A 56,263-nucleotide genomic window follows, 5' to 3' on the forward strand; every position below is an offset into this window, starting at 1 on the left:
TACTGGATCAAGTGAAAAACGCAAAAAAGCCCGGCAGAGCCGGGCTTTTTCGTTGTCCCCTTGAAACGCACTACATTATTCAAGGTAGGTATTCGGATTGACCGGCGTTGCGTCCTTGCGGACCTCGAAGTGAACCTGCGGACGCTGTGCGTCGCCGCTCATACCCGAAGAAGCAAGCGTCTGGCCGCGGGTAACCTTCTGGCCACGGGTCACGTTGATCGCGCTGGCATGGCCGTAAACGGTGACCTTGCCGTCGTCGTGACGTACGAGCACGGTGTTGCCGAGTTGCTTCAGGCCATTGCCAGCATAGATAACGACACCGTTTTCGGCTGCCTTGATCGGCGTGCCTTCCGGAACCGAGATGTCGATACCGTCATTGCGGCTGCCATTGACGTTGGAGCCGTAGCCGGCAATGACCGCGCCATTGACCGGCCAGCGGTACTTCTCGATCCCCGTGGACTGTGGGGCGACAGACGCAACGTCAGCTTTCTTTTCGACTTCGCTGAGCGATGCATTTTCTGCAGCGGCAGGCTTGGACGGTGCTGCTACGGCAGGCTCAACCTTGGCGACGGCCGGCTGCTGCGGAGCTGCAGCCTTCGGCGCTGCTTGCATAGGCTCGGCAGGTTTCTGCGGAACCGAGGCCGTGCGAACAGGGTCGGTCATGCCATTGGCAACCTTTAACGTCTGGCCGATACGAACGGTGCCATCGGTCATACCGTTGGCTGCCTTCAGCGCATCGACGGACGTGCCGGTTTCACGGGCAATCTTGGTCAACGTGTCGCCCGGCTTGACGGTGTATGTGCCGCCAAGCGGCTTGCCGCCGGGAGGCGTGATCTTGCCCGGCTCCGCCAGCGACTTGTCACGCGACGGCAGAACAGCGAGCTTCTGCTCGGACTGGTTTTCCGGCGCAGGTGCATTGTTCTGAAGATCGATATCGCCAGCGGCAGTCTTGGCAGTATTGCGCGCAGGACCAAAGGTCGGAATTACGACCGACTGGCCGGCTGCGAGCGTACCGCCATTTGCCCTCAGGATTTCCTTTTCAGGAACGCCATAACGGTTTGCCAATATCTTGGCCGACTCGCCTGGCTTCAGCGTGACACGCGGCGCATTGACCGTTGACCAGCCGGACATCGGCTTGACCGTGCCGGTTGTCAGGTTGTCTGCACCACGAACCGGAGCCGTGTTGGACTGCTGCGGAAATGGCTGAGCCATGGCCTGCTGGCGCGTCGAAGAATCGGATCCGGACACCGGAGGAAGACTGCTTGGAGCAGACAGCTCCGAACGCTGAACGCTCGAAGGCGCGGAAGCGACGCGCGCCGGCGACGAATAACCACCCGAAGGCGGATAAGACGGAGACGAAGCAACGTTATTCGAACCGTACTGCGGCTGCATGCCCTGAGACGAAGACACGTCACCACGCGGAACCGGAGCCTGACCGTATGCACCACCTCCCTGCCGCTGAGGAATGGATGCCGTGGTCATATTGTCCGTACCGTCGAACAGACCGGAAAAACGCGTAGCGTCTGAACTGCAACCGGTCGCAGCGCTGGCCAGCAAGGCTGCCGCTGCGAGCTTTACAACGGATGTACCGAACTTGGATGAACTCTTGAAACGCATTGACTCGACCTACTCATGACGCCACCATCATGAGAGTCATTAAAACCTGTTAGTCTTACTGGCAGGTTAAGGCGCCGCACCAAAAGTCGGTATTTTGTCAAATTGCTAACCATGCCAACCAAGCTCAAAGAGCTTCGGCCACGTGCGGAACAAGCGGAAGATAGGGGGCCGGGAACAGATCCTCACGCTCGAAACGGCTGCCGGTCTTGGTTAAACGCGTCATGAGGCAGGTCTCGTCATCAAGGATGAGCGGAGCGATCATGGAGCCGCCATGCGTGAGCTGCTCGGCATAAAACCGCGGTAAAGTGGTAAATGCGGCAGTCACGAGAATGCGGTCGAAAGTTCCCTCACCAGGCTGGCCGTTGCTACCGTCCGCCTGTCGAATGATGACGTTGCGAAGACTCAGTGCGTCCATTCGGGCGTTGGCTGCCGTAACCAGCGTGCGGTAACGCTCGACGGTCGTCACGCGCTCGGCAATTCGGCCCATCACCGCAGCGGTAAACCCACTACCTGTGCCAATTTCGAGCACACGATGACCAGGCTTTACCTGCAGACGATGCAGAAGGCGCACAGCGAGGTCGGCGCCTTCCATAAAGGCACCGCAATCGATCGGGATCGTGCGGCTGGAATAGGCTTCCTCGGCCAGCGGAGCTGGTACGAACTGGGAACGAGGTGTCTGCTCCACGGCTGTCAGAAGATCCAGATCGGAGATGCCCTCGGCCCGCAGGCGCAGGACGAGTGCAGCAAACCCTTCTTTTTCGACCATCCCAGTTTTCAACCGGCAACTCCTGCTCCCAGCGCGGATGCCAAGCGATCCTGAACCGAATAATCGGTCAGGTCCAGCTTAAGCGGCGTTACGGAAATCTTGTTTTCCTTAAGCGCCTGGATATCCGTGCCGTCACGGAAATTTCCTTTCCGCTCCGAAAATTTCAGCCAGTAATAGGGTCGGCCGCGACCATCCTCTCGCGCATCTATCATCAGGCCGAAATCGAGCTTTCCTTGTGAAGTGACCTCTACGCCCTTCACTTCCTCCGGCGCACAATGCGGGAAGTTCACATTGAGGAAAGTTCCGTCAGGAAGCTCGACCTCTATCAACTTGCGAAGAAGATCGGCAGCGTATGATTCGGCAACTTCCCATGGCGTGAAACGGCCATTTTCCTTACGCGCAGCCTGGCTTATCGCGATCGAGCGCACGCCCTGAAGCGTTCCCTCGATCGCACCAGCGACCGTGCCGGAATAGGTGATGTCGTCGGCCATATTGCCGCCGTCGTTTATGCCCGATAGGACGAGATCGGGTTTGCCGCCCATGATCTCGCTGATGGCCATGATGACGCAATCTGTCGGCGTGCCGCGCAGTGCATAACGCTGGTCGTCGATCTTCCTCAGCCGAAGCGGCTCGGACAGGGTCAGCGAATGCGCAAGACCGCTCTGGTCCGTCTCCGGCGCAACGACCCAGACATCGTCAGAAATCGTCCGTGCAATCCGTTCCAGGACGCCAAGACCTTCTGCGTGGATACCGTCATCGTTGGTGAGCAGAATGCGCATCGTGATATATCCTTATGCCTTCTCGATCTTGGTCAGGCCGCCCATGTAAGGCAGAAGCGCATCAGGAATTGTGACGGAACCGTCTTCGTTCAGGTAATTTTCCAGAACCGCGATCAGGCAGCGACCGACGGCAGTACCCGAACCATTCAGCGTATGAACGAAACGAAGCGCCTTCTCGTCCTTGACGCGATAGCGCGCGTTCATGCGACGGCCTTGAAAATCGCCGCAGACCGAGCAGGACGAAATTTCGCGATAGGTGTCCTGTCCCGGCAACCAGACCTCGATGTCGTAGGTCTTGCGAGCGCCAAAGCCCATATCGCCGGTGCAAAGCGTCATGGTGCGGAAATGCAGGCCCAGACGCTTCAGAACATTCTCGGCGCATTCCGTCATGCGCTCGTGTTCAGCGATCGCGCTTTCCGCATCGGTGATGGAAACCAGTTCGCATTTCCAGAACTGGTGCTGGCGCAGCATGCCGCGCGTATCACGGCCGGCAGAACCTGCTTCCGAACGGAAGGACGGCGTCAGCGCGGTAAAGCGCAGCGGCAGTTTTTCCTGCTCAAGCGTTTCGGCCGAAACGAGATTAGTCAGCGTCACTTCGGCCGTCGGAATAAGGTAACGGCCGTCGGTCGTCTTGAACAAATCTTCCTCGAACTTCGGCAACTGGCCGGTGCCATACATGGCCTCGGCCTTCACCATCAGCGGTGAGGAGACTTCCGTATAACCGTGCTCCATGGTGTGCATGTCGAGCATGAACTGGCCAAGCGCCCGCTCAAGACGGGCGAGCTGGCTGGTCAGAACCGTGAAGCGTGCACCCGACAGCTTCGAGGCGCGATCGAAATCCATGTAGCCAAGCGCTTCACCGATATCGAAATGCTCCTTCGCCGGATGGTTCCAGCGCGGCTTTTCACCAACGACGCGTTTCACGATATTGTCGTGTTCGTCCTTGCCGACCGGCACGTCATCGAGCGGGATGTTGGGAAGACGCGACAGCGCGTCATCAAGCGCAGCAATTGCCTCGCGCTCTTGCTGCTCCGCGGCGGGCATGGTTTCCTTGATCTCGGCGACTTCTGCCTTGAGCTTGTCCGCCAGTTCAAGGTTCTTCTGCGCCATGGCAGCGCCGATCTCCTTGGAGGCAGCGTTGCGGCGGGACTGCATGTCCTGAAGCTTCTGGATTATACTGCGGCGACGTTCATCCATCGCCACGAGTTCAGCGGCCATCGGCCCGGCGCCACGCTTGGCGAGCGCCTCATCAAGAGCCTGTTCGTTTTCACGAATCCATTTGATATCAAGCATAATCCTAGCCTTCAACGCGAGACGCCGCGCGCATCAGGCCAGGAAAATCCTCAAGCCTTATCGGTCTCGGCGACTTCCGAGGAAGATTCTGCAGTTTCAGAATCTTCACTGCGTTTGCGCTCGACGAGTCGCGCGGCATAGATGGAAATCTCGTAGAGAAGGATGGTCGGTATAGCAAGACCGATCTGAGACATCGGATCCGGCGGCGTCAGGATTGCTGCGGCAATGAACGCGATGACGATCGCATACTTGCGCTTTTCCTTCAGCCAGTCGCTTGTCAGCAGACCGACGCGGGCGAGCAGCGTGGTGACGACCGGCAGCTGGAAGACCAGACCGAAGGACAGGACCAGCGTCATGATCAGGCTCAGATATTCCGACACGCGCGGCAGCAGAGAAATACCGACTTCACCTTCGGTCGGCGCCTGCTGCATCGCAAGGAAGAACCACATCACCATTGGCGTGAAGAAGAAGTAGACCAGCGCGCCGCCCAGAAGAAACAGGATCGGGGATGCGATCAGGAACGGCAGGAATGCAGATCGCTCGTTCTTGTAAAGCCCAGGCGCGACAAATTTGTAGATCTGTGACGCGATCACCGGAAAAGCGATCACCAATGCACCGAACATCGCGACCTTCACCTGGGTGAAGAAGAATTCCTGTGGGGCGGTGTAGATCAGTTCGGACTTGGCGATATCCAGCCCCGCCCAAACCACAGCCCATTTGTAGGGAATAACGAGCAGGTTGAACAACTGCTTGGCAAAGAAGAAGCAGACGACGAAAGCGATGAAGAAGGCGCCGATCGACCACATCAGTCGAGTGCGCAACTCCATCAGGTGTTCGATAAGCGGCTGCGGCTTGTCCTCGTAGTCGCTCATGCTTCGTCCTTCGGAGTGTCAGTCTTTTTGGGCGTGCGCTTGCGGGCGGGCGCCTTGGTAACCGGTGCCTCAACGGCAACGGATGCGGTTTCGACAGTCTTCTTCGGCGCGGCCTTGGCCCGCTTGGGCTTTTCAACCACAGGCGCGATTTCTGCAATCGTCTTGCTGGAACCCGCGGAAGTCTTGGAAGACTTGCTGCGCACCTTGGCTTCTTCGCCGGCCTTCACCACGGACGTGCGGGGTGCACGAGGTTTTGCAACGGCAGCCTCTACCTTGGCCGGCGTCGCAGCCACAGGCGCAGCTTGAGCGAGGTTTTTCGCATCGGCAACAACGGGTACCGGCGTTACCGGGGCTGACACCGTATTTGCGGCTACAGCTGTAGGAGCAGCTGTTGCAGCGGCTGCCGGCTCGACGCTTGCCGGAACTTCAGGAGCAGCAGAAATCGGCTCGGCTCCTTCGATCGACTGCTGCGCCTCAGCATCTGTCGATGAAAGTTCGGTCGTGTTTTCGGCGAGAGGACTAGGAATCTGCGTCGCCTTCTGCAGGTCCGACTTGATATCCTGCCCCATCTGCCTCAGCGGATTGATAGCATCACGCAGGGCATTTGTCGGATTAAGCTTTTGCGCATCCGATATGGTTTTGCGGACGTCATCCATATCCGCTTCACGCAAGGCTTCATCGAACTGCGTGCGAAAATCACCAGCCATCTTGCGGAAGTTGGCTGTCATTTTACCAAATGCGCGGATCATGGGTGGCAGATCCTTCGGACCGACCACAACAATAAGTACGACCGCAATGACGAGCAGTTCGGTCCAACCGATATCAAACATGCAACGAAGCTCCTGAAGCCCCTACCCGTTCCACTAGGACCGGGTGGTTTCCTTCGCCTCGTCAGCCTTGTGGTCGACGGTCTTCGCAGTGGTCGTTTCCGGGGCGTCCTCGTCGGTCATGCCCTTCTTGAAGCTCTTGATACCCTTTGCGACGTCGCCCATCAGCTCCGGAATCTTACCACGCCCGAACAAGACGAGCACGATGACCAGAACGATCAACCAATGCCACACACTGAAAGAACCCATTAGTCCAACTCCAATTCGAATTAGTCTTCGATGTAAGCGCTTTGTGGCGCTTTTTCAAACAGCAAATTTGCATGATACATCGCTAATCACGCGCTCGTTAGCGCCATGCGAGATCATTGGCCGCCGATACACGCTCTGCGATAAATTGCGAAAACTAATCGTCCGAAGCCCCCCCAGGGCTCAGCAGACCAAGTTCCTCAAGATCAAGCTGAGTGATTGGATCTTCTTCATCCGACAGATCAGTATCCGCACCCGGCATGGGAATATGGAACCCCGGCGGTATACGGCCGCTTAACAGGCCGGCACCCTTCAACTCTTCCAGTCCAGGCAGATCACGCAGTTCCTCGATACCGAAATGATCGAGAAAATCCGTTGTAGTCCCGAGCGTGACCGGGCGACCGGGCGATCGCCTGCGACCGCGAAAACGAACCCAACCGGCCTCCATCAGCACGTCCAGCGTACCTTTGGAGGTTTGAACGCCACGGATATCCTCGATCTCCGCGCGGGTGACAGGCTGATGATAGGCTATAATCGCCAGCACTTCGAGCGCTGCACGCGACAGCTTTCTGACCTCGTTATCATCCTTGCGGATAACGAAGGAAAGATCGGGAGCCGTGCGGAAGGCCCAGCAATCTGCCATGCGGACAAGATTGACGCCCCGGCCGGCATAGTTTTCTGCAAGTCGGCCCAAAAGCGCCGGGATATCCGTTCCGCGCGGCAGTCTGTCGACTAGAAATCGCTCAGGAACAGGCTCGGCCGAGGCAAAGATCAGTGCCTCGGCGATGCGCTCGGCTTCGAGGTCCGAAAATCCCCCGCTATGACCGTCATCCACATCGTGACCAGTGTTCGAAAAGGTTTCGATTCCGTCGGTTCCGGACGTCATTCGCCGCCTCCAGGCAACTGGGCGGATCGCTGCCGGTTGCCACCACGAAGATAAATCGGCTGGAAGGCGCCGTCCTGGCGGATCTCCAGCTTGCCCTCACGCACGAGTTCCAGAGACGCGGCGAATGCGCTTGCCGTTGCCGTCACCCGATCCTCCGGCGGCAGATAGGGAAGCAGATAGGTCTGCAATGCCGTCCAGTCAGCGATCTCGCCCAGCATGCGCGTCAGCAACTCACGCGCATCCACCAGCGACCAGACCTTACGCCTCTCGATCGTGACCTGGGTGATCGCCGTGCGCTGCCGAAGGTTGGCGTAGGCTGACAAGAGATCGTAGAGGCTCGCATCGTAGGCGGATTGAACGCGATGCGGAATATGTTCCGGCGCGCCACGGGCAAAGACATCACGTTCCAGCCGGTTGCGATTGACAAGCTGGCTTGCCGCTTCCCGCATTGCCTCCAGGCGCCGCAAACGAAAGGCAAGTGTCGCCGCCATCTCTTCGCCGGTCGGGCCATCATCACCCTTGACCTGCTGAGGAATGAGCAGGCGTGATTTCAGGTAGGCAAGCCAGGCTGCCATCACCAGATAGTCGGCGGCGAGCTCTATGCGCACGCGCCGCGCGCTATCGACGAAGAGAAGATATTGTTCTGCAAGCGCGAGCACGGAGATGCGGGAGAGATCCACCTTCTGGCTACGGGCGAGATGCAGGAGAAGATCGAGCGGACCTTCGAATCCGGCAACGTCGATGACAAATGCCGGGTCGTCGGCAGCACGTTCGGACACGTCCTGCCAGAGCTTGTCCATTGGAATGGCGCCCTGCCCCGAATTCCCCGCCAAACCAGTTCACCTCTCTCGTTCGGCAGCCCTACCTCGTCAGGCGACCGCCATCATTTCGTGAAATTCTGCACGCAGCGCCTGTTCGTCGGACGCATCGGGAGCTGCAAAGCCGCGCTCGACGGCCTCGGCGCGCTGCAAAGCCTTACCCGACAAAGGCACAACTTCCTTCACTACCGCTTTCATTTCGTCCATGAGGCCATTGCAATGCAAGACAATATCGCAACCTCCCCCCATGATTCGTGCGGCACGTTCGCCGATCGTGCCTTTCAGGGCGTTCATCGATGTGTCGTCCGAGACCAGCAGGCCGTCAAAGCCGATATGACCGCGAATGACATCTTCGATCACCACCGGCGAAATCGTTGCCGGATCGCGATCGTCATAGGCGGTGAAGACGATATGTGCGCTCATCGCCATCAACTCGTCCTTCATCGCGACGAAGGGTACGAAGTCATGACCTTCGAGTTCGGCGCGCGAAGCGGTGACGACCGGCAGTTCATGATGAGAATCGGCCATACCTCGGCCGTGGCCCGGCATATGCTTCATGATCGGAAGCATGCCACCCGCCTTCAGCCCTTCGGCTGCTGCCTTGCCCATTGATGCTACCGTTTGCGGATCGAACCCATAGGCGCGATCACCGATGACATTGCTCGCCCCCTCGACAGGAACATCGAGGACGGGGAGGCAATCGACGGTCACGCCGAGCTTCATGAGGTCGAAGGCATGCAGGCGCGACATCAGCCAAGCAGCGCGCAGGCCCTTTTCTCTGTCCTGCCGATAGATTTCACCCAGAGCCGTGGCCGAAGGATAACGCTCGATCATCGGCGGACGGATACGCTGCACACGGCCACCTTCCTGGTCAATCAGAACCGGTGCATCAGGCCTGCCGACTGCGTCACGCATGGCGGCAACGAGATCGGCAATCTGAGGAAGTTCGATGCAGTTGCGGGCGAAGAGAATGAACCCCCAGGGCCGCTCATCACGATAGAGCGAGATTTCGTCGGCAGTCAAAGTCGCGCCGCCGGCGCCGAGAATCATGGATTTCGAAACACTCATATCAAACTACCCGCTGTGATGATCTGGAGCATTTCCGGACGCAAAACCGTTTTTTTTTCAATTTTGCTGGAATTGCCCTAACGAAAACGGGGCGCCGCGCGCCCCGTCTGTTTCGGCTGAATCAAGTCTTATCGCGCCACAAGGCAGCTGCCGCCGGCCGAGCGATATTTTTCGCAGAGTGCGACAGCCTGCTCCTTGCTACCGGCCGGGATACGGACGCGGTAGAAAGTCCCCTTGCCGGCAACTTCGGCAGCCTTGATATCGACGCCACGTCCACCAATCACACTGCCGAACTTATTCGAAAGGCTCTGGTAGGACTTCTGCGCATCGGCCTGGGACGGCAGTGAAGCAATCTGGATCACGTATCCACCTTCGCCAAGCGAAGCCACCTGCGTATTCTGCGCAGCCGGAGCGGCGGCGGCAGGTGCTGCGGTGCGAACATTGCCCTGATCACTGACACTGGCGACGACATTGGCAGGTTGAGTCGACGGACGAGTGGTCGGAACAGGAGCCCGAACGGCGGCAGCCGGCGCGGTATCCGCCAGTTGCTCAATCGATGCCGGAGCCTGGGCGGCGACCGGCATGGTCGATACAGTATCGGCTGAGGCCGAGACCGGAACGATACCTGTCGAAGGTGCGGCAAGAGCCGGGGCGGCGGTCGGGAAGGCTGCAGCCGTCTGCTGTGCCGGAGCATCAGCCCGAACCGGAGCCGCAGCGATTTTTGCCGTAGTGGCAGGTTCGACTTCCTGCTCGACCAGCTTGCCGTCGGCGCGAACGATCATTGTCTTGACCTTGCGCGGCATAACCGTGACGGCCTGCTGTTCACCGGCCTGCTGCTGATCCTGCGGCAGAAGACGTGGATCCTCGGTCTCTGCTACGTCGGTCATCTGCACGTCGTTTTCCCCTTCAAGCGGAAGGGTATCCGGCATCAGAGTCTTCTGGACGACGTCAACCGGTTCTTCGCTGCTCGAAATCAGCTGCTGCTGCTTGGGAGTTTCCGATCCTGCACCGGCGACGCGGTCGTAAACGGCCTTGTCCTGGTTGGGCACGGTCTTGCCGCCCGGGTTCGCCGGCGCAATCTTGACCGGCTCGCTGTCGGCAGCGATCACCATCGGCTCACCATTTCCGCCAAGACCGGACGTGGAGTTTCCAAACCATGCAAAGGCACCCGCGCCGCAAACGGCGACAAGACCAACGGCAACGAGAGGAGCAATCCAACGTCGCGAAGATCCACGCTGTTCGACGTCATCGACATTCTGCTCATAGTCTTCGGCCTGAGCATAACTTTCATTGGCGGTAAGCGGGGTTGCAAGACTGCGACGGAAATCCTCTTCGAGGGCCCGCTCGAAATCATCCAGATCCGCGTAAACGGATTTCTGAGCAGCCGGTGCTGAAGCAACAGCCGCGAGCTGCGGTTGGACACTTCCGCGCTGGAGCGATGCCGCAGTCTCAGGTGCCTCCAGAAGAGAGGCGAGTTCCGCGTCGATATCGAGATCGAAATCGTTCCGATAAGCAGGCTGCTCTTCCTTCTCCTCTACAGGAAGGGTCGGCACATCGAGTTCTGCAATCGCTTCCGGCTGTTCTTCAGGTTCGGAAAGCAGAGCCGGATCGAACGGCACGTCGTCTTCAGGCTCCAGGTCGAATGCCGGCGCAGCGGAATATACCGGGGCCGCAGCATAGACGGGCGCTGCAACAGCCGGAGAGGCGACCGGCGCCGGAGCAGGCTGTGCGACGGGAGCAACCGTGGCAGGAGCGGAGACGTTGGGGTCGACAGAGGCAACGACTGGAGCAACAACCTTGCTATTCTCCTCGACCACCATATCCGTTAGGTCGAGTTCCAGAGCGTCAAGCGCCAACTCGAAATCCAGATCGGCAAAGGGATCGGAGGCTTCGTCGACCGATTCGGATGGAACAGATGGCGCAGTGGGGGCTGCGTATACCTGCGGCTGCGCGGGAGCTAGCGACAGGAGTTCGCTGTCGACAGAAACCTGCACGGTCTCAACGACCGGAGCCACAGTGCGCGAGGAGACCGAATAATGATCAACGCCTGAAAGAAGGGCATCCAGATCAGCGAACTGATCTTTCGGCAGATCCGGCGCGACCTCCCCTACAGGTGCGACAACCTTGGCGGCAATCGGCTCAGCCGGGCCAGCAAGGGGAATATCCATCGCGGGGATTGGCAAATCCGAGATGACAGGGGCAGAAACCGCAACCGACACCGGCGCGGCAACATTCCATCCATCGAAAGAAACCGGTTCAATCTTTGACGGAGCAGCCTGCAGCTCGACTTTGGCCTCTGTCCGCTGGTGGGACGCCACGCCTGCACCTGACTGGAAGTTTGCAAGAGGCATGCGGAAGCTTGGCGTATATCCTGCCCCTTTACGTTTCGCATCCATCGGCGGCGACTGAGCCTCCACAGACAGGGGCTGAGTCGCAACAACGGGGGCGACAACCGGCGTGGAAACGAAGGACGTTTCCAATTCCGCGGCCAGATCGAATTCGTCGAATGACAGATCCTGATCCGCCAACGAAGCGACTTGATACGCCGGAACTGCATCGACAGCCTCATTCGGCACACGCCACGAGCCGGCCTCTTCAGGCTCTGTAGGTAGGGGTTCCGGAAGGCTTTCTACGTAAGCGTTATTGGCAACTCCGCGATCGCCGCCATCGACAAACTCTGCTTCGTAAGCTGAAGCTTCATCGTTCGAAGCCACGGCATCATGCGAAATGTCGTCTGAAGCCCACGGCTCCAGCGGATCGCCTTCAGCCCGCGCCCGATCTTCGCCTGTCGCCTGATCGAGACCGGAAACAAACCGGTTGCCTTCGAACGCAGGCTCGACGGAAACATCATCCATTGCAGCGATCGAAGGCTCTGCAACGACCAGATCATCGACAGGATCGAGCCGAGGCGCATCGTAACGCTCGAACTCGCGGAGAAGCTCATCTTCAAGGTTGAAGACCGGATCGGTCCGCCTTGCCGCTACGGGCTCGGCAACAGGAGGAGCCGGGTTTGCAACAACCCGATCCTCATAACCGACGATCCGCGCCAGTTCAGCCAACGGATCACCATCAGCAAAAAATTCCGGCACATCATTCCGGCTACGCGCAAGGTTATTATCCGCCATGACGTCGTCCACTCACCTACATTACTACGCTTCTGCCAGAGCAATATGGGCAAATGAGGGCGTTTTTAGCGCATCTCCTCCGGCGCAGCCGTACCCGTAATTGTGAGGCCAGACCTCAATACGGAAGCGACTGCACGCACCAGCCCAAGTCTGGCGATGCTCAATTCTCGGTTTTTATCGTTAACAAAACGTAATTCAGGTTGTTCCTTACCTTTATTCCAGTGCGCATGGAAGAAGCTGGCCAGATCATAGAGGTAAAACGCTATGCGATGCGGCTCTTGCGAAAGCGCTGCGCTTTCGACGATTCGCGGGTATTCGGCGAGCTTTCCAACCAGCTGCAACTCGTTCGGATCCGTTATTTCACCGACGGTCGAGGCCAGATCGAGCGAATCGATATCAAGACCCGGAAACGCATCCTTAGCTTGCCGGAATACAGACATGCAGCGCGCATGTGCATACTGGACATAAAAGACCGGGTTATCCTTCGACTGTTCAGTAACTTTTGCGAAATCGAAGTCCAGAGGCTCGGAATTCTTGCGGTAAAGCATCATGAAACGAACCGAATCACGACCGACCTCATCGACGACTTCGCGCAATGTGACGAAATCGCCGGAGCGTTTCGACATCTTGACCGGCTCGCCATCGCGATAAAGCTTGACCAGCTGGCACAGAAGCACGGTCAACTTCGCCTTGCCGTCGGATACGGCACGGGCGACCGCCTCGAGCCGCTTCACATAGCCGCCATGGTCGGCGCCGAGCACATAGATCATCTCGTCGAAGCCGCGGTCGTACTTCTCCTTGAAGTAGGCGACGTCGGCGGCGAAATAGGTGTAAGCGCCATCGGACTTGATCAGCGGCCGGTCAATATCATCCCCAACTTCGGTCGAGCGGAACAGCGTCTGATCTCGATCCTCCCAGTCTTCCGGCAACTGGCCTTTCGGCGGCGGCAGCTTGCCCTTGTAGACATGGCCCTTGAAGGTAAGGTCGTTGATCGCCGCGCGGATCAGCTTGGCGCCTTCGGCATGCAGCGTGCGCTCGGAGAAGAAGACGTCATGGTGGACGTTCAGAGCCTCAAGATCCTCGCGGATCATCACCATCATCGCGTCAACCGCACGATCCTTGACGAGCGGAAGCCATTCTTCTTCCGGCATGTTGTGCAGCCGCGGGCCGAACTCTGCAGCAAGTTCCTTGCCGACGGGAACGAGATAGTCGCCCGGATACAGGCCGGCCGGGATATCGCCGATATCCTCGCCCAACGCCTCGCGGTAACGCAGGAAAACGGAACGGGCGAGCACGTCGATCTGGCCGCCCGCATCGTTGATGTAATATTCCTTGACGACATCGTAGCCGGCAAAGGACAGGAGGTTGGCCAAAGCGTCGCCAACCACCGCACCACGGCAATGGCCGACATGCATAGGCCCGGTAGGGTTGGCCGAGACGTATTCGACATTGGTCTTCTTGCCTGAACCGAAAGTCGAGCGACCATAATCGGTTCCGGCTTCGATTATCGAGCCAAGGATACGCTGCCAGTAGCCGGTCGAAAGGCGGATATTGATAAAGCCGGGGCCGGCCACAGAAACTTCGCTGACGTCGGGATCATTGCGCAATGCTGCCGAAATCAGGTCGGCAAGCGCGCGCGGATTGGTGCCGAGCGGCTTTGCCAGGACCATAGCTGCGTTGGTCGCCACATCGCCGTGGCTCTGGTCACGCGGCGGCTCGACAGTTAGTCGTCCGAAATCGACTTCACTGCGCTTTTCCTTGATAATATCAATTGTTTCCAGCGCGTTCTTAATTCTATTATCGAAGTCAGCAAAAAGATTCATGTCTCGTATCCACGCGTAATGCGAAGCGGGCTTTTGTAAAGCCGGTGGTGTTTGGAGGTCGGCCTAGCGCAAATCGGGAGTCTGGTCAAACAGCTCTCCATGTACGCGGACGGCATAGGTGTCGGTCATTCCGGCCAGATAATCGGAAACGTGACGGGCCTTGGCGGCCTCTTTCAACCCGGAAATATGATCCACCCAATAGTGGCTGCGCATCAAGGTCGGGTCATTCATGTAGGCCTCGAAGAGATCGGTGACGATCTTGGAAGCGCCAGCACGGATGCGCATAATCTCCGGATGGCGATAGATGCGGGCAAACAGCAGCTTCTTGATCAGCTGATCCGTCTGCGCCATTTCGGGCGAGAAGGTTGCGATCACCCGGCCCGCCGCCCGCACATCGGCAGCACTTTGCGGGCGGATATCGGCCAGATTGGCCTGCGCCACACCGATCACGTCCTCGACCATATGGGTGATCTGCCGGCGCGTCACCTCATAGGCGAAGCGGCTCGGCTCAAGATGTGGATATTTTGCCCTCACCTGCCGCATCAGACCGGACAGAAACGGCACATCTTCCAGCATCTCGAAGGTCAGCAGGCCAGAGCGCAGGCCGTCATCTATATCATGAGTATTATAGGCGATATCGTCCGAGATCGCAGCGACCTGAGCCTCAAGGCTGGCGAAACTCGCCAGTTCGAGATCGTGGAGTTCGCAATAATCGCGGATCGGTTGCGGCACAGGCCCGTCCAGCCCTTCGCCGCCTGCTGTCATCAGCGGACCATTATGCTTGACCAGACCTTCAAGACTTTCCCAGGTCAGGTTGATGCCGTCGAATTCCGCATACCGGCGTTCCAGCTTGGTCACGATTCGCAGCGATTGGGCGTTGTGATCAAAGCCGCCGAAAGGTTTCATCACCTCGTCGAGGGCGTCCTCCCCCGTATGGCCGAACGGCGTGTGGCCGAAATCGTGGACAAGTGCGACGCCTTCAGCCAGGTCCTCGTCGAGCTTCAAGGCGCGCGCCAGTGCGCGGGCGATCTGGGCGACTTCGATCGTGTGAGTGAGACGGGTGCGATAGTGATCGCCATCGGGGCTAATGAAGACCTGTGTCTTGTGCTTGAGGCGACGAAAGGCGGTGGTGTGGACGATGCGGTCGCGGTCACGCTGGAACTCCGAGCGCGTCAGACTGCCATCTTCGGCAAACATCCGCCCCCGGGAGTTCCAAGGGTCCGATGCATAAACCGCCCGCTCGCCGCTACCGAAACCGAGCGTCCTGGTATCGATCGTCATGCCTTCACCTGCATTTCCATTGCAATTCCGTTCCACCCGGCCCATTGACGTGCCGTTCACGTCTTCATACCTATAGTGAGACCGTGCGCAAAGCCGGTGACAATAATCTTCGAGTTGTTCAGGCACGACCTGCAGCTCACCGGGCCTTTACCCCGGCAGGAGACACGAAATGACTGAAAATGTAACCCTCTCCGATGCCGCGGCAAAGCGGATCTCCCAGATTGTCTCGGCAGATAGCGGCAAGCAGGCACTGCGCGTCTCCGTCGAAGGCGGCGGCTGTTCCGGCTTTTCCTACAAGTTCGATCTGGCCGAGGCGCCGGAGGCAGACGACATCGTCATAGAAAACGGCAATGCCAAGGTTCTGATCGACAGCATGTCGTTGATTTACATGGCCGGATCCGAGATCGATTTCGTCGACAACCTGCTCGGGCAGTCATTCCAGATCAAGAACCCGAACGCGGTTGCCAGTTGCGGCTGCGGTACCAGCTTCTCCATCTGATCCTTTTTTCTGGCCGGCATTTCAATCCAACCCGGCTTCCTTCCTGCGCCTGATCGTCTAAAAGGGACGATCAGGAACATGAAGTGGATGACGCATGAAGATCGCGACCTGGAACATCAACGGCGTCAAGGCGCGGATCGACAATCTGCGCCAGTGGCTCGCCGATTCGTCACCGGATATCGTATGCCTTCAGGAGATCAAATCGGTCGATGAGGGCTTTCCGCGGCTCGAGATCGAAGCGCTCGGCTATCATGTGGAAACGCATGGCCAGAAGGGCTTTAACGGCGTCGCGATCCTGTCGAAGATCAAGCCCGACGAAGTGATGCGCGGTCTACCCGGCGGTGAAGGGCCGGATGGCACTCTCGATGAGCAATCGCGTTATATCGAATGCGTGTTCTCTATTGCCGGCGGCGTTATAAGGGTCGCGTCGATCTATCTTCCGAACGGAAATCCGGCCGATGATCCGGTGAAATACCCTTACAAGCTCGCCTGGATGGAAAGGCTTCGCCGCCATGCGGAAGCCTGCCTTGCGCTGGAAGAGCCACTGATCCTCGCCGGCGACTATAATGTCATTCCGGAACCGCATGACTGCTTCGATCCGGCCGTGTGGGCGACAGACGCACTGTTTCTGCCGCAGACGCGTGAGGCCTTCCGCAGGCTCGAAAATCTTGGCCTGATCGACGCGGTGCGCGCCACGACCGACGCAACCAAACTCTATTCGTTCTGGGATTATCAAGCCGGCGCATGGCCGAAGAACAACGGCATCCGCATCGATCACCTGCTGCTGTCACCGGAAGCAGCAGACCGGCTGAAGGCAACCTCGATCGAACAACACGTGCGTGCGTGGGAAAAGCCATCCGACCACGTTCCGGTGGTCGGCATATTCGATTTCGCAGCCTGATCTGCAACGCCAGGGCGACGCGAACGCGCTTTAAAGCGCGGTTCGGGTCAGTCGTCGGTATCTGCCAGCTGGTGCGACAGCGCGACCGCACCGCGGCGGTCCCGTTCGTCGGCGACCGAGAATGCCTGTTCCTGAAGCTGCTCCATCCAGCCGCAATCCTTGGCGATGCAGCGGTCCAGTGCAGCCGTCATGAATGCCAGCCCGCGAACCGCCTGCCCTTCCTGGAACAGGATATTGCCGAATACCGCCATGGCACCGGCATGGCCGGTCTTGCGGGCCTGATTGAGCCACTTCTTGGCCTGCTGGATGTTTGAGCCGCCGCCCTCACCCGACAGCATCATTCGGGCAAGCTGATACTGCGCTTCGGCCACACCGAAGGTGGAGGCTACCTGGAAATAGAGCTGACGCGCCTGATAAAGGTCGGGCTTTACCGGGCTGCCCGGAATGCCATGGCTGTAATAGCTCGCAAGCGACAGAAGCGCATTCACGAAGAAGCCCGTGTCCTCGGAGCCCGGCTCGACGCCTTGGGCTGCAATCTCGTTATAGATCTTGAAGGCCGTATAATCGTCCTTGGTCACACCATCGCCATAGGCATACATGTTGGCAAGCGCCCAGCGTGAACCGGTATGACCTTTTTCGGCAGCATAGCGATAGGCTTCGACCGCATCTTCCTTCTGACCGTTCTTGTAAGCCTTGAAGCCGAACTTGAAGAGATCGAAAGGACCAGATTCTTTCGACACACCTGCCTTGATGTCGAAGGCAAGAGCGTTCCCGGCACAGAATGCCGCCAGCGATATTCCAAGAAGCAATACTCTCATGGATCCAGTGCCAGACTTCCGCATGGTTCAGTTTCTTTCGACCCGCTCGCGGCAGGGAGCCGAAGCGTGCATTATTGGCCGTGCGGACAGAAGATCAGGACAAGACGATCCCGACATTCTGCCTCCCGATGGGCGAGAGAAACTGTAGGTTCCATTTCCGGCAAGACTTGGACCCCTAAACAAGATCGCGGCAGCAACGGAAAACGAATTCGCTATCCGCTTGCCCAATCCAGCAAAGCCCCGTTTATCTTCAGAAAACCCGCCCATGATACTCCAACACGCACGTTCCGCCCCCGCAGTTCGTGCTCTCTACTTACATACCGCTGCGCCTCGTTTGTGGCGGGAAATGGACAAAAGTCCTAGCCTTGAAACGCGCCGCGATCGTCACAAAAAAGTGTTGCGAAATCGTCACAGTATTTTAGCAGCCAAGCGAATAACCGCGACAAGCAAAAGCCCGGTCGAAACCGGGCTTTTGTCTTTGATAAAGCAGAGATCAGAAACGGACCTTTATACCCGTCGAAATAGCGGCGACGATATCGTCGTCGAAATCGTAATTGGCTCTTTGCCCATAAGTCAGGCCATCCAGTACAACGGTACGGGAAGAACCACCGGTCATCAGACCAAGAACCCCGGCAAGGCGGAATTCGACATTTTTCGTCGGTGAATAGCTGCCGAGAACGCCGAGCGCCCAGGTATCCGTCTGTGATCCAAAGCCTTGCGACGTTCCACGATCCCAAGTCAGGCTGACAGCGCCACTCCACTGCTCGTTGAACTTATGGCCGATGCCGCCCATGACAGTCCAACCGTCCCGATAGCCGAGGTCGAGTGTTGTGACCTGAGTGCCGGAGGCGCAGACACCTGCAACTCCGGAAGAGCAGAAGAACGGCACCTTCTGCAACTGGCTCCAATCCGTCCACTTCACGGAACCGAATGCCAACCAGTCGGGCGCGATACCGGATTGCACCTTAAGCTCAAGAACATCAGGCATCGCCTGAGAGCCATAGACATCAAATTTGGGAGTTCCCGACACCTGGGAGAGATCGAGTGTGCCGGTAATATCGTTCAGCTTGACCTCACTGTTATAAACGAGGCTAGCGCGGAACGCATATTCTGGAATTTCGTAGGCGACACCCGCGCGCCAACCCCAGCCGTCACCTTCCAGATCGAGGCGACCAACGCCCGAAAGAGGAAATCCGGCAGGAAACGCCTGAACCAGACGCTCCTGAAATCCATAAACCTCCTGATAGAACCCGCCGCCAATCAGGCGAAGTTGGCCCGGCCCCATATCAAATCGGTAGGAACAGGTCGCAGCATAGTTGCGGCTTTCAACCTTGGTCTCGATATCCTCGTTTGCACCGGCCCAATCGCGTCCAGGATTTTTGTGCGCACCCCATGGCTCCGAATAATCAAACATGCAGTCTGCCGCGTCTCCGATACCGGCCTTTATCCCAATGCGGGGAGACCAATAATTTTCGCTGCCATCTGCCGATGTCGAGAGGCCGGTCAGATCGCCACCACCCGCTGTTCCGCCAGCAGGGTTAAACGGGGTCGGATCAGTGTCACGGACATTCTTCAGCTTGCGGTCCGGCATGACGAAGGTCGACGTCGCCTCTGCCGTAAATCTGGACGTATCGAACAAGAGATCGATGTTGTAACCGCCGCGCTCAAGCCCCCCAGCGAGCGCTGGCGTTTGCAGCATACCGACCGCCGCCGCAGCCAGAACTCCGCCTGAAATAAAGTGTCTTACCATGTTTTCTCCCACTCCCGGTAAGTTACCGGCATCACTGTAGATCGTTGATCCTAAACAACAACTTTCGGGCGTCGGGACGATTGCAATGCACAATCGCTCAAAATTTACGTAAGCTATTCAGCAACGGGGAGAGAATCGACCGACAGGAGATGAAATTACCGCAAAATTGACGAATCGCAGTCGATCTTGGAATTTTATCTTGTGGTAATATGCGTCTGTGACCTTCACGCAACAGAGTCCTTTTCTCCGGCCACGCATCTGCACAATAAATCAATTGGACATCCAAGCGCATACGAAAATGCCGCACCCATGGCTGGATGCGGCATTTGACATCGCTGAGTCGTCTCTAAAATCAGCCGGCTTCGGCGATCCGCGTCAGCGCGATCTTGAGATTGGCAAGCTGAACTTCGAGTTCGGCATAACGCTCGCGATCGGCAGCAACGACTTCCGGATCTGCATTGGCGATGAACTTCTCGTTGGAGAGCTTCTTGTTCAAGCGCTCCATCTCCTGTTCCGTCTTGCCGATCGCCTTTTCGATACGGGCCTTTTCAGCGGCCAGATCAATCAGGTTGCCGAGCGGCAGGCAGGCTGTCGCCTCGCCGACGACGATCTGGGCGGCGCCCTTGGGTGCGCTATCGGCCGGTTCTATGCTTTCGACGCGCGCCAGGCGCTTGATCGCAGCCTCATGGCGACGCATGCGGAAGGCCGTTACCTCATTTGCGCCGACGACGATCAGCGGTGCGGTCGCCGACGGAGGAACGTTCATTTCCGAACGCGCCGAACGCAGACCGGAGACGAGATCGACCAGCCAGTTGATTTCACTGGCGGCTTCTTCATCACTGAAATCAGCAGCCGGCCAGTCGCCATGAGCCAGAAGACCATCACGCTCTGCCGTGTGCGCCCAGAGTTCTTCGGTCATGAACGGCATGAACGGGTGCAGAAGCGCGTAGGTCTTTTCCATGACGTAAGCCATGCAAGCCTGGGCTTCCGCCTTCGCCTGCTCGTCCTCGCCCATGAAGACCGGCTTCAGGAGTTCGACATACCAGTCGCAGACCTGATTCCAGACGAAACGATAAAGACCGCCAGCCGCTTCATTAAAGCGATAGGTCTCGATTGCCGTCGTGACTTCCTCGACCGTCTTCGACAGTTCGGTGAGGATCCAGCGATTGACCGTCAACTTTGCGTCTTGCGGCCTGAAGTCAGCATTGCGGGTAACGCCGTTCATCTCGCCGAAACGCGTGGCATTCCACAGCTTGGTGCCGAAATTGCGATAGCCGGCAATGCGGGCCGGATCGAGCTTCACATCCCTGCCCTGCGCTGCCATGACCGCCAGCGTAAAGCGCAGCGCATCAGCGCCGTATTCGTCGATCAGGTCGAGCGGGTCGATGACGTTGCCCTTCGACTTCGACATCTTCTGACCGTTCTTGTCGCGCACCAGCGCGTGGACATAGACGGTGTTGAACGGCTCGACCGGATTGCCTTCCTCATCCTTCATGAAATGAAGGCCCATCATCATCATGCGGGCGACCCAGAAGAAGATGATGTCGAAACCGGTCACAAGAACGTTGGTCGGATAATAGCGCGCAAGCTCCGGCGTTTTGTCCGGCCAGCCGAGCGTCGAGAACGGCCAGAGCGCAGACGAGAACCAGGTGTCGAGCACGTCTTCGTCGCGGGTCAGGATTTCACCCGGCGCAAAATTTTCGAGCTTTTCCTGAACCCAGGCCTTCCACGGACCTTCATGCGCCAGATAGTGCTGGACGGCCGCGTCGAGCGCCTCTTCCTCGGACTTCTCGACGAAGCACTGGCCATCCGGTCCGTACCAGGCCGGGATCTGGTGACCCCACCAAAGCTGGCGCGAAATGCACCACGGCTCGATGTTTTCCATCCAGTCGAAATAGGTCTTTTCCCAGTTCTTCGGAACGAAGTTGGTGCGGCCTTCGCGAACGGAAGCAATCGCCGGCTCGGCCAGCGTCTTTGCATCGGCAAACCACTGGTCGGTCAGCATCGGCTCGATGACGACGCCGGAGCGGTCGCCGAACGGCTGCATGATCTTCTTCTTCTCGACATAGGGAATGTCGTTGCCTTCGGCATCCTTGACCGTGACGGCCAAGCCTTCGGCATTAATCGCCTCGATGATTCTCGTACGCGCGACCATGCGGTCGAGGCCGCGATACTCTTCCGGAACGAGGTTGATCTCGTCGACATCGCTCTCGCTCGGCAGTTCGCCGGACTTGGTGATGGCAAGCGCCCTTGCTGCACATTCGGCGTAAGAATCGCCGTCTTCGCGCATGGAAGCGACCGTATCCATCAGGCGATAGAGCGGGATCTTGTTACGCTTGGCGACTTGGTAATCGTTGAAGTCATGCGCGCCGGTGATCTTGACGGCACCCGAGCCGAAATCCGGCTCCGGATATTCGTCAGCGATGATCGGGATCAGGCGGCGATGCTCCTTCGGACCAACCGGGATTTCACAGAGCTTGCCGACGATCGGCGCGTAACGCTCGTCCGACGGATGAACGGCAACCGCGCCGTCACCCAGCATGGTCTCCGGGCGGGTTGTGGCGATCGAGATGTAGTCGCGTTCTTCCGACAGGATGACGTTACCGTCGGCATCCTTCTCGACATAGGTATAGGTTTCGCCGCCGGCCAGCGGGTACTTGAAGTGCCACATGTGGCCGTCGACTTCCTTGCTCTCGACTTCGAGATCAGAAATCGCCGTTTCGAATTTCGGGTCCCAGTTGACCAGTCGCTTGCCGCGATAGATCAGGCCTTCCTTGTAGAGCGTGACGAAGACTTCGAGCACGGCCTTGGAAAGACCTTCATCCATGGTGAAGCGTTCGCGCGACCAATCGCAGGATGCGCCGAGGCGCTTGAGCTGATTGAAGATCAGCCCGCCGGATTCGGCTTTCCAGTCCCAGACGCGGTTGACGAAGGCTTCGCGGCCCATGTCGCGACGACCGGGAAGCTGGCGCTCCATCAACTGGCGCTCGACGACCATCTGCGTTGCGATACCGGCATGGTCCATGCCCGGCTGCCACAACACGTCCTTGCCGCGCATGCGCTCGAAGCGGACCATGATGTCCTGCAGCGTATTGTTGAGCGCGTGGCCCATATGCAGTGAACCGGTAACGTTCGGCGGCGGGATCACGATCGTGAAGGTGTCCGCACCCGGCTTGGCATTGGCGCCAGCGCGGAAAGCATCCGCATCGTCCCAGGCTTTTGCGATCTTCGGTTCGACGGCGGCGGAATCGTAGGTCTTTTCGAGCATTTCCTGACCCGTTTTTATTTATGAATGAGATGGTCGGTTGTTAAAGATGTGGGGGGTGACAAGTCAATAAAAAAGCCGCCCCGTTTCCGGAGCGGCCATATTCAATGGCGTAAGCGGCGATTTGACGGCGCGTTTATCTGCGTGGGCCGCGGGCGACACGCTCGATTTCTTCCCGAACAAGCCGCTCGACGAGCGTTGGCAGGTTGTCATCGAGCCATTCTTGCAGCATCGGCCGCAACATTTCCTGCGCCATATCCTCGACAGAGCGCCGCTCCAGGCCATCGAACACGTCGGCGAGCTCGCCAAAGGACTTCGCCACCTGGGCACCGGCGGTTTCAGAAAGAAGGCCGGCCATCATGGCAATCGAGGCTCCCGCCTGTACTGCTTGCGGCCTTACCTCTGTGGACACAACAGGTTCCGGCTTTATATGATCGGAATTGACAACCTCAGGCGTCGAAATTGCGGGAAGCTGACTCGGCTTATCTTCTTCAGGCTTTACGGCCTCGACACTCGCCGGAGCAACCGGAGACCTTATCGCGCTATCGTCGAAAGACGGGCGCAGCTCGGGCAACGGCAAGGGGATCACCGGCGCGGAAGGTTCGCTGAATACAGTCTGCGACGGAGCTTCATTCGCGGCCGGCGCAGTATCGCGCATCAACGGGATGCCGACATCGGAGGGGCGGCCGGAGCCGGATATCGCCATATCCTGATGCCGTGCGGAGGCTGCGCGAACCCGGGCGGCGACATCAGCAAGCGACAGGGATCGTTCTGTCGCTGCTGGAGCCGCGACCGGCTCCCGCTGGATAGAAAACTCCGGTTGCCTCGGCAAACCGGCATCGTTAGCCACCAAATCGGGAACGAAAGCGGCAGATTCGTCAAAATCCTCGATCTCGTCGTCTTCAAAGGTCGAGGAAGCGTCGTGCAGGCCAGCCGCGTCTGAACCGGGATCATTGCTTTCAATGATCCGACGGATCGAAGCCAATATCTCCTCCATGGAAGGTTCACGCGCTACATTTGGCTGAGCCATTTCATCCTCGCAGTTGCCGAGTGCTACCGTCTTCTCGACGGTGGTAAACTCGTTGCTAGTGTAAGGGCTTGGCGACAAGACACAATGTGACGGGGATAAGCAAAGGCAGCGATACACAGCTTTTGCACAGACATAGAGTCCCGTTTACAACAGCCGATATTGGCTAAAAACAAAAAGGGGCGCCCGGCGCCCCTCGTGTCACGACCATTATACCGATGTCAGAAGACGAATTCCTTGACCTTGGCGAAGCCCGGTAGCGGCTTCACGGAAAGATTGAAGCGGGAGCTTTCAGAAATGGCCCCATGTTCCTTGAGCAGAATCTTTGCCTGCGCAGCGTTACCGTAGCCGATCACAGCAACGAGGCGCCCGCCTTCCGCCAACTGCTCCAGAAGTGCGGCAGGCACCTCTTCCACCGAGCCGTTGACGAAAATGAGATCGTATGGCGCAGTCGCCGCATATCCCTTGGTCAACTCGCCCGTCACGACTGTGACGTTCTGACAGCCCAGCGCATTCAAATTGGCCGCTGCAAGCTCGCACAATCCACCATCGCTCTCGAGCGCAGTGACGGAACCGGCCAAATGCGAGAGCAGCGCCGCCACGTAACCGCTGCCTGCACCGACGTCGAGCGCGCGATCGTTCTTGGTAATCTCGGCTGCCTGAAGCAGCTTAGCCAAAGGAGAAGCTTCCATCAGGTAACGGCCAGGCGAAAGCTCGATATCCGCATCGAGATATGCAAGCGGCTTCGCCTTCTCGGAAACAAAAGCCTCACGTGGCACGGAAAGAAACGCACGCAGAACAGAGTGCGACGTTACGTCAGTGGTCCGGATCTGATGTTCAACCATCTTTATCCGGGCGGCCTCGAAATCAATCATGTCCTGCGCCTCGTATACTGTCTGCCGACCGTATTACTGGCGCAGCCCACTGGTTTCAAGACGGCGCATGGCGGCTCATTAAAAAACCTTCAGAGAGTACCGTTACCGAAGCCGAAAACGCCGGATGAAAGAGAAGCGAGGAGACAGGCCCGGCGTCCCACTCAAACAGGCGTCATGAATGTGGCCTTAGCGGCTGATTCAACTTTTTCGCAGCCAGATAATCTTTCTCGTAGGAGGATCGCAAACCACTCGCACCGTCAAATTCCAGCTGATTTGCAAGGGCGGCTGCAAAAAGACCGTCAGGATAGGTTCCTGTTCCCTCAACCTCGGCGACAGACGGGCGAAACGCGTTGACGAATTTGGTGAGCACGGGCAAATCCTCCATTCACTTCAAGTACGGCCTTAAAAGCGCATGACGCGCCTTCGGTTCCAGGCTCGCGTAAAGAAGTTAAAAATTAACCATGATCCGTGGCGGGACTTGGGTGGTTGCATGAAATTTCTGCGACACAAGATGCGACAAGAAAAATATGCGCATTGATCGTCAAGGCGCTTGCACAGCGTTTCGATTCGTTCTAAACGCCCCGACACACACCGCAAACTACTGCATGGATGGCCTCGTGGCGGAGTGGTGACGCAGAGGACTGCAAATCCTCGTACCCCGGTTCAATTCCGGGCGAGGCCTCCAATTTTCCCCGATATTTAAGTGGACATTGCCTCATATGGCAAAAGCCTCCTCATCGGTTAATTTTATTTATCTATAACATGTTAGCAATCGGCATCCGCGCCGAAACTTGAGATCTTGATCGCCTCTCCTGTCTGGCGAATTCGGAACACAATTTTGCAAGAATTTGGGAACCGAGCCGAACGCAGCCCGTTTTCTGCGCCGCAAATAAAGGTGCAGGACATGGACGACAGGCACATCCAAGATACGATTCTCTGGTCAGAGCCCGTCATGGTAAGGGTGGGCCACGGCTTTATAGAAACCACCAGGGGACCACGTGAAGCGCTCGAATACCTTAATTGGCGCTGGCCGGTTCGCTACGGTGACTATTACGCAAAAGCACTGAATGAATGCGCAGCATGTCTGCAAAGACGGGTTCCGCTCAACGAGGTCAGGGAGCCCTTTATCCTCGCCAGCATTGAGGCGAAGATGCTTGGATGAACGCTCAACAAGCGAACTCTTCTTAACTGAATATTTACACTCCCCGTTAGTCCATTTTTTAAAGCGCGCCACCTAATCATGTCGTTAGCGGCGATGTTGCCGTAACCTTTTATTTCGGAAGGATCGCCATGACGGCGATGATCGACATGAAACTGACTTTTTCAGACGCCTTCGCGGCGCTCGCGACTATCATATCGCTCTCCAGCATCCTGTATGTGCTCCACATGGTGCTTGCGCTCTTCTAGCCAACTTTCCCCTGCCCGACCTCCCGCGACTGAGAACAAACGCCGCTGAATCATTCCTCGCGGGCAAGCCATACAGCAGCAAAAAACGGCAGGGAGCCGGAGCACCTTGGTGCGCCGCTCACTTGGCGACCAACTCTCTTGAAGCGCCCTCACCGGTAAATTCGGCAAGATCCGCATACTGCGTCCTTTTGCCGGGTAACATATTTTTGCGTCGGGACGGCGTTGGTGATAAAATGGTTGTGTACCAGGCGGGGAAGGCGTCGGGTATCGGATATGCAGCAGGAGGAGGCTGGCATGCATTACGTCGAATTTTTCACATCCATCAATCCCATCGTGTTGGGCGTATTAGCCGTGGTCGTCGTTTGCGGTATCTATGACCACTGGCTGGAGACCCATCACAAGTAGCAAAACCACGGACATATGCCGCACTTCGCTCTCCATCTCCCGCGAGAGTAGGAGCTTCGGGTTTGCTTGACTGGCTGTTCCTGATATCCATTGCCTCCTCTGCGGCGGCAATGGAGTACTATTTTGCAGGCAAAATTCGACTTTCAGGATACCAGCACCTCCCTCAGCGAAACTCTCCGAGGTCTTATCAAAGGCATTCAGGGACCAACTGTATCGTTGCGGGATCTGATGGAGCGGATTGGAGAACAGGGACTACTGCTCGTCTGCGCCGTCGCCGCCCTGCCCTTTCTTATTCCGGTCTCCATTCCCGGCGTCAGCACAGTGTTCGGCGCTGCCATCATTCTGATCAGCATTTCAATCACACTGAACCGGATGCCCTGGCTTCCGGCAAAGATTTTGGATCGCGAACTGGACACGAAAAAACTTCTGCCTGCGCTGGATAAAGGCGCAAACATCGTGTCGCGCCTCGACCGCTTCCTCAAGCCGCGCTTGCGGGCGCTAACGACCGGAACCACCGTCAACCGACTGAACGGACTTGCCATCACTCTTGCCGGCGTACTTCTAATGTTTCCGTTAGGGCTTATACCGTTCTCAAATACACTTCCCGGCATAGCCATACTCCTGCTTTCTGCAGGCATACTCCAGCGAGACGGCGCGATCGTACTTGTAGGCCATTTATTCAACGTGATTACGATCGTCTATTTCGGCATTCTTGCCTACGCAGCCTTCAGTGCCGGCCAAGGCCTCGCGACCTTTTTCAGCTGACCAGATCAGCCCTCCTTCGTTGAGCAGAGAAGAATTCCGGCGTGGTATGGCACAGCCAGGCCGGAACCTATTGCAGGTCTAATCTCAGCTGTATCCCCTTGGGAATGTTCGGCTTGCGCAGCGAGGCTATCTGTACCCGCTCGTAGACTTCCTTGCGCTGCTTCTCGTGTCGCTCCCGCAAAGCACGGGAGGCAGCGACCATGGCAAGCGCACGTTCAGCGACATCTTCGGCACGTTTCATCTGCACCTCCATAATGTTCACCTTATGTTCCATTATTTTGGGGAGAAGTCAACAATAGAACTGGCCATGCTGAATCGCTGGGTCGCTTGGCATCTGAAAGGCCTGGAAGGCCCGCCGTGGTTTTTAAGACAAAACTTCGGACCTTATGGCGATCGATAATGGATCAATAGCCATAAACGGCAACGCCGCAGAATATAACAGAAACGGATGTGAAATAAAAAAGCCTTGCTTTCATGGATGTCCACGAAAACAAGGCTTTTTGAATTTGGCTCCCCGGGCCGGATTCGAACCGGCGACCTGTCGATTAACAGTCGAATGCTCTACCGCTGAGCTACCAGGGAACACCGCGTCGCGGCGTGTGCGGCGGGTAATACGCATGCTTTTCCGATTTGCCAAGCGCTTTTTTACAAAAAAACGAAATTCCTTGTTTAATCCCCAGCCCATCCCCATCTCAAAGCAAGATATCTCATGTTTTCAAAGGTTTTTTCGACTGGATGGCATCGACACCGCATAAACGGCATTTCGGCATAGATCCTCGCAGCGGCAAATTGGCGCTCGGCACATGGCGTATTCCGATGCCGAGATCACGCGTCGGACGCATTGGCCTGGGGTCCGCCCTGATGGTGGGAGGCACGCTCGGATTTCTTCCGGTGCTCGGTTTCTGGATGCTGCCGCTCGGTTTCATAGTTCTGTCGAACGACATCTCGTTTATTCGGCGCAGGCGCCGCCGCCTGGTGATCTGGTGGTCGCGGCGCAAACGAGCCTCAAAAGCCGACGTCGATATGAAGCGGAGTACGCATCGGTCGGATAATCAGTAACCGCTGCAAATTCACCAATGCGGCGAATGGAGCAGGTGTTTTCCAAGCATCCGCGTTTATGCGGCAACTTGGCCTAACGCGCGCAGCCTAAACGGGAAAAAAATCGTAGCCGCAACAAGGCGCGGGGTGTAGGCTCTCTATTGTTCGGGGCTGAGCACTGGGAGGATCGTTCATGCCGCATGAAAATTGGCAAAAGCCGGTTCAAGTCGCATTCGGAAATCATGGGACAGAGATGATCAGCGGCCCTTCGGAGGCTTTGATGGTGCTGACCGATCGCTGGCCGGATCTGCGAGGGCCACATTTCGTCAAGGCAAGAAGCTGCTGCCGCGCAGCTCTCGACGGGCGTCGCACGCCCGAGGAGGCCCGGCAGGAGTTCGAAAACGCGGTGAGCGAGGCACAGCTTCACGTCAATTGAGATTGCCTTACTGACTTTTACGAGGTCAGATTGCGGTCACCCGTCGGGTGGCCGCATTTTTTGGCTGCGGCCATGCATCAGCTTAGCATTACATGCCCAAGATATCGCCCAGCATCCTGAAGGTCGGCCCGCTCAAGGTGATGGGCGCCAGCAGAACCGAAAAGCACAGGCAAGGACTATCGGACGCCGCGACGGGTCGATGAATGATGGTCTCGTCGGCAACGGAAACATCACCCTGCGAAAACGCACCTCGATGATCGTAAAACTGCCCCTGCAAGACAAGTGTCAGCTCGAGTCCTTTATGGTGATGATGCGGCAATGCGCGGCCGGGCCTTGCCCATAAAAGACTTGCCTCCATCCCCGACGACTTCTCGATCACATGTTGCTTGAGGCCCGGAAGCTTGGTCTTCCACGGAACATCGTCGAGATTTCTTCCAGCGTAGGAACGCAGATAATGCGGGAGCGAATCGCCTTGCCTTGCCATTGCAGGCGGCACGTCGATTTCCGGCCTCGATTGCAGGATCGCTTTCAACCGGCTTTCGGACGACGACAACTCGCTCGGCTCGGCATCTTCCAGGCTTTGTCCGGCAAGAATTTCCAGTTCGCCTGCCAACCGTCCCGATGACGGCTGCATCTCCAGATGAGAGCCCACGAGGATATGCGCCGGCTCCGGCAGGCAACCGGCGACGTAGTGAGCAACAAGCAGATCTAGCCGTTCCAGGTTCAGCAACATGTCTGTTGTCAAATTTAGAGGCCTATCGGCACAACGTAAAGATGGTAGATTTTAGGGGTACGTCTAATCGGATCACAAAATCGCGCGCATGCTTTCCGACGCGGTTTTGCGTAACCTGTCGCGAGGCAGCAGAGCTTTTCCTATCAACCGAGAGGTCGAGAACGGATTTTCTTGCACGCAAACGCTTGTCCGTGGAAAAGACGCTGATTAAATCAGCCAAAAAAGGCGCTTCATCATGGTTTCCTATCCCAACGTCATCGACATCATCGGCAACACCCCGCTCATCCGATTGAAGGATGCGTCGGAAAAGACCGGCTGCGAGATCCTCGGCAAGGCAGAATTTCTCAATCCGGGCCAATCGGTGAAGGACAGGGCTGCCCTGTTCATCATCCGCGATGCCGAGCGGAGGGGCTTGCTGAAACCAGGCGGTGTGATCGTCGAGGGCACGGCCGGCAATACCGGCATCGGCCTGACGCTGGTTGCCAAGGCGCTCGGATATCGGACGGTTATCGTCATTCCCGAGACCCAGAGCCAGGAGAAAAAGGACGCCTTGCGGCTGCTCGGCGCGGAACTGGTCGAGGTTCCGGCGGTTCCCTATCGCAACCCCAACAATTACGTGAAGGTCTCGGGCCGGCTTGCAGAGCAGCTCGCCAAGACAGAGCCCGCAGGTGCGATTTGGGCAAACCAGTTCGACAATGTCGCCAACCGTCAGGCCCATATCGAAACCACGGCACCAGAAATCTGGGAACAGACCGGCGGCAAGGTGGACGGGTTCATCTGCTCGGTCGGCTCAGGCGGCACGCTGGTCGGCACGGCCATGGGCCTGAAAGCCAAGAATGCCGACATCAAGATCGGCATTGCCGATCCCGAAGGTGCGGCACTCTATGAATATTACGCCCATGGCGAGCTGAAGTCGGAAGGCAATTCGATCACCGAAGGCATCGGCCAAGGCCGGATCACCGCCAATCTCGAAGGGTTCACCCCGGACTTCTCCTATCGCATCCCGGACGCGGAAGCCCTGCCCTATATTTTCGATCTGGTCGAGACAGAAGGTCTTTGCCTCGGCGGCTCCTCCGGGATCAACATTGCCGGCGCTATCCGGCTTGCCCAGGACCTCGGACCGGGACATACGATCGTCACGGTGCTCTGCGACTATGGCAACCGTTATCAGTCCAAGCTGTTCAACCCTGACTTCCTGAAGTCGAAGGGCCTGCCGCTGCCGAAATGGCTGACGCAGAAGCGGCAGATATCCGTGCCCTTCGAAACGGTCTGATCACGATACCTAAGAGCCTCCCATGTCATCACAGCTGCTTTACCGCGACGACTTCTATCTGACCACGACAGAGGCCGTCGTGACATCCGTGCATGAGGATGGCGGGATCGAGTTCGATCGAACCTGCTTTTACGCAACCTCCGGCGGCCAGCCGGGCGATACGGGTTTTCTCGACCGGGCGGATGGAAGCCGCATCCTGCTTGGCCAGACCCGGCATGGGGCAACGAAGGATATCGTCATCCACGTGCCGCTCGAAGGTCAGGCCCAGCCTCTGGTTGGCGAGACGGTAACTTTGTCGATCGACTGGCCGCGCCGCTTCAACCTGATGCGGATGCACACCGCCTGCCATCTGCTTTCGGTCGTCTGCCAGTATCCGATCACCGGTGCTGCCGTCGGCGAGGAGGAATCGCGGGTCGATTTCGACATGACCGATACGATCGACAAGGACGACGTCACGGCAAGGCTGATGGAGCTCGTCAATGGTGATCATCCTGTCTACCTGCAATGGATCACCGACGAGGAACTGGCTGCCAATCCGGGCATCGTGAAGTCGAAAAATGTCCGCCCGCCGGTCGGCCTCGGGCGCGTCAGCGTGGTGTGTATCGGCGAGAACTCCAGCATTGACAGCCAACCTTGCGGCGGCACACATGTTGCAAGAACAAGTGAAATCGGCGCGATCCATATCGCCAGAATAGAAAAAAAGGGCAAGGAAAACCGCCGCTTCCGGATCCGGTTCGGCGAGCCCGAAATACAGGCCTGAAAAGGCCAAGGGAGAGATGGCATGAGCGAAGCGATTGAGGGAAAGACGAGCCGTTTCGTGGTCTCGTCCGAGTGGCTGGCAAACGAACTGGGGGCGAGCGACCTGAAGGTTATCGATGCCTCTTTCTATCTGCCGGCGCAGGGTCGCAACGCAGATGCCGAATATCTTGCCGGCCATATTCCCGGCGCCATCCGTTTCGATCACGACAAGGTCGCCGATCATTCGACCGGCCTTCCGCACATGGTCCCTGCCCCGGACTTATTTGCCGAGGCTGTCGGCAAGATGGGCATCAGGGAGACGGACCGGATCGTGGTTTATGACGGCCCCGGCATCTTTTCGGCGCCGCGCGGATGGTGGTTGTTCCGGATCATGGGGGCTGAAAACGTCTTCGTGCTCGATGGTGGGCTGGACGGCTGGAAGGCCGAAGGGCGGCCGCTGGAGACAGAGACCCCGGCGCCTTCGACCACCACATTCAAGACCGATCTGCGCCTCGACAAGGTGATCAATTTTCGCGAAATGCTGTCGATCGTCGTCGACGGCAAGCGGCAGATCGCAGATGCGCGCAGTGCCGGCCGGTTTGCCGCGACAGAGCTTGAAATGCGCCCGGGCTTGCGCTCCGGCCACATGCCGGGCGCCCGCAGCCTTCCTTCCGGCACATTTTCCGTCAACGGCAAGCTGCGCAGCCTGCCGGAGCTGCGTCAGGCGATCGAGGATGCGGGGATCGACTTCGGCCAGCCGGTCGTCACCACCTGCGGATCGGGTATCACCGCCGCGATCATTACGCTGGCGCTGGAATCGCTCGGTCACGAGGACAATGCGCTTTATGACGGGTCCTGGACAGAATGGGGCGGGCGAGACGATGCTCCGGTTGTGACCGGACCGGCAGATGCGCGATAGGCCGGAACAGTTTTCATGGCAAAGAAACCGCTCCCGCTGAAAGTCCGTGTCACGCGGCTCGAAATGACGGCGGCACCTCGCAGCAGTCTGCCGGTGCCGGTCAATGTGCAAACGGCGATCATGCGCTCGCCCGACATTCCGCTGCATTTCTACCGCTATCTCTACCGACAGGTGGGGAAGCGATGGCAATGGTATGAGCGGCTGCGGCTGAGCGACGAGGAACTGGCCGCCATCATCCATGGCAAGCCGGTTTCCATCAGCGTGCTTTATGTCGACGGCGCGCCCTCGGGTTTCTTCGAACTTGCCAAACAGCCGGAAGACGTTGTCGAGCTTTCCTATTTCGGCCTGTTCGAACGGGCTATGGGACTTGGCATCGGCAAGTGGTTTCTGCTGCAGGCGCTTTATGCCGCCTGGCAGGACAATCCGTCGAAGGTGACGGTCACCACCAACAATCTCGACCATCCGCGGGCAATCCAGCTTTACCAGATGATGGGTTTTTCGCCGGTAGGCACCAGCGAAGAGACGATTGTGCCGATTACGGATGCGGAGCTTCTCAAGGCGCTGGACGGATAAGGGCCAAGGCCGGCAAGAAACGGGTGGCGGCTTTTGGCGATCACCGCCATCACATGGCTTTTCCAAGTCAAGGAGAGGCCCGTGTCTACAATTCGCTTTCAAGCCATGCCGACGAAAGAGGCCGAGGCCCTCTGGAACGGCGGCGCCGATGCCTATGAAAACAGGCCCGAAACGATGGTTTCGGATGGTCCGGGCCATCCCTGCCGCCACTGCCTGCAGAACATAGACGAAGGAGAAGGCCTGCTTGTGCTTGCCTATCGGCCCTTTCCCTCGCTGCAGCCTTATGCCGAGACAGGCCCGATTTTCCTGCATGCGAACCCCTGCCCGCGTTATACCTGCGAAGAGGCGTTGCCGCCGATCCTTTCCAGCCCGGACTATATCGTTCGCGGATATGGTTTTAACGACCGGATCGTTTATGGCAGCGGCGCGGTGACGCCGACCAACATGATCACGGAACGGGCAGCAAGCTTGCTGGTGAGCGACGACATTGCCTATCTGCATGTGCGCTCGGCCCGCAACAACTGCTATCAGTGCCGGATCGACCGGGCTTAGTATATCGCCTCCTCTGAAATCACCGGCCGTCCTTGAGGGATCTTTCCTCAGGCGAGGAGATCCAGAGAGCAACAGTTTGTTCTCTGGATTGAGGCCTAACATCAGCTCAAGCCACCAGTGTCCTTGCTTCCATCGCGATCGAGATCCTCAGCCACCTGCAGGAGAATCCTGACGAAATCGCCGGCTTTCCTTTCGTCCGTCGCCAGCTTGGCGGCGATGACTTCGCGCAGGTTGAGGAGCGCCGCGTCGACGCTGCGCGGCAGTTCCGGGCCGTGTTCGCGGCGCTGGTGATGTTCGTTGCGTTCCTGCCGCTGCTTGATGCGTTCGGCGAGCTCGGAAAGCCTGCCGAGAATGGTGGAGGCGAAGCTGCGGTTTTCTTCGAGATGCGCCCTGCCCTCTTCGGTGATGGCGTAACGCTTCTTGTTGCCATCGGCTTCAGAGACCACATAACCGGCCTCCTCGAGATAGGTCAGCGTCGGATAGATGACGCCCGGGCTTGGCGCGTAAAAGCCGTAGGTCATGTCCTCGATATGCTTGATGATCTCATAGCCATGGCGCGGTTCCTTTTCGATCAGCGCCAAGACCAGAAGGCGAAGATCGCCCTGCATCAGGAAGCGGCCGATACGACCGTCACCTTCATCACCGAAGCCATGACCGCCGCCCGGGCCACCTCGCCCACCACGGCCGGGACCGCCAAAGCCGCGACCGAATGGGCCGCCGCGCGCGGCAAAGATTTCCTCGAAGCCCTTGCTGGCTCCCCGGCCCCCGTGTTCGCCGCACCGATCGCGGCCATCAAACCTGTGTCCAAACATTTCCGTCTCCTTAGACTGTCTTTCGATATATCTAAAGATAGCCCAATAAACTCACAACGCAAGCCTTTCGATATATCTAAATAATATCGAATTGATTTTACGTGCAAAAAACGCCGGGCGCTGCTGCACCCGGCGTTCAGACTGGCAGAATTGAGGCAGATCAGGCGACGTTCAGCAGGCTTTCAGGGGCGAAGGCTTCGTAACCGAGTGCTTCGGCAACGGCCCTGTTGGTGACCCGTCCCTTGTGCACGTTTAAGCCGTTGCGCAGATGCCTGTCTTCGGCGATGGCGCGTAAGCCCCGATCGGCGAGAGCGAGGCCATACTGAAGCGTGGCGTTGTTCAGTGCATGTGCGGACGTGATCGGTACCGCGCCCGGCATGTTGGCGACGCAATAATGCACGATGCCATCAACCTCATAGGTTGGGTCGGAATGAGTGGTGGCATGGGATGTCTCGAAGCAACCGCCCTGATCGATCGCAACGTCAACCATGACCGCGCCCTGCTTCATACCGGACAGCATTTCGCGCGTGACAAGTTTCGGGGCTGCAGCGCCAGGGATGAGCACTGCACCGATGACAAGATCGGCCGAGAAGGTTTCTTCTTCGAGCGCATCGATGGTCGAATAACGGGTATGGACGCGGCCGGCGAAAATATCGTCGAGCTGGCGCAGGCGCGGCAGCGAGCGATCGAGAATGGTTACATCGGCTCCGAGGCCTGCCGCCATCCGGGCAGCATGAAGCCCGACGACGCCGCCTCCGATAACGGTGACCTTGGCAGGCGCAACGCCGGGCACGCCGCCGAGCAGGATACCACGACCGCCATTGGCTTTCTGGAGGGCCGTTGCACCGGCCTGAATTGCCAGCCGACCGGCGACTTCCGACATCGGCGCCAGAAGCGGAAGGCCGCCGCGCTCATCGGTGACCGTTTCATAAGCGACGCCGGTTACGCCGGAGGCGAGCAGGCCCTTGGTCTGTTCCGGATCGGGAGCAAGGTGAAGATAGGTGTAGAGGATCTGGCCCTCACGCAACTGTGCCCACTCTGCCGGCTGCGGCTCCTTGACCTTGACCACCATGTCGGATTTTTCGAAGACATCCTTGGCCGAAGCGACGATTTTTGCGCCAGCCGCCTGATAGGCGGCGTCATCCGCGCCAATACCGGCACCAGCCTTCGTTTCCACGATCACATCATGGCCATGCGCCACATATTCACGCACGGCACCGGGCGTGAGACCGACACGATATTCATGGTTCTTGATTTCCTTCGGGCACCCGACACGCATACAGCATTCCTCTCTTTTATATTGGCTATCGCCAGTTGATTTTTTGCCCGACGAGCACATCAGAAAAGCGACGGAATGTCCTTGCGAAGAGTGATTGCTGCAACCCTGATTTTCGGGGATTATTGCGCCAGATCGTCATTTTTCGGAAGAAACCGCAATGAGCAGCTTTGATGCCATCGATCGTGCGATCATGCGGACATTGCAGGATCACGGGCGAATATCCAACGCGGAACTGGCCGAGCGTGTCGGGCTTTCACCATCCGCCTGTTCGCGCCGCCTCGACATTCTGGAAAAAAACGGCACGATCAGCGGCTATCACGCACGCCTTTCCAATGCCGCGCTCGACTACAAGATGATGGTCATCGTCCACATCTCGCTATCGGGCCAGTTCGCCAAAACGCTGACCGAATTCGAAGCCGCGGTGAATTTGTGCCCCAATGTGCTCGTCTGCTATCTGATGTCCGGGGAATATGACTATATCCTGCGCGTCGCGGCCAAGGATCTTGAAGACTACGAGCGTATTCATCGCGACTGGCTCTCAGCTCTACCGCATGTGGTGAAGATCAATTCAAGTTTCGCGCTCCGTGAAATCATCGATAGACCCAATGTCGGCCTATGATTATTTAGGGTTGCATAAATCCAAAATACACCCAATCTTGAGGCGCCATTCAAGGGAGGGGTAGATGAAGCGAAGTTCACTGGAATTAGGCGCGGGTATCGTCAGCATTATTTCCATATTGCTCGTCATCGGAGAGGTGATCGGGTATCAAAGCAGTGACAGTGCAAAGATCGCCACATATCTTGCCATGGCGATCATAGCGTTGCTTGCTCCAAAACTTGCGAGCATTAGTGTCGGCAAAGATGGTCTCGTAGCCTCCCTGGCCGAGAAAGTGGAAGAAAATGGCCAGCGTATCGAGCGGACGAAAAACGTAGCGATCGAGCTCGATGAACAGCCAGTCTCGAAAGCGGCTTTGAGGCTCAGAGTATTTCCACCACCGACAAGCCCGAATTGCCGGCGATCACCGTCGCCAATGATCCGCAGAAACAGCGTTTCGGAGGTCAGGAAACCAATAAGGGGCTGCAGATTGCCGCCATAGTCGAGAAATCTGATGTCGGCGGCGATTGGCAGAAGGTCTCGATCACCGTTCGGGCGACAAAGGACACCATACTTACGGGAGTGGTCGATTTCTTCCTGCATGATAGTTTCCAGCCCAATCAGTACCACGTTCCGGTGACCAAGGGTGAAGCCAAGCTGGTCATCAGAGCCTGGGGAGCCTTCACCGTGGGGGCACTTGCAGGCGAAAAACGCATTCCTCTTGAACTTGATCTGGCAACCAGCCCCAATGTGGTTGCACCTATGAGCTGGAAATCCCGTTAAAGATGGGTCGCGGCGTCACGAAACCCCAATAAGGATGGCGCCGGCGGCAACCACGATGCATGCAAGGATGCGCCTCGGTGTCAGGCGCTCCCCCAGGAACTTCCATCCGATGAGAGCAGCGAACACCACGCTGGTCTCCCTGAGTGCCGATACCGGACCGGCCGGTGCCAATGAATAAGCAACCAGAACAGTGCCGTAAGAGAGAAGCGAGACCAGGCCGCCGCCGATCGCCTTGCGGGTTTCCGGTGAGCGGATATCGATATGCAGAGGCCCGCGTATAGCCATGTAGGCCGCGGAAAGAAGAATGCCCGGAAGAATGAACACCCAGGCAATATAGGCTACTCGTTCTCCTGCCACCCGGATGCCGATGGCATCAAGGGTTGAATAACCCGCGATCGCCACGCCGGTCGCAAGTGCAAACAGCATCGACGTGCCGGATGCCCTCGTCTTGCCGAGCGCCAGCGTCATGATACCGAGCACGATGCACAGAACGCCGAGCATGGCCAGGGGCTGCAGCACCTCGCCCATCAGGAAGAAACTGCCAACCGTGACCAGAAGCGGTGCACTGCCACGGATGATCGGATAAACCTGCCCGAGTTCACCATGCCTGTATGCGGCGACGAGCAGAAGGCCGTAGGCGACCTGAAACAGCGAAGAGCCGATGATATAGGGCCATGCATCCGCGACCGGCACGGGAAAGATGAGCACAACCGGAATGGCGGCAACCGTGATGGCAAGGTTCATGACCGTCATCATCCAGAAGCGATCGGCACCCGAACGCAGGAAAGCATTCCAGCTGGCATGAAGAACTGCAGCAAACAAAGCCAGAAGCACGACCGATGTGCTCATCCGGCATCCATTCCGGTCGTGGCAGTATGGCCAAAATATCGAGGCAAATGCAGATCCTCCGCGGCGAGAGAATCAGCTTCTCTCCCTCCTCCATTCGCGCCAGAGGCAAGCGGATGTAAAGCGGCGGTTACCCGATCTGTTACAATTTTATGACGCAAACTAAAGGCGTTTCAATTCATGCCAGATATAATCCGGATAAAAGGTCAGGAGGTATCAGGACATGGCAGTGAACAATCTCAACATGAAGGTGCGCTCTGCTCCTCGGCGCAAGGCACGCATTCCCGGAACGCTGAAATATTACGGGCAATCGGTCAATGCTCGCGTCGTCGATATTTCGGCGACCGGTCTGGCGCTAGACCTCGGCGCACCACTCAATGCCTCCATCGGAAGCCCCGTCAGAATTGACAGTGAGGAGCTTGGTGTTCTGGAGGGTATGGTGAAGTGGAGCCATAATGGACGCCTCGGCATCCAGTTTCGCCCCAATACGAATGCAGCAGCACAGGTCGCAGCCTATTTCCGCTTCTTCCATCAGGACATCCAGCCCGTGCTGAAACGGTAAGCCAGAGAAGGATTATTCCCCCTGTCATTTTGGTGATGCAGGCTCATGCGAATGCGCCTAGTGTTACACCTTTCGATGACGAATAGGGAGATATCATGCCGTCCTCCACTTTATCCTTTCAGCTCTCGCGCCGTTCGGTTCTCGGTGGGATTGCCGCCTCTTCCGCACTGGTCGCGCTGCATCCTTTCGCCGCGCGAGCGCAGGCCAACCAGGCACATCTTCGGATCATGGAAACGACGGATATCCATGTCCACGTCTTCCCTTACGATTATTACGCCGACAAGCCGAACGACACGCTGGGTCTCGCCCGCACCGCCTCGATCGTCGACGCGATCCGCGCCGAGGCCGGCAATTCGATGCTGATCGACAATGGCGACTTCCTTCAGGGCAATCCGCTCGGCGACTACATCGCCTATGAGCGCGGCATGAAGGAGGGTGACAAGCATCCCGTAATCAGCGCGATGAACGTGCTTGGTTATGACGTCGGGACACTTGGAAACCACGAGTTCAATTATGGCCTAGACTTCCTCAACAAGGTGCTCGCCGGATCGGGCTTTCCATACGTTTGTGCGAATCTAACCAAAGGCATGTTGGCATCCGATGCCAAGAAGGATGAACTTTTCTTCAAGCCCTATGTGATCCTCGAAAAGCAGATCCGTGACGGGTCAGGAGCCACCTCGCCGATCAAGGTCGGGTTCATCGGTTTCGTGCCGCCACAGATCATGGTCTGGGATGCCAAGAACCTCGAAGGCAAGGCGCAGACGCGCGACATCGTCGATGCAGCAAAGGCCTGGGTGCCGCAGATGAAGGAGGAAGGTGCGGATATCGTGATCGCGCTTTCGCATTCCGGCATCGACGGCTCCGGCCAGAGCGAGCGGATGGAAAATGCCTCGCTTTATCTTGCCGGCATTGAAGGCATCGATGCGATCTTTACCGGCCACCAGCATCTTGTCTTCCCCGGGCCGAAGGATTTTGACGGGATTGCCGGTGCGGATGCCAAGAAGGGCACGCTGATGGGCAAGCCCGCGGTGATGGCCGGTTTCTGGGGCTCGCATATGGGCCTGATCGATCTGCTTGTCGAAAAGGACGGCAACGGGTGGAAGATCATCTCATCCACCTCCGAGGCACGGCCGATCTATCATCGCGACGAGAACCGCAAGATTGTCGCGGACGTGAGGGACAAGCCGGAAGTTATTGTCGCGGCCAAAGCCGAACACGAAGCGACGCTGGCCTATGTGCGCCGGCCTGTCGGCAAGACCTCGGCGCCGCTCTATTCCTATTTTGCGCTGGTGGCCGACGATCCGTCGGTGCAGATCGTCTCGAATGCGCAGAGCTGGTATATCAAGCAGATGCTGAAGGATGGCCAGTACAAGGACTATCCGGTGCTTTCGGCTGCGGCTCCGTTCAAGGCCGGCGGACGTGGCGGTGCCGAATATTATACCGACGTGCCGACCGGTGATATCGCGATCAAGAACGTCGCCGACCTCTATCTCTATCCGAACACGGTTCAGGCGGTACTGATTACCGGCGCGCAGGTGAAAAACTGGCTGGAAATGTCGGCGGGCATGTTCAATCAAGTCAAGGCGGGAGCCAAGGATGCGGCGCTGCTGAACGACGGTTTCCCTTCCTACAATTACGATGTCATCGATGGCGTGACCTACCAGATCGACCTGTCGCAGCAGGTGCGCTTTGACAAGGACGGCAAGCTGATCAATGAAGATGCGCATCGCATAACTGACTTGAAGTTTGAAGGAAAATCGATTGATCCAGCTCAAAAATTCGTCGTCGTGACGAATAATTATCGTGCTGGTGGTGGCGGCAAGTTCCCGGAAATTGCCGGTGACAAGGTGATCTTCGTTGCGCCCGATACCAACCGTGACGTGATCGTGCGCTATATCGTCGAACAGGGGACGATCAACCCGACGGCCGACGGAAACTGGTCCTTCAAGCCGTTGCCGGGAACGACGGCGGTGTTCGAGAGCGGACCGAAGGGGCGCCATTTCGCCAGCGAGATCAAAGGGGCAAAAATCGAGGATGCCGGCGACGGTGAAAACGGTTTTGCGAAGTTCCGGCTGGTGCTGTGAGGCGATCAGCCACCGGGCAAATCATTTGCGGAATCAAGCGGCAGCTGAAAGGCTGCCGTTTTCGTTTCAACCGGATGCAGTGATCCCTATGCCAAGCTTTTCCTTCCAGCAGGTCGATGTCTTTTCCAGCCAGCCGATGCGCGGCAACCCGCTTGCGGTCGTCATCGGTGCAGATGCGCTCGATGACGCGCAGATGCAGGCCTTTGCCAACTGGACCAATCTCAGCGAAACGACCTTTCTTTTGGAGCCGACAACGGTGGAGGCGCATTACCGTGTGCGGATCTTTACGCCGACACAGGAGCTGCCGTTTGCAGGACATCCGACGCTCGGTAGTGCACATGTGTGGCTGAGCCAGGCGGCAAATGCGCCTCAGGGCGAGATCGTTCAGGAATGCGGCGCCGGGCTGGTGCGAATCCGCCGCGACGGCCAGAGGCTTGCCTTTGCCGCGCCACCGCTCGTGCGAAGCGGCCCGGTGGAGCCGGCGTTGATCGAGAGAATAGCCAGCGGGCTCGGCATCCCGGTCTCCATGATCGAGGACGCCAACTGGGTCGAGAACGGGCCGGACTGGATCGGTGTGCGCCTGCCCTCACGCGCGGATGTGCTGGCGGTCAGGCCGGACTATTCGCGTCTTGCAGGTGCGCGGGTTGGGTTGGTCGGGCGCTTTGACCCGCAATCGGATGGTGAAGACGCGCAGTTCGAAGTGCGCGCCTTTACCCGTAACGGCTACGAGGACCCGGTGACGGGAAGCCTGAATGCCGGGCTTGCGCAATGGCTGATCGGCTCCGGAATTGCGCCGGAAAGCTATGTCGCTGCGCAAGGCACGGTGCTCGGCCGCGCCGGCCGGGTGCATGTCGACAAGCTCAGTGACGACATCTGGGTCGGCGGCGAGGTCGCGACATGCATTTCCGGCACGCTGACGCTATGACGGTCAGGCCGGGCTTGCCGTTTGCGGCAAGCCGGTCGCCGGTCCCTGCCGGGTCGGGATTTTCATCGGCAAGGTTGCGACCTTGCGCAGGAGAAGCCCTAGCTCCGGTGGCGGCTTTTTCTCAATGCGGCGATAATCGCTGCCGTCACGATTGCGGGTGACGAGGCCGAGGTCGAAGAGATCTCTTCTCAGCAATGCGGCATCCTCGAAGAGGTGCAACCCGTTCAGGAATACGCTGATCTCCCGTTCGGAAAACATTCTTCCGCGCGGGATCTTCGACCAGAGGAACCAGAGGCAAAGCTCCTGCTGCGAGCGTTTTCCCGGCCAGCGGATGATACGCCCGTCCCGGTCGAAGACGCGAAGCGTGTGCATGACACGACGTTCGTTTGCCTGCGGTTCCGGCTCGGCCGTGGTGTGGCTCATCTCGACGGGATCGGCGCTATCGGCCGTTGCACGAAAATGCTGGTAATTGCGGAAACCCGCGGCGCGGCTCAGGAGATTGAGCATCTCCACATGGGTCGGCTTGTGATCGAGCCTGTCGATCTGGTTTCGCAGGGATTTGGCGAAGGCCGACATATCTGACACGGCCATCGGAAAGATGGTTCTGGGCATGGCTTATCCTTTAAATCGTGCCGGTCCGTCTGGTATGTCGCTGGTCACCGTCTTGTCGACTTCGGCACAGGATAAGTGCTGATATCTGAATGTGCAGGTTTAGCTTCCCATAAGGGACGGCGACGCCTCGGTGAACTGCTGACCGTGATGCGATCTATATCAAGATCAGCCCGACGCGGTCAATCGCACGGATTGCGCCGGCCTACTCCGCCGCCTCGGGATAGGCAGGCACATCGATGGGCTTGTCGATATCGGCGCGGAGCATGGTGGTGAAATGCTGCTTGTTCGGGCAGGTCGAAAGCCGGCGGGCGAAGCTATCGATCAGCCATTGGCCGGCAGGACCGGGCGGGCTTGCCGTCCTGCGCAGCGCATAAAGCGGGTATTCGCCCTGCTCGTAGGCTTCGATATCGAGAACGACGAGATTGCCGTCACGCACATCGTCGCGCACCAGCGATGCCGGCAAGCCGCCCCAGCCGAGCCCACCCTTGACGAGATGATGCTTGGTGGCGATGTCGCTGACCCGCCAGATCTTGTAGGAGAGAACGTTGAAATCGCGACCGGCAGTGATGCCTGATGCGTCGGTGACGACGAGCTGCGTCTCCTCACGAACATCGGCAAGCGTCAGCGGTCGCCCGAGCTTGGCCAGCGGGTGGTCGGCGGCAGCGACCGGTAGCAGGAAAGCGTGGCCGATCTTTTCCGCGATAAGCGAATCGTCCTGTTTCAACAGCGCCCCGCCAATGCCGATATCCGCCTTGCCGTTCATGACAAGGTTCATCACCATGCCGAGTTCGCCGACATTTAGGTTGAGCGCGACGGTCGGGAATTCCGTCCTGAATTCCTTGAGTTCGGCAACAAGCGCGTCGGCCGGAACCATGACGCTGATCGCCAGCGTGATTTCCGCCTCAAGCCCCTGCCGGATACCCTTGGCGCGCGAGCGCATGACCTGCAGGTCGGCAACAATCCGGCGAGCATCGGCCAGCATCGCCCTACCCGCTTCGGTGAGTTTTGGCTGGCGTGCACCGCTGCGCTCGAAAAGCGTGACTTCAAGCTGGGCTTCCAGATTGCCGATCGTGTAGCTGACCACGGATTGCGCCCGGTTGAGCGAGCGGGCCGCGGCCGAAAAGCTTCCCGTTTCCGCAACGGCGATGAAGACCTGCAACTGGTCGAGGGTCGGATTTGCATCCATGAGAGCTATCCAGATATTCGATAAGAACCTTCGATATTATCCCCGTTTTATCGATGTCGGTCCAGACCTATTTGTCAGCTACACGAGCCTCCAGTCTCGCCCCATATATCGAGGTCGCAAGAAGACCTCCAAGACAAATCAAGGAATTGGCACCATGTCTTCCATTCTTCTCGTCACCTCTAGCCCGCGCGGCGACGAATCCCTCTCGACCAAGATCGCCAACGAATTCGTCGATAAGCTGAAGGCGAAGAACGCTGGCGCAACTGTTGTCAGTCACGACCTTGGTCAGAATCCGATTTCCCATCTCGACACCGTAACGACCTCGGCTATCCGCAAGCCGGCTGACCAGCGTAATTCCGAGGAAGCGGCTGCCGCCGAACTGTCGGACAAGCTCACTGCCGAACTGCTGGCCGCCGACACTGTCGTGCTGGCAACTGGCCTGATCAACTTCAACATCTACTCGCAGCTGAAGAGCTGGATCGACAACGTTGCCCGCGCCGGCCTCACCTTCCGCTACACGGCCGAAGGCCCGCAGGGTCTTGCCACCGGCAAGAAGGTCTATGTCGTCCTGTCGGCCGCAGGCATCTATTCCGAAGGCCCTGCCATGGCGATGAACCATGCCGTTCCTTACCTGAAGACCGTCCTCGGCTTCATGGGAATGACCGATGTCGAAGTCATCTATGTCGAAGGCACGGCTTTCGGTCCGGAAGCCTTCGAAAAGGCAATTGCTTCGGCCCAGGAACGGACAGAGCAGCTGGCTCTCGCTGCCTAATTTCCTGAATACGTTCAGAACTTCCCAAGACGGCCGTGAACCCTATCACGGCCGTTATTTTTTGCCTGATAGAGCCGTTCGTCAGCCCGGCTCAAGATGAGATCCAGCGTTCGGCCATCCTCCGGCGCAGTCGCAACGCCGATCGAGACCGTAAGCGGCGCGCCATCGGGCCGCGTGATGTTGGCAGCAATATCCACCCGAAGGCGCTCTGCGACTTCCAGAGCCTTTTCATGGTCGGTGTCCGACAAAAGGATCACGAACTCCTCGCCGCCGAAACGGGATAAATGATCACTTGAGCGAGCGCTCCTGCTCAGACAAGCTGCCAAATCCCGCAAAACCGTATCACCACGCTGATGGCCGAATCGATCATTGACCTCCTTGAAATGATCGGCATCGACAATGACCATGCTGATCGACTGGCGCATTGCGAGGCTTTTTCGCACCAGTTCAGGTCCGTCCACCTCATAACGGCCGCGATCCAAAAGACCGGTCAGTCCGTCTACACCAGCCTTTGCCAGCAGAGCCTGATAACGCTCGCGGAATGTGAGGTCGTGAAAAATGTCCTTGATCTGCCGTGACGACGCGAACCATCGGTCGTTTTGATCGATCCTGAGATAGACTGCAAAGAGGCTCGAATAGATAAGCACCGCGAGTAACTTCGCATACCAGCCACCGAAGAAGACAGGCAGCGGCACACCAAGCAAGATGTGGAGTACAGAGAAAAAAGCTACCTGATCAAACGTCAGCATAACGGCGCCGCTGATGGCGAAGCGCACGACCACATTGTCGACGAAACGCCCCAACCGCTCGTAAAGCAGGATGATGGCAATCGCGTCGACATAGAGGATCGTCGTGCCCCAGACCATGAGCCAACCCATCTCATCGAGAAAGGCCATATCGGCAGCGCGTCCGCCCGGCAGCGTTACAGCCGCGTGCAGCTGCAATATCTGGGCGATGCCAACCGTCAGGAGATTACCGAGAAACAGTCCATAGATGGGCTGCCGTACCGTTGCTGCATCTTCCTTGATATAAAGCATCAGGATCATCATCAGCTTGCCGGCAAAAAAGATAGAGGAACCTGGCGATACCGTTCCGAATGGAAGCTCGACGTAAAAGACCGCCGCTAGGTAGGTCTCCATGAAGTGCATCACACCGAGCGCGGCCAAAAACACACCCAGGCCAAGCGAACGCCGAAAATGCAGGAACGCCGTCATGACGGAGAAATAGACGACCGCTTCAATCAGAAACAGGCCGAGATTAAGCCATTGCATGGGCGCTCCTTGCGCCATTGAGAACAAGCTCTTTTAGGATCATCTCAGTTAAGTTTTCCTCAAATCCCGGTAAGTCCTGCGCAAGTTATCTGACAAGAAGGACAATCGTGCCTTCCTTGAAGTCCAGACCTGCAACTTCCGGCAATCGTCTTGGCATGTGTTTCAATGGACCAGCAAACTAGGGATCATCTCAATAGAGCGCGATATCGGCACAACCGACCGACGTATCCTTGTCAGCCGTATGCTCCGGGCAGAGCGCTGAACGTTTCCAGATCCTGTTCCGTCGACACGCTTGCCAGAATTGCTGCGAAATCTTCTCCCTCAAGGCGAGCGATCATATCCAGCGGCCCGGTTTTAGCCATCAGCCTAACAGAGACCTCGCGGATGACTGCATCGCCAGCCTGATGGCCATGAATTGAAACGATCGAGATCGATCATGGCGATACTGAAAGCGTGGCCGTTGCCGGCATGCACCATGATTTCGTTGAGGCTTTCAGTGAACAGGACTCGACTGGGCAAGCCTGTCGGCCGATCGTGCAGCGCCAGATGGCGGCATCGTCCTTGAGCCGGATGATCTCAGAAACACGGATAACCTCCCCGTCCCCAAAGGAAACTGAAGATGGAACGTCCTATCAGTGGCGGATCAGGCGGAACGGGAGCTTTGACCGTCCGAAAACAGCGAAGAGCCGTTCTGGTCGATGATCTGTTCAGCCTTGCGGACCGTGAAAGTCACAGCGTCTTCCATCGAAGAGAACATATCGGCCCGAATGACATGGCGAACCAGCGTCTCGCCGTTTACGTCCTTCTCGATCCGGCCAGCGAGGCGGTATTGTCCGCCTTCGGCGATCGGTGCCGGATAGATCAGGCAATCCTTGTAAGCAACAGGTTCCACGCCTTTGGCAGCCTGGGCCGGCTTATCCTTGCCTGAAAAGGCTGAGAGGAGAGAAGAGAAAAAAGATGCCATGATTTTGCCTACCACATTGCTCCCGGCGCCGAAACGCACCCAACCGCCTGTAACCGTTTCAGGCCGGAAGCGCCAGCCCATCAAATGATCAGGTTGGCGAGGATTTCGTTTTCGGTGATGTCCTCGTACCCGAGCCCTGCCCCTTCAAAACGTTCATAAAGGCCGGCGAAGTTTTCCGACGCCGTCGTTTCGATACCGATAAGGATCGAGCCGAAATTGCGGGCCGATTTCTTCAGATATTCGAAACGGGCGATGTCATCATCTGGGCCCAGAAGGTTGAGGAAATCGCGCAAAGCCCCGGGACGCTGGGGCAAACGCAGGATGAAATATTTCTTCAGGCCCGCATAACGCATGGCCCGCTCCTTCACATCGGGTAGCCGCTCGAAATCGAAATTGCCGCCCGAGACGATGCAGACGATGGTCTTTCCGGCGATCTTTTCACGCGGAAGAAGCGACAGTGCGGTGATCGAAAGACCACCTGCCGGTTCCAGCACGACACCTTCGACATTCAGCATGTCGGTCATCGTGACGCAGATCGCATTTTCGGGAACCAGCATCACCTGCGACGACGAAAAACCTTTCAACGCTTCAAAATTAAGATCACCGATGCGCGCGACCGCGGCACCATCGACGAAGTTGTCGACCTTCGAAAGCGTTATGGGCGATCCGGCCTCGAGGCTTTTCTTCAGGCTCGGCGCGCCTGTCGGCTCAGTGAAGAGAAAACCTTCAGCGGCGACCGCATCCTTGAGGTAGCCGGTGACGCCGGAAGCAAGACCGCCGCCGCCAACCGGAAGAATGACCAAGTCCGGCAACACGCCATCGGGTAGCTGGGTCGAAATTTCCGCAGCAACGGTCGCCTGCCCCTCGATTATGTCTAGATCGTCGAAGGGTGGCACCATCATGCCGCCGATTTCCTCCACATGGGCACGGGCGGCCGCGTAGCATTGGTCGAAGATGTCGCCGACAAGCTTGATGGTGATGAATTCGCCGCCGAAGATGCGGGTTTTGTCTATCTTCTGCTGCGGCGTCGTGACCGGCATGAAGACAATGCCCGGCACTTCAAAATGGCGGCAGACGAAGGCAAACCCCTGCGCATGGTTGCCGGCCGAAGCGCAGACGAACGTCTTGCCGCTCGCGCCAGTAGTGATCGCCTTGCGCAGAAAATTGAAGGCGCCGCGGATCTTGTAGGAACGGACCGGCGACAGGTCCTCACGCTTCAACCAGATATCTGCGCCGTAACGGCGGCTCAGATGCTCGTTCAACTGGAGCGGCGTCTCCGGAAAGATCGTCCGCATCGCCGCCTTGGCATCATCCACACCTGTCTTCATCACATAAACCATCCACGGCTCGTCAAGATTTTCATCGCTATGCCATAGCTTATGGATGAAGACCAAGCCCGTTTAACCAGCTTTCAGTTCTCCGCCGACTTCAGCATTCCGGCGGAGACGAACAAATAACGTCTAGCGGCCTGTTATTGATGAAAAACCTCACCCAGAAAAACGGTCGCCTGCGGCAGCCCGGTGCGCCAATAGGTCCAGTCATGACCACCCTCGCGGGCCATGAAATGATGCGGCACTTTCAGCTTCCGGAGTTTCATTGTCAGCTCGGCATTGCCGACGAAAAAATCGTCATAGGAACCGCAGTCTATAAAGAGCTCGGTCTTCTTTAGATCGTCAGCCGGGACCTTGTCGACCAGATCGAGAACGCTGTTGGCGTAATAAGGCTGATTGAGGCGATCGCGCCCGGCCAATCCGACACCCCAGGCCTTGCCATAGCGCCGATCATATCCTGCCTGATCCATTTCGACGATCTGCTGGTCGGTGCGGAAGGCCGCACTCAATGCAGCGGCACCGGCGAAAAGATCAGGATATTTCATGGAAAAAGCAATTGCTGCATATCCGCCCATCGACAGGCCGAGAATGCCGCGGGACTTCTTACCTGGAATGACGGGAAAGGTCTTTTCGATGTGCGGAACGAACTCTTTCACGAACATGTCCTGCCACAAATACTGGCCGTCGGCATCGTTCATGTAATAGGTGTTGAATTTGTTGTCGTCATCCCGGCGGCCTTCCGGCGTGACCGCGATGAAGGGCGGCACTTCACCTGATTCGATCAGCCTGTCAAAAACCAGATTGGCGTTGCCGAAACGATACCAATCCTGATTTTGGCCGTCGCCGCCACCATGCATAAGGTAGATGACCGGATAACGCCTTTCGTCACGACCGTACCCCGGTGGCAGATACAGCGAGTACTCGACGTTCTTTCCGAGAATGCGGCTGGCCATGACCTGGCCTTCCTTTACCGTACCTTCCGCATGCGCCACCGAGCCGGTGAAGATTATCATCAAAAGGAACAATACTTTCCCGACCATATTTTCCTCCTCGTTATGGAGGAGGACATAGCCCCGGACATTCAAGCGTCAACCTGAAGCGATCCTGCACCTCCCCGACAATATTGCTCACCACCACAATTCGCTTCGTTTAGACATCGGCCCCATTTCCTCCAGCACTGGACGCCCTAGTTCCTTACCATCTAACCTCGAGGAGAAGACCCATGAGCATCTTCAGCAAGATTAAGAATGCGATCTTCGGCTCCCCGGCAGCGGCAGCTGAAAATCCAGCTGCGGCTCCCGCCGCAACGGGCGCCGCGCCGACTGCTGCCACTTCGTCCCCGGCCCCCGCAGCGGCGTCCGCCGCTCCGGCAGCAAGTCCATCAACGTCTGCGCCCATCGACGTCGCGCCCATCCTTGACGCCGCGGTCAAGAAGAGCGGCCAAAAGCTCGACTGGCGCCACTCGATCGTCGACCTTATGAAGGCTCTTGGCATGGATGCGAGCCTCAGCGAGCGCAAAGAACTTGCAGCCGAACTGGGCTACACCGGCGACACAGGGGATTCGGCCAAGATGAACATGTGGCTTCACAAGGCATTGATGAAAAAGCTGTCGGAAAACGGCGGCAAGGTGCCTGCGGATCTTCTCGACTGACAAAGGCTGCGGAGATGTAATTGTGATGAGGCTGGCACCCGCGGTGCCGGCCTTTTTCTTCACGTATGACTAGGCCTTGCTGTGGACGGCCGCAACGATCCGGGACAAAAGCTCAGCTTTGCAAAACTCCGGAACTTGTTTTGCAAAGCTGAGCTTGACGGAATCGTCTATCTACCTGAAAAGCAAGACCCAAGCGGACGTGGCGAAACTGGTAGACGCAAGAGACTTAAAATCTCTCGGCCTCGGTCATGCGGGTTCGATCCCCGCCGTCCGCACCAATCACCCAAGTCATTGATATAAATAAAATAAAGCAGATACGCGAACTTCACATCGAAGACGGCGCGCCTTCAATCATGGGCACCAATTCGTCATCTGTGCCCAAAACTGTGCCCAGAATGCAAAAAGAGAGCGGCCAAGGCCACTCCCTTTCAGGTGAATTCCGACGGCTAATCGAGATCAGGCCGAAAGCTTGGCTGCGATCTTTGCAACATGGGCACCCTGGAACTTTGCGGCTTCCAGTTCGACATCCGAAGGCTGGCGAGACCCGTCGCCGTCGGTGATGGTGGACGCACCGTAGGGCGAGCCGCCCTTGACTGCTTCAACACCCATCTGGCCCTGGAAGGCATAGGGAAGGCCGACAACGGCCATGCCGTGGTGAAGCAGGGTCGGAATGAAGCCGAGGATGGTGGATTCCTGACCGCCGTGCTGGGTGGCGGACGACGTGAAGACAGATCCAACCTTGCCGACCAGCTTGCCGGTAAACCACAGGCCACCCGTCTGGTCCCAGAAATTGCGCATCTGCGAGGCGACAGTGCCGAAGCGTGTGCCGGCGCCAACGATGATGGCATCATATTCTTCAAGTTCAGCAACGGTGGCGATCGGTGCAGGCTGGTCGAGCTTGAAATGCGAGGACTTTGCGACTTCTTCCGGGACCAGTTCCGGAACGCGCTTTACGGTGACTTCGGCACCGGCCGACTTCGCGCCTTCGGCGACAGCGTAGGCCATCGTTTCGATGTGACCATAGGAAGAATAGTAAAGAACCAGAACCTTCGTCATTTTCTTCGTTTCCTCTGCGGGAGTGGACGCTGTTGCTGAGCTTACAGTAGGTGCTCCGCCCAACAGCTTTTTCAAGAACTCGATGATCATTGATCTGCCTTGTTACAAGCGTGTGGCCGAAAGCTATCCGAGCCGGGTATGCGCCGCCAGACGGCGATGCCACGACGCACTGTCTACTATTTTCGAACGATGGCGGCATATCTTGTTCGATTTGCGTATTATCAGGTAAGCGTCGGCGGGATTGCATTCCCCGGCAGGCGGATTAACGTCCAGCCATCACAGAAAGCGAGCTCCTCATGTCCGATTACTCCGCCTCCTCCACCATTGTAACCGCTGCCATGCTTGCCATAGGCGACGAGCTGCTTTCGGGGCGAACCAAGGACAAGAATATCGGACATCTGGCCGATATGCTCACACTGTCCGCCATCGACCTCAAAGAGGTTCGCATTGTTGCGGACGAAGAAGAAGCGATCGTCGAGGCGCTCAATGCGCTCAGGGCACGCTATGACTACGTCTTCACATCCGGCGGCATCGGCCCCACCCATGACGACATTACCGCGGATTCGGTTTCCAAGGCATTTGGCGTCGAGTGCGTCTATGACTCAGAGGCGATGACCCTGCTTGGTGAGATGTACAAGCGGCGCGAGATGGAATTCACCCCTGCCCGCCAGCGCATGGCGCGGATGCCGGAAGGTGCGAAACATATCGCCAACCCCGTTTCCACGGCCCCCGGCTTCATCATCGGCAATGTCTATGTGATGGCAGGCGTGCCGCAGGTTTTCCAGGCGATGGTCGACAACGTTCTGCCGACCTTGCGCAGCGGCGCAAAAATGCTGTCGCGTGCCGTCTCCTGCCCCTATGGCGAAGGCGATATCGGCACCTTGCTTGCTGATATCCAGAAGGCGCATCCGGAAATCAGCATCGGCTCCTACCCGCGTTTCGACGGAAAAAAATTCTCGACCGAGATCGTCGTGCGCGGCCGTGATGCCGAGGCTATGGATGCCGCTGCAGAAGCAGTCTCGGAGATGATTGCCGGCCTCGATCGAAAAGGGATTTCGGCCAATCCGACTGCAGACGCATAACCAAAGGGCGGCGCCCGTTGACCCGCGCCTCGGCAGCACCACCTTATTGGAACAGGGCTCGAAACGAAGCCTGTAATGAGGAGATGTCCATGTCCTACAAGACTGTTCTTGCTGTTCTCGACACGCAACGAAACGCGCCCCAGATCACCGATTTTGCGGTTGCGATCGCCGAACAGTTTTCCGCGCATCTGGTGGGGGTTCATGCCGAGACGCTAACCGCCGTTCCGCTGATCGCGCCGATGGAAATCCCCGACCCGACCGCAATCGAGATCCTGCAGGAAAGCGCCCAGAAGGAAACTCAAGCAATTGAGCAGATCTTCCGCCAGAAGACCACGCGCGAGGGACTTTCGGCCGAATGGCGCAGCTACATGCTGGCGGCCGGTTATGCATCAAGCTCCGTACAGGAGGTCGCACGGACTGCGGACCTGATCGTTGCCAACCAGAGCAGCCCGTCCCAGGCCGATCATCGCGCCGACCTGGAGACATTCCTGTTCGAAAGCGGCCGGCCGATGTTGCTCGTGCCCTATACGCTGAAGCAGCCAAAACCGATCGAACGTGTGCTGATCGCCTGGAACGGTTCACGGGAGGCTGCCCGTGCCACCTTCGATTCGCTCCCGATCCTCAAGCAGGCCTCTTCGGTAGAAGTTCTGGTGATCGATCCTCCTGAGCGCGGCGATAGGGAAAAGGAATTTGCAGGTTCCGAGCTTGCCGCAACACTTGCCCGCCACGGCATAAACGTAACATTGACGACGCAGGACAGCGGCGGCAATTCGCCGGCTGCAGCGATCGAAAACCGCCTTGCAGACAAAAGCATCGATCTGCTTGTCATGGGCGGATACGGGCATTCGCGCTGGTGGGAAATGTTCTTCGGCGGGGTAACGCGCAGCCTGCTCGATTCGATGACGGCGCTGACATTGCTTTCACGATAAAGGTCGAGCGGCGGCAGCCAGAAGGTGCTGCCGCTTGCCCAATATGCGGAACGGCTACTTGCGGCCGAAACTCTCGCGCTTTGCGTCTTCGGTCGTGATCTCCCGGATAACGCGTGCCGGGTTTCCTGCGGCAACGACATTCGCCGGAATATCGCGCGTGACGACCGCGCCGCCGCCGATCACCGCACCATCGCCGATGGTCACGCCCGGCATGATCGAAACTCCCCCGCCGATCCAGACGTTGTTCCCGATCGTGACCGGAAGAGCATATTCGAGGCCGGCGTTGCGGCGCTCTGGGTCTAGCGGATGACCCGCGGTGTAGATGCCGACATTGGGAGCAATGAAGACGTTATCACCGATAGTGACCTTCGCGCCGTCCAGAATGACAAGGTTGACGTTGGCATAGAAATCGTCGCCTATTTCGATATTAAAGCCGTAATCGCAGTGAAACGAACCGTCGAAGACGAAATTCCTGCCGATGCGTCCCAATAACCCGCGGATCAGCTCGGCATGTTCTTGCCTCTCATCCGGCGAGAGTGCATTCAGCCGATGCAGGATACGCTTGGCCGCCTTGCGTTTTTCCAGAACGGCAGAATCGTAATTTGCATCATAAAGCAATCCGCGAGCCGCTTTTTCCAGTTCGTCCATGTTTTCCTCATTCATATCTGCCCGGTCGGCATTGCAACCAAATGCGGCGACAGGGTGTTTGCGGGATGAAAGTCAGATGAAGAAAACAGACGCGAGGACCTCATTCTTTTTGCGCCTGCAGTTCAAAGCGCCTATCCATGCGCGCCTTTCGTGCGACGGAGCAGAAGTTTCTAACAACAGGCGATGTCGTTGCCCTGCGATAGGCGAGTGCGATCGCAACACGTTCGGCGGTGTCACCCAGATGCCGAAATACCGTACCGCGCAAATCCACGCGAGCAATGGATGCCGGAACAAGCGATACGCCGAGGCCTGCTGCGACCAGTGAGAGTATCGAAGCGATATGGGGTGCTGCCGGCCCCGACTTGGGCGTGAAGCCGGATTTCGCACAGGCCCGCAGGATCGCATCATGAAGACTGACGCCAACGCTGCGGGGCGTCAGGATGAACGGATCATCGCACAATTTGGCAAGATCGATAATCTCTCCAGAGACCGCCAAGGGATGGGTGGCCGGCAGCGCAGCGAGAAGCGGCTCGTCGGTCAGAACCTCCTCGGCCAGAAGATTGGGATCGGAATTCGAGGGACGCAGAATGGCGACATCCAGCCGGTCTTCGATCAGTGCCGCGGCAAGCGCCATGGAATTGGCCTCCGTGACATTAATCTCGACATCCGGATAGGTATTTCGAAACTGCGCGATACAGACAGGCACGGCTGGGCTCAAGGCTGCGGTCCCGGTAAAGCCGATGCGAATCTCGCCGCTTTCACCCGCAGCAGCCTTGCGCGCAAGCCGTACGCCTTCGGCGATCTCATGCGGAACGTTACCGACCGCAGCCCGGAAGGCGCGGCCAGCGGGCGTGAGCTCTACCCCATGTGACAGGCGGCGGAAGAGCCGGACGCCAGCCTCCTGCTCCAGCACCTTGATCTGCTGGCTGAGCGGCGGCTGTGCGATACCAAGGCGCTCTGCCGCGCGGGTAAAACTTCCCTCCTCGGCAATTGCCAGGAAATAACGGACGTGTCTGAGCTCCATGATATTAATTCCAGATATGGAGAATGCCTCATCCATATATTAGCGGCAATGTCGGCATGGCGCTATATGCGTCTGCAAAGGATACCCCATGCCCCAGCCCGCCACACTTGACGCTGCTATTCAGGCGACACCGACGGAATTCGAAACAACCTGGATAAAAGGCGACAGCGCTGCCTTTCGTCGCGCCAGCTGGGCGCTTTTCCTTGCCGGTTTTGCCAGTTTCTCGCTGATCTACTGCGTCCAGCCGCTTCTGCAGGAATTTCCGCAAGACTTTGGCGTCAACGCTGCAACGGCCTCGCTGGCGCTATCACTGACGACTGGTGCGCTTGCCTTCGCGATCCTTCTGTCAGGCGCATTTGCCCAGATCGTCAGCCGCAAGACGCTGATGTTCACGTCGATGATGCTGGCCGCAGTATGCAACCTTGTCGCAGCAAGCGCCGGTGGTTGGGGCTGGCTGCTCGCAGCGCGGGCTGTCGAGGGTTTCGTGCTTGGCGGCGTGCCCGCGGTGGCGATGGCTTATCTCGCAGAAGAGATCGAACCTGCGAGCCTCGGCCGGGCGATGGGACTTTATATCGGCGGCACCGCTTTCGGGGCGATGGTCGGACGGGTGGGGATGGGCTTGATGTCGGCCTTTACCTCCTGGCAGATCGCCATGTATGCGCTGGGAGTAGCCTGTGTCGCCGCGGCAATGGGCTTCTTTCTGCTTTTGCCGCCGTCACGAAATTTCCGGCCGCAATCCATGCCTGTGGGGCGGCATCTTCATCTGTGGCGGCAGCATCTTTCCAACCCTGCGCTTTTGCGACTCTATTTGATCGGCACGATGCTGACGAGCGTGTTCACCACCGTGTTCAATTACTCCACCTTCCGGCTGGCCGGTGCGCCCTATCATCTCGGGCCGACGGCGATCAGCATGATTTTCCTCACCTATGCGCTGGGGATCGTTTCTTCATCGTCCGGCGGGCGGATGGTGGACCGGTTCGGTCGAAGGACAACGCTGATCGTCACGTTCGCCACCATTCTTGCCGGCGTGGTGGTGACGCTGACCTCCAGCCTAACCCTCACCATCCTCGGCATCTCGCTGATCACGATCGGCTTTTTCATCGGCCATTCGGCAGCGAGCAGCGGCGTCGGCGCAAGTTCGGGCGCCGCCAAGAGCCATGCCTCGGCGCTCTACCTGCTGTTCTATTATATCGGCGCCAGCTTTACCGGCTGGGCCGGCGGATGGTTCTGGATACATGGCGGATGGGGAGCGGTTGCCGGGCTGACCTCGGCCTGCGCCATCATTGGCCTTATCGTCGCCCTCACCTTCACTCCGCACAGACAAGCCTGAAACTCGTAAGGGGAAGAGGAGTGCAACCGACATAAAGTCCGACCGCTTGCCTTTTCCCCTCGCTTGCCGCTATTAGCGAGAGCCAAAGAAACTCTCGTTCTGGCGGCAAATTCATGTCTCTTCCTGAAAAAGCATTTCCCGTTTCCTGGGACCAATTCCACCGCGATACCCGTGCGCTTTCCTGGCGCCTCTCCGGCCTTGGCCAGGAGTTCAAGGCAATCGTCTGTATCACCCGCGGCGGCCTGGTGCCGGCGGCGATCATCTCGCGCGAACTCAATATTCGTCTCATCGATACGGTCTGCATCGCCACGCGCCATGACTATGTCGACCAGGGCGAAACCGTATTGCTGAAAGGCATTTCGCCCGAGCTGCTGGAAAACGGCGGCGAAGGCATTCTCGTTGTCGACGACCTGACGGATACGGGCAAGACGGCGAAGGAAGTGCGCGAAATGTTGCCAAAGGCACATTTTGCCTGCGTCTATGCCAAGCCGACCGGCGTGCCGACGATCGACACCTTCGTCACCGAGGTTTCCCAGGATACCTGGATCTATTTTCCCTGGGACATGGGCTTCACCTATCAGGAGCCGATCGCCAAGGGACACCGGGGCTAGATCTCCAAGACTCCAGGATCACAACAGATAGTGGCCCCATTCCATTTCAACCACGAGCCGCAGGATATGCGCTGACGCATACCCTGCCCTGTCGTTTTGATGTCAATAGCTGGTCCGTCATCCACAGGATGGCGGACTTTTCTACATTTAGAGGGCCGTGTTACCCATATGTCTCAATATGGTATGGCCAAGTGCTAAAATGCCCGTTCAGAAAGGGCTTCCAGAGCCGCCGATCTGCCCCGATCATGCCACAATCGAATTTCGCAAGCCTCGCTTAAGCTTCAGCTCCGGTCGCCAAGCATTTGAGAATCCTAGCTGTTTTTTATTCCCCGTTATCCACAGGCATCAGCCACAATATCTTGTGGTTTAGAAACTCCTACCGGCTACGGCTTGACCGAATCAGGATGCGCGGCCATGAATAAACCTATGTTGCGGCGGCGACTGGACCGGGAGTAACGAGGCCGGTTCTTTTTCGAGTTTGATGGAAACAATCGAGCGCAGGGCTTGTTCTGACAGACAGCCGGGCGACGGGTTT

55 protein-coding genes, 3 tRNA genes and 1 pseudogene are annotated in these 56,263 nt (G+C 57.8%); 24 read left to right on the plus strand and 35 right to left on the minus strand.

Translation table 11 applies throughout. The annotated features are described in order from the left end of the window. Window positions 1-75 precede the first annotated feature (75 nt). The 13 genes from MRBLMR1_RS30570 to MRBLMR1_RS30630 all read right to left on the minus strand — a co-directional run bounded on the left by MRBLMR1_RS30570 (window position 76) and on the right by MRBLMR1_RS30630 (window position 15,401). The gene (locus tag MRBLMR1_RS30570; protein ID WP_148146413.1) at window positions 76-1,617 is read right to left on the minus strand and encodes a peptidoglycan DD-metalloendopeptidase family protein; all 1,542 of its coding nucleotides are present in this window, start codon (window positions 1,615-1,617) and stop codon (window positions 76-78) included. 124 nt (window positions 1,618-1,741) lie between these two features. Then, window positions 1,742-2,383 carry a protein-L-isoaspartate(D-aspartate) O-methyltransferase gene (locus tag MRBLMR1_RS30575; RefSeq protein ID WP_148146506.1) on the minus strand — a complete coding sequence of 214 codons (642 nt, stop codon included), beginning with the start codon at window positions 2,381-2,383 and terminating at the stop codon, window positions 1,742-1,744. Between the two features lie 8 nt (window positions 2,384-2,391). Beyond that, window positions 2,392-3,162, minus strand: coding sequence for a 5'/3'-nucleotidase SurE (gene surE, locus MRBLMR1_RS30580; protein WP_148146412.1), 771 nt, complete (start codon window positions 3,160-3,162; stop codon window positions 2,392-2,394). 12 nt (window positions 3,163-3,174) lie between these two features. Next, window positions 3,175-4,455 (minus strand): serine--tRNA ligase, encoded by a 1,281-nt coding sequence (serS, locus tag MRBLMR1_RS30585; protein ID WP_148146411.1) that lies wholly within the window; start codon window positions 4,453-4,455, stop codon window positions 3,175-3,177. 50 nt (window positions 4,456-4,505) lie between these two features. Further along, on the minus strand, window positions 4,506-5,327 hold the full coding sequence (gene tatC / locus MRBLMR1_RS30590; protein WP_148146410.1) for a twin-arginine translocase subunit TatC: 822 nt from the start codon (window positions 5,325-5,327) through the stop codon (window positions 4,506-4,508). Continuing rightward, a complete protein-coding gene (tatB, locus tag MRBLMR1_RS30595) occupies window positions 5,324-6,157 on the minus strand; it encodes a Sec-independent protein translocase protein TatB (protein WP_148146409.1) in 834 nt (277 codons plus the stop codon). The genes tatC and tatB overlap by 4 nt, the downstream gene beginning before the upstream one ends. Window positions 6,158-6,190: 33 nt before the next feature. Then, complete coding sequence (locus MRBLMR1_RS30600; protein WP_112507697.1) at window positions 6,191-6,403, minus strand: twin-arginine translocase TatA/TatE family subunit; 213 nt, start codon at window positions 6,401-6,403, stop codon at window positions 6,191-6,193. Between the two features lie 154 nt (window positions 6,404-6,557). Further along, window positions 6,558-7,286: an SMC-Scp complex subunit ScpB gene (gene scpB, locus MRBLMR1_RS30605; RefSeq protein WP_148146408.1), complete on the minus strand. Its 729-nt coding sequence runs from the start codon at window positions 7,284-7,286 to the stop codon at window positions 6,558-6,560. Further along, the gene (locus tag MRBLMR1_RS30610; protein WP_148146505.1) at window positions 7,283-8,086 is read right to left on the minus strand and encodes a segregation and condensation protein A; all 804 of its coding nucleotides are present in this window, start codon (window positions 8,084-8,086) and stop codon (window positions 7,283-7,285) included. Before MRBLMR1_RS30610 ends, scpB begins: the two co-directional genes overlap by 4 nt. 69 nt (window positions 8,087-8,155) lie before the next feature. Further along, on the minus strand, window positions 8,156-9,172 hold the full coding sequence (nagZ, locus tag MRBLMR1_RS30615) for a beta-N-acetylhexosaminidase (protein ID WP_148146407.1): 1,017 nt from the start codon (window positions 9,170-9,172) through the stop codon (window positions 8,156-8,158). 128 nt (window positions 9,173-9,300) lie between these two features. Continuing rightward, window positions 9,301-12,297, minus strand: coding sequence for an SPOR domain-containing protein (locus MRBLMR1_RS30620; RefSeq protein ID WP_148146406.1), 2,997 nt, complete (start codon window positions 12,295-12,297; stop codon window positions 9,301-9,303). Window positions 12,298-12,362: 65 nt separating this feature from the next. Then, window positions 12,363-14,120 (minus strand): arginine--tRNA ligase, encoded by a 1,758-nt coding sequence (gene argS / locus MRBLMR1_RS30625; RefSeq protein ID WP_148146405.1) that lies wholly within the window; start codon window positions 14,118-14,120, stop codon window positions 12,363-12,365. 63 nt (window positions 14,121-14,183) lie between these two features. Beyond that, entirely contained in the window at window positions 14,184-15,401 is a 1,218-nt protein-coding gene (locus MRBLMR1_RS30630; protein WP_148146404.1) for a deoxyguanosinetriphosphate triphosphohydrolase, read from the minus strand. A 169-nt stretch (window positions 15,402-15,570) separates the two neighbouring features. Here MRBLMR1_RS30630 and erpA point away from each other — a divergent pair, with 169 nt between their 5' ends. Together erpA and xth are read left to right on the plus strand one after the other, a co-directional pair. Then, window positions 15,571-15,900, plus strand: a complete 330-nt coding sequence (erpA, locus tag MRBLMR1_RS30635; RefSeq protein ID WP_148146403.1) for an iron-sulfur cluster insertion protein ErpA — start codon at window positions 15,571-15,573, stop codon at window positions 15,898-15,900. Between the two features lie 94 nt (window positions 15,901-15,994). Continuing rightward, a complete protein-coding gene (gene xth / locus MRBLMR1_RS30640; protein ID WP_148146402.1) occupies window positions 15,995-16,801 on the plus strand; it encodes an exodeoxyribonuclease III in 807 nt (268 codons plus the stop codon). Window positions 16,802-16,848: 47 nt separating this feature from the next. Here xth and exoR read toward each other — a convergent pair whose 3' ends face one another. The 6 genes from exoR to MRBLMR1_RS30670 form a co-directional block, all read right to left on the minus strand. Next, the gene (gene exoR / locus MRBLMR1_RS30645; RefSeq protein WP_148146401.1) at window positions 16,849-17,643 is read right to left on the minus strand and encodes an exopolysaccharide production regulator ExoR; all 795 of its coding nucleotides are present in this window, start codon (window positions 17,641-17,643) and stop codon (window positions 16,849-16,851) included. A gap of 469 nt (window positions 17,644-18,112) precedes the next feature. Continuing rightward, a complete protein-coding gene (locus tag MRBLMR1_RS30650; protein ID WP_148146400.1) occupies window positions 18,113-19,369 on the minus strand; it encodes an OmpP1/FadL family transporter in 1,257 nt (418 codons plus the stop codon). 352 nt (window positions 19,370-19,721) lie between these two features. Continuing rightward, a complete protein-coding gene (locus MRBLMR1_RS30655; RefSeq protein ID WP_148146399.1) occupies window positions 19,722-22,637 on the minus strand; it encodes a valine--tRNA ligase in 2,916 nt (971 codons plus the stop codon). 133 nt (window positions 22,638-22,770) lie between these two features. Beyond that, entirely contained in the window at window positions 22,771-23,664 is an 894-nt protein-coding gene (locus MRBLMR1_RS30660) for a DUF2497 domain-containing protein (RefSeq protein ID WP_148146398.1), read from the minus strand. Between the two features lie 218 nt (window positions 23,665-23,882). Continuing rightward, window positions 23,883-24,536, minus strand: coding sequence for a protein-L-isoaspartate O-methyltransferase family protein (locus MRBLMR1_RS30665; RefSeq protein ID WP_148146397.1), 654 nt, complete (start codon window positions 24,534-24,536; stop codon window positions 23,883-23,885). Between the two features lie 172 nt (window positions 24,537-24,708). Beyond that, complete coding sequence (locus tag MRBLMR1_RS30670) at window positions 24,709-24,906, minus strand: hypothetical protein (RefSeq protein ID WP_148146396.1); 198 nt, start codon at window positions 24,904-24,906, stop codon at window positions 24,709-24,711. A 241-nt stretch (window positions 24,907-25,147) separates the two neighbouring features. On the opposite strand from MRBLMR1_RS30670, the gene MRBLMR1_RS30675 reads away from it, so the two are divergent. From MRBLMR1_RS30675 to MRBLMR1_RS30685, 3 genes are all read left to right on the plus strand, one after another. Next, window positions 25,148-25,221, plus strand: a tRNA-Cys gene (locus MRBLMR1_RS30675). 219 nt (window positions 25,222-25,440) lie between these two features. Further along, window positions 25,441-25,698, plus strand: coding sequence for a DUF982 domain-containing protein (locus MRBLMR1_RS30680; RefSeq protein ID WP_500067249.1), 258 nt, complete (start codon window positions 25,441-25,443; stop codon window positions 25,696-25,698). A gap of 773 nt (window positions 25,699-26,471) precedes the next feature. Continuing rightward, complete coding sequence (locus tag MRBLMR1_RS30685) at window positions 26,472-27,113, plus strand: exopolysaccharide biosynthesis protein (RefSeq protein WP_148146394.1); 642 nt, start codon at window positions 26,472-26,474, stop codon at window positions 27,111-27,113. 67 nt (window positions 27,114-27,180) lie between these two features. On the opposite strand, the gene MRBLMR1_RS30690 is transcribed toward MRBLMR1_RS30685, so the two are convergent. Together MRBLMR1_RS30690 and MRBLMR1_RS30695 are read right to left on the minus strand one after the other, a co-directional pair. Further along, entirely contained in the window at window positions 27,181-27,354 is a 174-nt protein-coding gene (locus MRBLMR1_RS30690) for a hypothetical protein (RefSeq protein WP_183686897.1), read from the minus strand. Between the two features lie 266 nt (window positions 27,355-27,620). Next, a tRNA-Asn gene (locus tag MRBLMR1_RS30695) sits at window positions 27,621-27,695 on the minus strand. Window positions 27,696-27,848: 153 nt separating this feature from the next. On the opposite strand from MRBLMR1_RS30695, the gene MRBLMR1_RS30700 reads away from it, so the two are divergent. Continuing rightward, window positions 27,849-28,172, plus strand: a complete 324-nt coding sequence (locus tag MRBLMR1_RS30700) for a hypothetical protein (RefSeq protein ID WP_148146504.1) — start codon at window positions 27,849-27,851, stop codon at window positions 28,170-28,172. Between the two features lie 172 nt (window positions 28,173-28,344). Continuing rightward, window positions 28,345-28,587 carry a DUF982 domain-containing protein gene (locus MRBLMR1_RS30705; RefSeq protein ID WP_148146393.1) on the plus strand — a complete coding sequence of 81 codons (243 nt, stop codon included), beginning with the start codon at window positions 28,345-28,347 and terminating at the stop codon, window positions 28,585-28,587. 88 nt (window positions 28,588-28,675) lie between these two features. On the opposite strand, the gene MRBLMR1_RS30710 is transcribed toward MRBLMR1_RS30705, so the two are convergent. Then, entirely contained in the window at window positions 28,676-29,320 is a 645-nt protein-coding gene (locus tag MRBLMR1_RS30710; protein WP_148146392.1) for a ChrR family anti-sigma-E factor, read from the minus strand. 235 nt (window positions 29,321-29,555) lie between these two features. On the opposite strand from MRBLMR1_RS30710, the gene MRBLMR1_RS30715 reads away from it, so the two are divergent. The 5 genes from MRBLMR1_RS30715 (at window position 29,556) to MRBLMR1_RS30735 (ending at window position 33,375) form a co-directional block, all read left to right on the plus strand. After that, window positions 29,556-30,593 carry a cysteine synthase A gene (locus MRBLMR1_RS30715; protein ID WP_148146391.1) on the plus strand — a complete coding sequence of 346 codons (1,038 nt, stop codon included), beginning with the start codon at window positions 29,556-29,558 and terminating at the stop codon, window positions 30,591-30,593. A 22-nt stretch (window positions 30,594-30,615) separates the two neighbouring features. Continuing rightward, window positions 30,616-31,353, plus strand: coding sequence for an alanyl-tRNA editing protein (locus MRBLMR1_RS30720; RefSeq protein ID WP_148146390.1), 738 nt, complete (start codon window positions 30,616-30,618; stop codon window positions 31,351-31,353). A 33-nt stretch (window positions 31,354-31,386) separates the two neighbouring features. Continuing rightward, window positions 31,387-32,250, plus strand: a complete 864-nt coding sequence (gene sseA / locus MRBLMR1_RS30725; RefSeq protein WP_500067256.1) for a 3-mercaptopyruvate sulfurtransferase — start codon at window positions 31,387-31,389, stop codon at window positions 32,248-32,250. A gap of 15 nt (window positions 32,251-32,265) precedes the next feature. Beyond that, a complete protein-coding gene (locus MRBLMR1_RS30730; protein ID WP_148146388.1) occupies window positions 32,266-32,823 on the plus strand; it encodes a GNAT family N-acetyltransferase in 558 nt (185 codons plus the stop codon). A gap of 81 nt (window positions 32,824-32,904) precedes the next feature. After that, window positions 32,905-33,375, plus strand: coding sequence for a DUF1203 domain-containing protein (locus MRBLMR1_RS30735; RefSeq protein WP_500067250.1), 471 nt, complete (start codon window positions 32,905-32,907; stop codon window positions 33,373-33,375). Between the two features lie 101 nt (window positions 33,376-33,476). On the opposite strand, the gene MRBLMR1_RS30740 is transcribed toward MRBLMR1_RS30735, so the two are convergent. Continuing rightward, window positions 33,477-34,187, minus strand: coding sequence for a PadR family transcriptional regulator (locus tag MRBLMR1_RS30740; protein ID WP_148146386.1), 711 nt, complete (start codon window positions 34,185-34,187; stop codon window positions 33,477-33,479). Between the two features lie 160 nt (window positions 34,188-34,347). Beyond that, window positions 34,348-35,466: an alanine dehydrogenase gene (gene ald / locus MRBLMR1_RS30745; RefSeq protein WP_148146385.1), complete on the minus strand. Its 1,119-nt coding sequence runs from the start codon at window positions 35,464-35,466 to the stop codon at window positions 34,348-34,350. Between the two features lie 157 nt (window positions 35,467-35,623). On the opposite strand from ald, the gene MRBLMR1_RS30750 reads away from it, so the two are divergent. Further along, window positions 35,624-36,085 carry an Lrp/AsnC family transcriptional regulator gene (locus tag MRBLMR1_RS30750; protein ID WP_500067251.1) on the plus strand — a complete coding sequence of 154 codons (462 nt, stop codon included), beginning with the start codon at window positions 35,624-35,626 and terminating at the stop codon, window positions 36,083-36,085. 390 nt (window positions 36,086-36,475) lie between these two features. Then, window positions 36,476-36,844 carry a pYEATS domain-containing protein gene (locus MRBLMR1_RS30755; RefSeq protein WP_500067252.1) on the plus strand — a complete coding sequence of 123 codons (369 nt, stop codon included), beginning with the start codon at window positions 36,476-36,478 and terminating at the stop codon, window positions 36,842-36,844. A gap of 15 nt (window positions 36,845-36,859) precedes the next feature. Here MRBLMR1_RS30755 and MRBLMR1_RS30760 read toward each other — a convergent pair whose 3' ends face one another. Then, window positions 36,860-37,693 carry a DMT family transporter gene (locus MRBLMR1_RS30760; protein ID WP_148146382.1) on the minus strand — a complete coding sequence of 278 codons (834 nt, stop codon included), beginning with the start codon at window positions 37,691-37,693 and terminating at the stop codon, window positions 36,860-36,862. Between the two features lie 220 nt (window positions 37,694-37,913). On the opposite strand from MRBLMR1_RS30760, the gene MRBLMR1_RS30765 reads away from it, so the two are divergent. The 3 genes from MRBLMR1_RS30765 to MRBLMR1_RS30775 all read left to right on the plus strand — a co-directional run bounded on the left by MRBLMR1_RS30765 (window position 37,914) and on the right by MRBLMR1_RS30775 (window position 41,261). Beyond that, complete coding sequence (locus MRBLMR1_RS30765; RefSeq protein ID WP_148146381.1) at window positions 37,914-38,252, plus strand: PilZ domain-containing protein; 339 nt, start codon at window positions 37,914-37,916, stop codon at window positions 38,250-38,252. Window positions 38,253-38,347: 95 nt separating this feature from the next. Next, window positions 38,348-40,336: a bifunctional 2',3'-cyclic-nucleotide 2'-phosphodiesterase/3'-nucleotidase gene (locus MRBLMR1_RS30770; protein WP_148146380.1), complete on the plus strand. Its 1,989-nt coding sequence runs from the start codon at window positions 38,348-38,350 to the stop codon at window positions 40,334-40,336. 88 nt (window positions 40,337-40,424) lie between these two features. Beyond that, the gene (locus MRBLMR1_RS30775) at window positions 40,425-41,261 is read left to right on the plus strand and encodes a PhzF family phenazine biosynthesis protein (RefSeq protein WP_148146379.1); all 837 of its coding nucleotides are present in this window, start codon (window positions 40,425-40,427) and stop codon (window positions 41,259-41,261) included. Between the two features lie 3 nt (window positions 41,262-41,264). On the opposite strand, the gene MRBLMR1_RS30780 is transcribed toward MRBLMR1_RS30775, so the two are convergent. Both MRBLMR1_RS30780 and MRBLMR1_RS30785 read right to left on the minus strand, forming a co-directional pair. Next, window positions 41,265-41,873, minus strand: a complete 609-nt coding sequence (locus tag MRBLMR1_RS30780) for a DUF2087 domain-containing protein (protein WP_148146378.1) — start codon at window positions 41,871-41,873, stop codon at window positions 41,265-41,267. 202 nt (window positions 41,874-42,075) lie between these two features. Next, complete coding sequence (locus MRBLMR1_RS30785) at window positions 42,076-43,059, minus strand: LysR family transcriptional regulator (RefSeq protein WP_148146377.1); 984 nt, start codon at window positions 43,057-43,059, stop codon at window positions 42,076-42,078. 154 nt (window positions 43,060-43,213) lie between these two features. On the opposite strand from MRBLMR1_RS30785, the gene MRBLMR1_RS30790 reads away from it, so the two are divergent. Beyond that, on the plus strand, window positions 43,214-43,831 hold the full coding sequence (locus MRBLMR1_RS30790; protein ID WP_148146376.1) for an FMN-dependent NADH-azoreductase: 618 nt from the start codon (window positions 43,214-43,216) through the stop codon (window positions 43,829-43,831). A gap of 14 nt (window positions 43,832-43,845) precedes the next feature. Here the strand turns inward: MRBLMR1_RS30790 and MRBLMR1_RS30795 are convergent, their stop codons facing one another. From MRBLMR1_RS30795 to MRBLMR1_RS30815, 5 genes and pseudogenes are all read right to left on the minus strand, one after another. Next, window positions 43,846-45,102 carry a GGDEF domain-containing protein gene (locus tag MRBLMR1_RS30795; RefSeq protein ID WP_148146375.1) on the minus strand — a complete coding sequence of 419 codons (1,257 nt, stop codon included), beginning with the start codon at window positions 45,100-45,102 and terminating at the stop codon, window positions 43,846-43,848. 233 nt (window positions 45,103-45,335) lie between these two features. Beyond that, window positions 45,336-45,648: pseudogene (locus MRBLMR1_RS30800) on the minus strand (diguanylate cyclase domain-containing protein). A 97-nt stretch (window positions 45,649-45,745) separates the two neighbouring features. Continuing rightward, the gene (locus MRBLMR1_RS30805; RefSeq protein WP_148146374.1) at window positions 45,746-46,066 is read right to left on the minus strand and encodes an HlyU family transcriptional regulator; all 321 of its coding nucleotides are present in this window, start codon (window positions 46,064-46,066) and stop codon (window positions 45,746-45,748) included. Between the two features lie 80 nt (window positions 46,067-46,146). After that, entirely contained in the window at window positions 46,147-47,394 is a 1,248-nt protein-coding gene (gene ilvA, locus MRBLMR1_RS30810) for a threonine ammonia-lyase (protein WP_500067253.1), read from the minus strand. 143 nt (window positions 47,395-47,537) lie between these two features. Next, window positions 47,538-48,437 carry an alpha/beta hydrolase-fold protein gene (locus MRBLMR1_RS30815; protein WP_148146372.1) on the minus strand — a complete coding sequence of 300 codons (900 nt, stop codon included), beginning with the start codon at window positions 48,435-48,437 and terminating at the stop codon, window positions 47,538-47,540. Between the two features lie 182 nt (window positions 48,438-48,619). Here MRBLMR1_RS30815 and MRBLMR1_RS30820 point away from each other — a divergent pair, with 182 nt between their 5' ends. Both MRBLMR1_RS30820 and MRBLMR1_RS30825 read left to right on the plus strand, forming a co-directional pair. Next, on the plus strand, window positions 48,620-49,048 hold the full coding sequence (locus MRBLMR1_RS30820; protein WP_148146371.1) for a DUF3597 domain-containing protein: 429 nt from the start codon (window positions 48,620-48,622) through the stop codon (window positions 49,046-49,048). 193 nt (window positions 49,049-49,241) lie between these two features. After that, window positions 49,242-49,326: transfer RNA gene (locus MRBLMR1_RS30825), tRNA-Leu, on the plus strand. Between the two features lie 178 nt (window positions 49,327-49,504). Here the strand turns inward: MRBLMR1_RS30825 and wrbA are convergent. Beyond that, on the minus strand, window positions 49,505-50,104 hold the full coding sequence (gene wrbA / locus MRBLMR1_RS30830) for an NAD(P)H:quinone oxidoreductase type IV (RefSeq protein WP_148146370.1): 600 nt from the start codon (window positions 50,102-50,104) through the stop codon (window positions 49,505-49,507). 296 nt (window positions 50,105-50,400) lie between these two features. Between wrbA and MRBLMR1_RS30835 the strand changes: the two genes are divergently transcribed. Both MRBLMR1_RS30835 and MRBLMR1_RS30840 read left to right on the plus strand, forming a co-directional pair. Further along, window positions 50,401-51,186, plus strand: a complete 786-nt coding sequence (locus tag MRBLMR1_RS30835) for a competence/damage-inducible protein A (RefSeq protein WP_148146369.1) — start codon at window positions 50,401-50,403, stop codon at window positions 51,184-51,186. A gap of 89 nt (window positions 51,187-51,275) precedes the next feature. Then, the gene (locus MRBLMR1_RS30840; protein ID WP_148146368.1) at window positions 51,276-52,115 is read left to right on the plus strand and encodes a universal stress protein; all 840 of its coding nucleotides are present in this window, start codon (window positions 51,276-51,278) and stop codon (window positions 52,113-52,115) included. A 54-nt stretch (window positions 52,116-52,169) separates the two neighbouring features. Here MRBLMR1_RS30840 and MRBLMR1_RS30845 read toward each other — a convergent pair whose 3' ends face one another. After that, a complete protein-coding gene (locus tag MRBLMR1_RS30845) occupies window positions 52,170-52,763 on the minus strand; it encodes a sugar O-acetyltransferase (RefSeq protein ID WP_148146367.1) in 594 nt (197 codons plus the stop codon). 100 nt (window positions 52,764-52,863) lie between these two features. Then, the gene (locus tag MRBLMR1_RS30850) at window positions 52,864-53,787 is read right to left on the minus strand and encodes a LysR family transcriptional regulator (RefSeq protein WP_148146366.1); all 924 of its coding nucleotides are present in this window, start codon (window positions 53,785-53,787) and stop codon (window positions 52,864-52,866) included. An 88-nt stretch (window positions 53,788-53,875) separates the two neighbouring features. On the opposite strand from MRBLMR1_RS30850, the gene MRBLMR1_RS30855 reads away from it, so the two are divergent. Both MRBLMR1_RS30855 and gpt read left to right on the plus strand, forming a co-directional pair. Then, window positions 53,876-55,117, plus strand: a complete 1,242-nt coding sequence (locus MRBLMR1_RS30855; RefSeq protein ID WP_148146365.1) for an MFS transporter — start codon at window positions 53,876-53,878, stop codon at window positions 55,115-55,117. Window positions 55,118-55,230: 113 nt separating this feature from the next. Continuing rightward, window positions 55,231-55,728 (plus strand): xanthine phosphoribosyltransferase, encoded by a 498-nt coding sequence (gene gpt / locus MRBLMR1_RS30860; RefSeq protein WP_148146364.1) that lies wholly within the window; start codon window positions 55,231-55,233, stop codon window positions 55,726-55,728. The last annotated feature ends 535 nt before the right edge of the window (window positions 55,729-56,263 follow it).

Source organism: Neorhizobium sp. LMR1-1-1.1 (assembly GCF_040675795.1).
Taxonomy (GTDB): domain Bacteria; phylum Pseudomonadota; class Alphaproteobacteria; order Rhizobiales; family Rhizobiaceae; genus Neorhizobium; species Neorhizobium cellulosilyticum.

Coding starts and splice junctions, on each gene's coding strand:
- argS (WP_148146405.1), bottom strand. CDS start 14,120: ATGAATCTTTTTGCTGACTTCGATAATAGAATTAAGAACGCGCTGGAA.
- MRBLMR1_RS30770 (WP_148146380.1), top strand. CDS start 38,348: ATGCCGTCCTCCACTTTATCCTTTCAGCTCTCGCGCCGTTCGGTTCTC.
- MRBLMR1_RS30820 (WP_148146371.1), top strand. CDS start 48,620: ATGAGCATCTTCAGCAAGATTAAGAATGCGATCTTCGGCTCCCCGGCA.
- MRBLMR1_RS30805 (WP_148146374.1), bottom strand. CDS start 46,066: ATGGCATCTTTTTTCTCTTCTCTCCTCTCAGCCTTTTCAGGCAAGGAT.
- MRBLMR1_RS30630 (WP_148146404.1), bottom strand. CDS start 15,401: ATGACGATCGATACCAGGACGCTCGGTTTCGGTAGCGGCGAGCGGGCG.
- MRBLMR1_RS30600 (WP_112507697.1), bottom strand. CDS start 6,403: ATGGGTTCTTTCAGTGTGTGGCATTGGTTGATCGTTCTGGTCATCGTG.
- MRBLMR1_RS30660 (WP_148146398.1), bottom strand. CDS start 23,664: ATGGCTCAGCCAAATGTAGCGCGTGAACCTTCCATGGAGGAGATATTG.
- ald (WP_148146385.1), bottom strand. CDS start 35,466: ATGCGTGTCGGGTGCCCGAAGGAAATCAAGAACCATGAATATCGTGTC.
- MRBLMR1_RS30790 (WP_148146376.1), top strand. CDS start 43,214: ATGTCTTCCATTCTTCTCGTCACCTCTAGCCCGCGCGGCGACGAATCC.
- MRBLMR1_RS30845 (WP_148146367.1), bottom strand. CDS start 52,763: ATGGACGAACTGGAAAAAGCGGCTCGCGGATTGCTTTATGATGCAAAT.
- gpt (WP_148146364.1), top strand. CDS start 55,231: ATGTCTCTTCCTGAAAAAGCATTTCCCGTTTCCTGGGACCAATTCCAC.
- MRBLMR1_RS30570 (WP_148146413.1), bottom strand. CDS start 1,617: ATGCGTTTCAAGAGTTCATCCAAGTTCGGTACATCCGTTGTAAAGCTC.
- MRBLMR1_RS30650 (WP_148146400.1), bottom strand. CDS start 19,369: ATGGTAAGACACTTTATTTCAGGCGGAGTTCTGGCTGCGGCGGCGGTC.
- exoR (WP_148146401.1), bottom strand. CDS start 17,643: ATGCGGAAGTCTGGCACTGGATCCATGAGAGTATTGCTTCTTGGAATA.
- MRBLMR1_RS30705 (WP_148146393.1), top strand. CDS start 28,345: ATGCCGCATGAAAATTGGCAAAAGCCGGTTCAAGTCGCATTCGGAAAT.
- MRBLMR1_RS30855 (WP_148146365.1), top strand. CDS start 53,876: ATGCCCCAGCCCGCCACACTTGACGCTGCTATTCAGGCGACACCGACG.
- erpA (WP_148146403.1), top strand. CDS start 15,571: ATGACTGAAAATGTAACCCTCTCCGATGCCGCGGCAAAGCGGATCTCC.
- MRBLMR1_RS30840 (WP_148146368.1), top strand. CDS start 51,276: ATGTCCTACAAGACTGTTCTTGCTGTTCTCGACACGCAACGAAACGCG.
- MRBLMR1_RS30850 (WP_148146366.1), bottom strand. CDS start 53,787: ATGGAGCTCAGACACGTCCGTTATTTCCTGGCAATTGCCGAGGAGGGA.
- MRBLMR1_RS30780 (WP_148146378.1), bottom strand. CDS start 41,873: ATGCCCAGAACCATCTTTCCGATGGCCGTGTCAGATATGTCGGCCTTC.
- nagZ (WP_148146407.1), bottom strand. CDS start 9,172: ATGAGTGTTTCGAAATCCATGATTCTCGGCGCCGGCGGCGCGACTTTG.
- tatB (WP_148146409.1), bottom strand. CDS start 6,157: ATGTTTGATATCGGTTGGACCGAACTGCTCGTCATTGCGGTCGTACTT.
- MRBLMR1_RS30680 (WP_500067249.1), top strand. CDS start 25,441: ATGGACGACAGGCACATCCAAGATACGATTCTCTGGTCAGAGCCCGTC.
- MRBLMR1_RS30740 (WP_148146386.1), bottom strand. CDS start 34,187: ATGTTTGGACACAGGTTTGATGGCCGCGATCGGTGCGGCGAACACGGG.
- MRBLMR1_RS30655 (WP_148146399.1), bottom strand. CDS start 22,637: ATGCTCGAAAAGACCTACGATTCCGCCGCCGTCGAACCGAAGATCGCA.
- MRBLMR1_RS30620 (WP_148146406.1), bottom strand. CDS start 12,297: ATGGCGGATAATAACCTTGCGCGTAGCCGGAATGATGTGCCGGAATTT.
- MRBLMR1_RS30730 (WP_148146388.1), top strand. CDS start 32,266: ATGGCAAAGAAACCGCTCCCGCTGAAAGTCCGTGTCACGCGGCTCGAA.
- MRBLMR1_RS30785 (WP_148146377.1), bottom strand. CDS start 43,059: ATGGATGCAAATCCGACCCTCGACCAGTTGCAGGTCTTCATCGCCGTT.
- MRBLMR1_RS30815 (WP_148146372.1), bottom strand. CDS start 48,437: ATGGTCGGGAAAGTATTGTTCCTTTTGATGATAATCTTCACCGGCTCG.
- ilvA (WP_500067253.1), bottom strand. CDS start 47,394: ATGAAGACAGGTGTGGATGATGCCAAGGCGGCGATGCGGACGATCTTT.
- scpB (WP_148146408.1), bottom strand. CDS start 7,286: ATGACGTCCGGAACCGACGGAATCGAAACCTTTTCGAACACTGGTCAC.
- MRBLMR1_RS30710 (WP_148146392.1), bottom strand. CDS start 29,320: ATGTTGCTGAACCTGGAACGGCTAGATCTGCTTGTTGCTCACTACGTC.
- MRBLMR1_RS30835 (WP_148146369.1), top strand. CDS start 50,401: ATGTCCGATTACTCCGCCTCCTCCACCATTGTAACCGCTGCCATGCTT.
- MRBLMR1_RS30775 (WP_148146379.1), top strand. CDS start 40,425: ATGCCAAGCTTTTCCTTCCAGCAGGTCGATGTCTTTTCCAGCCAGCCG.
- surE (WP_148146412.1), bottom strand. CDS start 3,162: ATGCGCATTCTGCTCACCAACGATGACGGTATCCACGCAGAAGGTCTT.
- wrbA (WP_148146370.1), bottom strand. CDS start 50,104: ATGACGAAGGTTCTGGTTCTTTACTATTCTTCCTATGGTCACATCGAA.
- MRBLMR1_RS30795 (WP_148146375.1), bottom strand. CDS start 45,102: ATGCAATGGCTTAATCTCGGCCTGTTTCTGATTGAAGCGGTCGTCTAT.
- MRBLMR1_RS30765 (WP_148146381.1), top strand. CDS start 37,914: ATGGCAGTGAACAATCTCAACATGAAGGTGCGCTCTGCTCCTCGGCGC.
- MRBLMR1_RS30700 (WP_148146504.1), top strand. CDS start 27,849: ATGGCATCGACACCGCATAAACGGCATTTCGGCATAGATCCTCGCAGC.
- MRBLMR1_RS30750 (WP_500067251.1), top strand. CDS start 35,624: ATGAGCAGCTTTGATGCCATCGATCGTGCGATCATGCGGACATTGCAG.
- MRBLMR1_RS30690 (WP_183686897.1), bottom strand. CDS start 27,354: ATGAAACGTGCCGAAGATGTCGCTGAACGTGCGCTTGCCATGGTCGCT.
- MRBLMR1_RS30720 (WP_148146390.1), top strand. CDS start 30,616: ATGTCATCACAGCTGCTTTACCGCGACGACTTCTATCTGACCACGACA.
- MRBLMR1_RS30715 (WP_148146391.1), top strand. CDS start 29,556: ATGGTTTCCTATCCCAACGTCATCGACATCATCGGCAACACCCCGCTC.
- MRBLMR1_RS30575 (WP_148146506.1), bottom strand. CDS start 2,383: ATGGTCGAAAAAGAAGGGTTTGCTGCACTCGTCCTGCGCCTGCGGGCC.
- MRBLMR1_RS30665 (WP_148146397.1), bottom strand. CDS start 24,536: ATGATTGATTTCGAGGCCGCCCGGATAAAGATGGTTGAACATCAGATC.
- MRBLMR1_RS30760 (WP_148146382.1), bottom strand. CDS start 37,693: ATGAGCACATCGGTCGTGCTTCTGGCTTTGTTTGCTGCAGTTCTTCAT.
- MRBLMR1_RS30610 (WP_148146505.1), bottom strand. CDS start 8,086: ATGGACAAGCTCTGGCAGGACGTGTCCGAACGTGCTGCCGACGACCCG.
- serS (WP_148146411.1), bottom strand. CDS start 4,455: ATGCTTGATATCAAATGGATTCGTGAAAACGAACAGGCTCTTGATGAG.
- xth (WP_148146402.1), top strand. CDS start 15,995: ATGAAGATCGCGACCTGGAACATCAACGGCGTCAAGGCGCGGATCGAC.
- tatC (WP_148146410.1), bottom strand. CDS start 5,327: ATGAGCGACTACGAGGACAAGCCGCAGCCGCTTATCGAACACCTGATG.